At 68.0% G+C, this 54,118-nt stretch carries 66 protein-coding genes, 1 tRNA gene and 8 pseudogenes (1 of these 75 cut by a window edge); 37 read left to right on the forward strand and 38 right to left on the reverse strand.

Going from position 1 to position 54,118, the window contains the following annotated elements:
• The 10 genes and pseudogenes from GNX96_RS58505 to GNX96_RS38535 form a co-directional block, all read left to right on the forward strand.
• Positions 1-633: pseudogene (locus GNX96_RS58505) on the forward strand (hypothetical protein); the annotation flags it as partial.
• A gap of 55 nt (positions 634-688) precedes the next feature.
• Positions 689-1,135, forward strand: coding sequence for a hypothetical protein (locus tag GNX96_RS38525; RefSeq protein ID WP_163572653.1), 447 nt, complete (start codon positions 689-691; stop codon positions 1,133-1,135).
• Between the two features lie 667 nt (positions 1,136-1,802).
• Positions 1,803-2,096: pseudogene (locus tag GNX96_RS58510) on the forward strand (UvrD-helicase domain-containing protein); the annotation flags it as partial.
• Positions 2,097-2,112: 16 nt separating this feature from the next.
• Positions 2,113-3,681, forward strand: coding sequence for a UvrD-helicase domain-containing protein (locus GNX96_RS58515; RefSeq protein WP_390624253.1), 1,569 nt, complete (start codon positions 2,113-2,115; stop codon positions 3,679-3,681).
• Positions 3,638-3,862: a hypothetical protein gene (locus GNX96_RS58520; protein WP_279582597.1), complete on the forward strand. Its 225-nt coding sequence runs from the start codon at positions 3,638-3,640 to the stop codon at positions 3,860-3,862. The genes GNX96_RS58515 and GNX96_RS58520 overlap by 44 nt, the downstream gene beginning before the upstream one ends.
• Before the next feature lie 142 nt (positions 3,863-4,004).
• On the forward strand, positions 4,005-4,547 hold the full coding sequence (locus GNX96_RS58525; RefSeq protein ID WP_279582598.1) for a PD-(D/E)XK nuclease family protein: 543 nt from the start codon (positions 4,005-4,007) through the stop codon (positions 4,545-4,547).
• On the forward strand, positions 4,504-5,001 hold the full coding sequence (locus GNX96_RS58530; RefSeq protein ID WP_279582599.1) for a RecB family exonuclease: 498 nt from the start codon (positions 4,504-4,506) through the stop codon (positions 4,999-5,001). The genes GNX96_RS58525 and GNX96_RS58530 overlap by 44 nt, the downstream gene beginning before the upstream one ends.
• A 1,012-nt stretch (positions 5,002-6,013) precedes the next feature.
• Positions 6,014-6,772, forward strand: a complete 759-nt coding sequence (locus GNX96_RS61755; RefSeq protein ID WP_313885887.1) for a UvrD-helicase domain-containing protein — start codon at positions 6,014-6,016, stop codon at positions 6,770-6,772.
• Positions 6,720-7,148 carry a UvrD-helicase domain-containing protein gene (locus tag GNX96_RS61760; RefSeq protein ID WP_313885888.1) on the forward strand — a complete coding sequence of 143 codons (429 nt, stop codon included), beginning with the start codon at positions 6,720-6,722 and terminating at the stop codon, positions 7,146-7,148. The genes GNX96_RS61755 and GNX96_RS61760 overlap by 53 nt, the downstream gene beginning before the upstream one ends.
• The gene (locus GNX96_RS38535; protein ID WP_313885889.1) at positions 7,091-9,325 is read left to right on the forward strand and encodes an ATP-dependent DNA helicase; all 2,235 of its coding nucleotides are present in this window, start codon (positions 7,091-7,093) and stop codon (positions 9,323-9,325) included. The genes GNX96_RS61760 and GNX96_RS38535 overlap by 58 nt, the downstream gene beginning before the upstream one ends.
• Here the strand turns inward: GNX96_RS38535 and GNX96_RS38540 are convergent.
• The 3 genes from GNX96_RS38540 to GNX96_RS38550 form a co-directional block, all read right to left on the reverse strand.
• Positions 9,317-10,033 (reverse strand): class I SAM-dependent methyltransferase, encoded by a 717-nt coding sequence (locus tag GNX96_RS38540; protein WP_163572654.1) that lies wholly within the window; start codon positions 10,031-10,033, stop codon positions 9,317-9,319. The genes GNX96_RS38535 and GNX96_RS38540 overlap by 9 nt on opposite strands.
• Positions 10,034-10,053: 20 nt before the next feature.
• Complete coding sequence (locus GNX96_RS38545; protein ID WP_279582600.1) at positions 10,054-10,860, reverse strand: zinc-binding dehydrogenase; 807 nt, start codon at positions 10,858-10,860, stop codon at positions 10,054-10,056.
• Positions 10,861-11,262: 402 nt separating this feature from the next.
• Positions 11,263-12,309, reverse strand: coding sequence for an endonuclease/exonuclease/phosphatase family protein (locus GNX96_RS38550; protein WP_279582601.1), 1,047 nt, complete (start codon positions 12,307-12,309; stop codon positions 11,263-11,265).
• A 104-nt stretch (positions 12,310-12,413) separates the two neighbouring features.
• Between GNX96_RS38550 and GNX96_RS65955 the strand changes: the two are divergent.
• The 7 genes and pseudogenes from GNX96_RS65955 to nudC all read left to right on the forward strand — a co-directional run.
• Positions 12,414-12,473 (forward strand): annotated as a pseudogene (locus GNX96_RS65955) (hypothetical protein); the annotation flags it as partial.
• A 376-nt stretch (positions 12,474-12,849) separates the two neighbouring features.
• Positions 12,850-13,617 (forward strand): hypothetical protein, encoded by a 768-nt coding sequence (locus GNX96_RS38560; protein WP_279582603.1) that lies wholly within the window; start codon positions 12,850-12,852, stop codon positions 13,615-13,617.
• A 115-nt stretch (positions 13,618-13,732) separates the two neighbouring features.
• A complete protein-coding gene (locus GNX96_RS38565) occupies positions 13,733-14,578 on the forward strand; it encodes a PP2C family protein-serine/threonine phosphatase (RefSeq protein ID WP_163572657.1) in 846 nt (281 codons plus the stop codon).
• Entirely contained in the window at positions 14,575-14,748 is a 174-nt protein-coding gene (locus GNX96_RS38570) for a hypothetical protein (RefSeq protein WP_163572658.1), read from the forward strand. Before GNX96_RS38565 ends, GNX96_RS38570 begins: the two co-directional genes overlap by 4 nt.
• 149 nt (positions 14,749-14,897) lie before the next feature.
• Positions 14,898-16,178, forward strand: a complete 1,281-nt coding sequence (locus tag GNX96_RS38575) for a M16 family metallopeptidase (RefSeq protein WP_279582604.1) — start codon at positions 14,898-14,900, stop codon at positions 16,176-16,178.
• Positions 16,179-16,618: 440 nt separating this feature from the next.
• Positions 16,619-17,508 (forward strand): annotated as a pseudogene (locus GNX96_RS38580) (M16 family metallopeptidase).
• Positions 17,509-17,541: 33 nt separating this feature from the next.
• Positions 17,542-18,396: an NAD(+) diphosphatase gene (gene nudC / locus GNX96_RS38585; protein WP_279582605.1), complete on the forward strand. Its 855-nt coding sequence runs from the start codon at positions 17,542-17,544 to the stop codon at positions 18,394-18,396.
• A 340-nt stretch (positions 18,397-18,736) separates the two neighbouring features.
• Here nudC and GNX96_RS38590 read toward each other — a convergent pair whose 3' ends face one another.
• The 5 genes from GNX96_RS38590 to GNX96_RS38610 all read right to left on the reverse strand — a co-directional run bounded on the left by GNX96_RS38590 (position 18,737) and on the right by GNX96_RS38610 (position 20,817).
• Positions 18,737-18,967, reverse strand: coding sequence for a hypothetical protein (locus GNX96_RS38590; protein WP_163572660.1), 231 nt, complete (start codon positions 18,965-18,967; stop codon positions 18,737-18,739).
• On the reverse strand, positions 18,964-19,248 hold the full coding sequence (locus GNX96_RS38595; RefSeq protein ID WP_163572661.1) for a hypothetical protein: 285 nt from the start codon (positions 19,246-19,248) through the stop codon (positions 18,964-18,966). Before GNX96_RS38595 ends, GNX96_RS38590 begins: the two co-directional genes overlap by 4 nt.
• A 147-nt stretch (positions 19,249-19,395) precedes the next feature.
• Entirely contained in the window at positions 19,396-20,016 is a 621-nt protein-coding gene (locus GNX96_RS38600; protein ID WP_279582606.1) for a nucleoside/nucleotide kinase family protein, read from the reverse strand.
• Between the two features lie 20 nt (positions 20,017-20,036).
• The gene (locus GNX96_RS38605; RefSeq protein ID WP_279582607.1) at positions 20,037-20,486 is read right to left on the reverse strand and encodes an ANTAR domain-containing protein; all 450 of its coding nucleotides are present in this window, start codon (positions 20,484-20,486) and stop codon (positions 20,037-20,039) included.
• An 85-nt stretch (positions 20,487-20,571) separates the two neighbouring features.
• Positions 20,572-20,817: a mycoredoxin gene (locus GNX96_RS38610; RefSeq protein WP_163572663.1), complete on the reverse strand. Its 246-nt coding sequence runs from the start codon at positions 20,815-20,817 to the stop codon at positions 20,572-20,574.
• Between the two features lie 28 nt (positions 20,818-20,845).
• Between GNX96_RS38610 and GNX96_RS38615 the strand changes: the two are divergent.
• Positions 20,846-23,115, forward strand: a pseudogene (locus tag GNX96_RS38615) (ATP-dependent DNA helicase UvrD2).
• Positions 23,116-23,140: 25 nt separating this feature from the next.
• Here GNX96_RS38615 and GNX96_RS38620 read toward each other — a convergent pair.
• Complete coding sequence (locus tag GNX96_RS38620) at positions 23,141-23,665, reverse strand: GNAT family N-acetyltransferase (RefSeq protein WP_163572664.1); 525 nt, start codon at positions 23,663-23,665, stop codon at positions 23,141-23,143.
• A 54-nt stretch (positions 23,666-23,719) separates the two neighbouring features.
• Between GNX96_RS38620 and GNX96_RS38625 the strand changes: the two genes are divergently transcribed.
• The 4 genes from GNX96_RS38625 to GNX96_RS38640 all read left to right on the forward strand — a co-directional run bounded on the left by GNX96_RS38625 (position 23,720) and on the right by GNX96_RS38640 (position 26,176).
• Entirely contained in the window at positions 23,720-24,397 is a 678-nt protein-coding gene (locus GNX96_RS38625; protein WP_163572665.1) for an RNA polymerase sigma factor, read from the forward strand.
• Positions 24,398-24,629: 232 nt separating this feature from the next.
• On the forward strand, positions 24,630-24,872 hold the full coding sequence (locus GNX96_RS38630) for a hypothetical protein (protein WP_163572666.1): 243 nt from the start codon (positions 24,630-24,632) through the stop codon (positions 24,870-24,872).
• Positions 24,873-25,023: 151 nt separating this feature from the next.
• Entirely contained in the window at positions 25,024-25,338 is a 315-nt protein-coding gene (locus tag GNX96_RS38635; RefSeq protein ID WP_279582608.1) for a WhiB family transcriptional regulator, read from the forward strand.
• A 331-nt stretch (positions 25,339-25,669) separates the two neighbouring features.
• Entirely contained in the window at positions 25,670-26,176 is a 507-nt protein-coding gene (locus GNX96_RS38640) for a GNAT family N-acetyltransferase (protein ID WP_163572667.1), read from the forward strand.
• Between the two features lie 179 nt (positions 26,177-26,355).
• On the opposite strand, the gene GNX96_RS61765 is transcribed toward GNX96_RS38640, so the two are convergent.
• The 3 genes from GNX96_RS61765 to GNX96_RS38655 are packed head-to-tail and all read right to left on the reverse strand — an operon-like array spanning position 26,356 to position 28,607.
• Entirely contained in the window at positions 26,356-26,988 is a 633-nt protein-coding gene (locus tag GNX96_RS61765) for an AarF/UbiB family protein (protein ID WP_313885893.1), read from the reverse strand.
• Entirely contained in the window at positions 26,906-27,754 is an 849-nt protein-coding gene (locus tag GNX96_RS61770; RefSeq protein ID WP_313885894.1) for an ABC1 kinase family protein, read from the reverse strand. Before GNX96_RS61770 ends, GNX96_RS61765 begins: the two co-directional genes overlap by 83 nt.
• Positions 27,755-27,770: 16 nt before the next feature.
• Positions 27,771-28,607 carry a winged helix-turn-helix transcriptional regulator gene (locus tag GNX96_RS38655; RefSeq protein WP_279582610.1) on the reverse strand — a complete coding sequence of 279 codons (837 nt, stop codon included), beginning with the start codon at positions 28,605-28,607 and terminating at the stop codon, positions 27,771-27,773.
• Between GNX96_RS38655 and GNX96_RS38660 the strand changes: the two genes are divergently transcribed.
• Both GNX96_RS38660 and GNX96_RS38665 read left to right on the forward strand, forming a co-directional pair.
• On the forward strand, positions 28,606-29,505 hold the full coding sequence (locus GNX96_RS38660; protein WP_279582611.1) for a PLP-dependent cysteine synthase family protein: 900 nt from the start codon (positions 28,606-28,608) through the stop codon (positions 29,503-29,505). The two genes, GNX96_RS38655 and GNX96_RS38660, sit on opposite strands and share 2 nt — an antisense overlap.
• Before the next feature lie 84 nt (positions 29,506-29,589).
• Positions 29,590-29,817: a hypothetical protein gene (locus tag GNX96_RS38665; protein ID WP_163572670.1), complete on the forward strand. Its 228-nt coding sequence runs from the start codon at positions 29,590-29,592 to the stop codon at positions 29,815-29,817.
• Positions 29,818-29,912: 95 nt separating this feature from the next.
• Here the strand turns inward: GNX96_RS38665 and GNX96_RS38670 are convergent, their stop codons facing one another.
• The 3 genes from GNX96_RS38670 to GNX96_RS38680 form a co-directional block, all read right to left on the reverse strand.
• On the reverse strand, positions 29,913-30,467 hold the full coding sequence (locus GNX96_RS38670) for a hypothetical protein (protein ID WP_163572671.1): 555 nt from the start codon (positions 30,465-30,467) through the stop codon (positions 29,913-29,915).
• Positions 30,468-30,474: 7 nt separating this feature from the next.
• Positions 30,475-30,654, reverse strand: a complete 180-nt coding sequence (locus GNX96_RS38675) for a hypothetical protein (protein ID WP_163572672.1) — start codon at positions 30,652-30,654, stop codon at positions 30,475-30,477.
• Positions 30,655-30,865: 211 nt separating this feature from the next.
• Entirely contained in the window at positions 30,866-31,018 is a 153-nt protein-coding gene (locus GNX96_RS38680) for a DUF5679 domain-containing protein (RefSeq protein WP_163510995.1), read from the reverse strand.
• A 666-nt stretch (positions 31,019-31,684) separates the two neighbouring features.
• Here GNX96_RS38680 and GNX96_RS38685 point away from each other — a divergent pair.
• On the forward strand, positions 31,685-32,248 hold the full coding sequence (locus GNX96_RS38685; protein ID WP_163572673.1) for a M48 metallopeptidase family protein: 564 nt from the start codon (positions 31,685-31,687) through the stop codon (positions 32,246-32,248).
• Here the strand turns inward: GNX96_RS38685 and GNX96_RS38690 are convergent, their stop codons facing one another.
• Positions 32,249-32,470 (reverse strand): hypothetical protein, encoded by a 222-nt coding sequence (locus GNX96_RS38690; RefSeq protein ID WP_163572674.1) that lies wholly within the window; start codon positions 32,468-32,470, stop codon positions 32,249-32,251.
• 26 nt (positions 32,471-32,496) lie between these two features.
• Between GNX96_RS38690 and GNX96_RS38695 the strand changes: the two genes are divergently transcribed.
• Entirely contained in the window at positions 32,497-32,718 is a 222-nt protein-coding gene (locus GNX96_RS38695; protein ID WP_163572675.1) for a hypothetical protein, read from the forward strand.
• Between the two features lie 75 nt (positions 32,719-32,793).
• Here the strand turns inward: GNX96_RS38695 and GNX96_RS38700 are convergent, their stop codons facing one another.
• The 3 genes from GNX96_RS38700 to GNX96_RS38710 form a co-directional block, all read right to left on the reverse strand.
• On the reverse strand, positions 32,794-33,414 hold the full coding sequence (locus GNX96_RS38700) for a hypothetical protein (RefSeq protein WP_163572676.1): 621 nt from the start codon (positions 33,412-33,414) through the stop codon (positions 32,794-32,796).
• Positions 33,414-34,613, reverse strand: a complete 1,200-nt coding sequence (locus GNX96_RS38705; RefSeq protein WP_163572677.1) for a family 20 glycosylhydrolase — start codon at positions 34,611-34,613, stop codon at positions 33,414-33,416. The genes GNX96_RS38700 and GNX96_RS38705 overlap by 1 nt, the downstream gene beginning before the upstream one ends.
• 128 nt (positions 34,614-34,741) lie before the next feature.
• Positions 34,742-35,482 (reverse strand): hypothetical protein, encoded by a 741-nt coding sequence (locus tag GNX96_RS38710; protein ID WP_279582612.1) that lies wholly within the window; start codon positions 35,480-35,482, stop codon positions 34,742-34,744.
• A gap of 67 nt (positions 35,483-35,549) precedes the next feature.
• On the opposite strand from GNX96_RS38710, the gene GNX96_RS38715 reads away from it, so the two are divergent.
• Complete coding sequence (locus GNX96_RS38715) at positions 35,550-35,771, forward strand: hypothetical protein (RefSeq protein ID WP_163572679.1); 222 nt, start codon at positions 35,550-35,552, stop codon at positions 35,769-35,771.
• Positions 35,772-36,043: 272 nt separating this feature from the next.
• The gene (locus GNX96_RS38720) at positions 36,044-36,493 is read left to right on the forward strand and encodes a CHAP domain-containing protein (RefSeq protein ID WP_163572680.1); all 450 of its coding nucleotides are present in this window, start codon (positions 36,044-36,046) and stop codon (positions 36,491-36,493) included.
• Here the strand turns inward: GNX96_RS38720 and GNX96_RS58540 are convergent.
• A complete protein-coding gene (locus tag GNX96_RS58540; RefSeq protein WP_279582613.1) occupies positions 36,469-36,723 on the reverse strand; it encodes a hypothetical protein in 255 nt (84 codons plus the stop codon). The two genes, GNX96_RS38720 and GNX96_RS58540, sit on opposite strands and share 25 nt — an antisense overlap.
• A gap of 31 nt (positions 36,724-36,754) precedes the next feature.
• Between GNX96_RS58540 and GNX96_RS65960 the strand changes: the two are divergent.
• Positions 36,755-36,985, forward strand: a pseudogene (locus GNX96_RS65960) (SpoIID/LytB domain-containing protein); the annotation flags it as partial.
• Positions 36,986-37,005: 20 nt separating this feature from the next.
• Entirely contained in the window at positions 37,006-37,200 is a 195-nt protein-coding gene (locus GNX96_RS38730; RefSeq protein WP_163572681.1) for a hypothetical protein, read from the forward strand.
• A gap of 134 nt (positions 37,201-37,334) precedes the next feature.
• Here GNX96_RS38730 and GNX96_RS38735 read toward each other — a convergent pair whose 3' ends face one another.
• Entirely contained in the window at positions 37,335-38,576 is a 1,242-nt protein-coding gene (locus GNX96_RS38735) for a zinc-dependent metalloprotease (RefSeq protein ID WP_279582614.1), read from the reverse strand.
• A 95-nt stretch (positions 38,577-38,671) separates the two neighbouring features.
• Between GNX96_RS38735 and GNX96_RS38740 the strand changes: the two genes are divergently transcribed.
• The gene (locus tag GNX96_RS38740; protein ID WP_163572682.1) at positions 38,672-39,736 is read left to right on the forward strand and encodes an NAD-dependent epimerase/dehydratase family protein; all 1,065 of its coding nucleotides are present in this window, start codon (positions 38,672-38,674) and stop codon (positions 39,734-39,736) included.
• 193 nt (positions 39,737-39,929) lie between these two features.
• Here the strand turns inward: GNX96_RS38740 and GNX96_RS58545 are convergent, their stop codons facing one another.
• Positions 39,930-40,541: an FAD-dependent oxidoreductase gene (locus GNX96_RS58545; RefSeq protein WP_279582615.1), complete on the reverse strand. Its 612-nt coding sequence runs from the start codon at positions 40,539-40,541 to the stop codon at positions 39,930-39,932.
• A 169-nt stretch (positions 40,542-40,710) separates the two neighbouring features.
• On the opposite strand from GNX96_RS58545, the gene GNX96_RS58550 reads away from it, so the two are divergent.
• Positions 40,711-40,956, forward strand: a complete 246-nt coding sequence (locus GNX96_RS58550; RefSeq protein WP_279582616.1) for a hypothetical protein — start codon at positions 40,711-40,713, stop codon at positions 40,954-40,956.
• Here the strand turns inward: GNX96_RS58550 and GNX96_RS58555 are convergent.
• Positions 40,949-41,221 carry an NAD(P)-binding protein gene (locus GNX96_RS58555; protein WP_279582617.1) on the reverse strand — a complete coding sequence of 91 codons (273 nt, stop codon included), beginning with the start codon at positions 41,219-41,221 and terminating at the stop codon, positions 40,949-40,951. The two genes, GNX96_RS58550 and GNX96_RS58555, sit on opposite strands and share 8 nt — an antisense overlap.
• A gap of 126 nt (positions 41,222-41,347) precedes the next feature.
• On the opposite strand from GNX96_RS58555, the gene GNX96_RS38750 reads away from it, so the two are divergent.
• The 3 genes from GNX96_RS38750 to GNX96_RS38755 all read left to right on the forward strand — a co-directional run bounded on the left by GNX96_RS38750 (position 41,348) and on the right by GNX96_RS38755 (position 42,860).
• Entirely contained in the window at positions 41,348-41,821 is a 474-nt protein-coding gene (locus GNX96_RS38750) for a MarR family winged helix-turn-helix transcriptional regulator (protein ID WP_163572683.1), read from the forward strand.
• A 38-nt stretch (positions 41,822-41,859) separates the two neighbouring features.
• On the forward strand, positions 41,860-42,033 hold the full coding sequence (locus GNX96_RS58560) for a hypothetical protein (protein WP_279582618.1): 174 nt from the start codon (positions 41,860-41,862) through the stop codon (positions 42,031-42,033).
• A 71-nt stretch (positions 42,034-42,104) separates the two neighbouring features.
• Complete coding sequence (locus GNX96_RS38755) at positions 42,105-42,860, forward strand: YlbL family protein (protein WP_279582619.1); 756 nt, start codon at positions 42,105-42,107, stop codon at positions 42,858-42,860.
• Positions 42,861-42,931: 71 nt separating this feature from the next.
• On the opposite strand, the gene GNX96_RS38760 is transcribed toward GNX96_RS38755, so the two are convergent.
• Positions 42,932-43,501 (reverse strand): PPA1309 family protein, encoded by a 570-nt coding sequence (locus tag GNX96_RS38760; protein WP_279582620.1) that lies wholly within the window; start codon positions 43,499-43,501, stop codon positions 42,932-42,934.
• A gap of 163 nt (positions 43,502-43,664) precedes the next feature.
• On the opposite strand from GNX96_RS38760, the pseudogene GNX96_RS38765 reads away from it, so the two are divergent.
• Positions 43,665-46,492: pseudogene (locus tag GNX96_RS38765) on the forward strand (UPF0182 family membrane protein).
• A 307-nt stretch (positions 46,493-46,799) separates the two neighbouring features.
• Positions 46,800-46,876, forward strand: a tRNA-Met gene (locus GNX96_RS38770).
• A gap of 66 nt (positions 46,877-46,942) precedes the next feature.
• Here GNX96_RS38770 and GNX96_RS38775 read toward each other — a convergent pair.
• The 14 genes and pseudogenes from GNX96_RS38775 to GNX96_RS38810 form a co-directional block, all read right to left on the reverse strand.
• Positions 46,943-47,509, reverse strand: coding sequence for a tyrosine-type recombinase/integrase (locus GNX96_RS38775; RefSeq protein WP_163572684.1), 567 nt, complete (start codon positions 47,507-47,509; stop codon positions 46,943-46,945).
• A gap of 253 nt (positions 47,510-47,762) precedes the next feature.
• Positions 47,763-48,413, reverse strand: coding sequence for a tyrosine-type recombinase/integrase (locus tag GNX96_RS38780; protein WP_279582621.1), 651 nt, complete (start codon positions 48,411-48,413; stop codon positions 47,763-47,765).
• A 27-nt stretch (positions 48,414-48,440) separates the two neighbouring features.
• A complete protein-coding gene (locus GNX96_RS58565) occupies positions 48,441-48,578 on the reverse strand; it encodes a hypothetical protein (RefSeq protein WP_279582622.1) in 138 nt (45 codons plus the stop codon).
• Positions 48,579-48,755: 177 nt separating this feature from the next.
• Positions 48,756-49,757 (reverse strand): YfjI family protein, encoded by a 1,002-nt coding sequence (locus GNX96_RS58570; protein WP_279582623.1) that lies wholly within the window; start codon positions 49,755-49,757, stop codon positions 48,756-48,758.
• Positions 49,717-50,364, reverse strand: a complete 648-nt coding sequence (locus tag GNX96_RS58575) for a DUF3987 domain-containing protein (protein ID WP_279582624.1) — start codon at positions 50,362-50,364, stop codon at positions 49,717-49,719. The genes GNX96_RS58570 and GNX96_RS58575 overlap by 41 nt, the downstream gene beginning before the upstream one ends.
• 4 nt (positions 50,365-50,368) lie before the next feature.
• Positions 50,369-50,647 (reverse strand): hypothetical protein, encoded by a 279-nt coding sequence (locus GNX96_RS58580; protein ID WP_279582625.1) that lies wholly within the window; start codon positions 50,645-50,647, stop codon positions 50,369-50,371.
• Complete coding sequence (locus tag GNX96_RS58585; RefSeq protein ID WP_279582626.1) at positions 50,634-51,005, reverse strand: bifunctional DNA primase/polymerase; 372 nt, start codon at positions 51,003-51,005, stop codon at positions 50,634-50,636. The genes GNX96_RS58580 and GNX96_RS58585 overlap by 14 nt, the downstream gene beginning before the upstream one ends.
• Positions 51,006-51,021: 16 nt before the next feature.
• Positions 51,022-51,396 (reverse strand): annotated as a pseudogene (locus GNX96_RS65965) (bifunctional DNA primase/polymerase); the annotation flags it as partial.
• Positions 51,357-51,713, reverse strand: coding sequence for an RRQRL motif-containing zinc-binding protein (locus GNX96_RS38795; RefSeq protein WP_163572685.1), 357 nt, complete (start codon positions 51,711-51,713; stop codon positions 51,357-51,359). The gene GNX96_RS38795 and the pseudogene GNX96_RS65965, both read right to left, overlap by 40 nt.
• 6 nt (positions 51,714-51,719) lie before the next feature.
• Positions 51,720-52,067: a hypothetical protein gene (locus GNX96_RS38800; RefSeq protein WP_279582627.1), complete on the reverse strand. Its 348-nt coding sequence runs from the start codon at positions 52,065-52,067 to the stop codon at positions 51,720-51,722.
• A gap of 181 nt (positions 52,068-52,248) precedes the next feature.
• Positions 52,249-53,469, reverse strand: coding sequence for a hypothetical protein (locus tag GNX96_RS38805; RefSeq protein WP_279582628.1), 1,221 nt, complete (start codon positions 53,467-53,469; stop codon positions 52,249-52,251).
• Between the two features lie 33 nt (positions 53,470-53,502).
• Positions 53,503-53,880: a hypothetical protein gene (locus GNX96_RS58590; RefSeq protein ID WP_279582629.1), complete on the reverse strand. Its 378-nt coding sequence runs from the start codon at positions 53,878-53,880 to the stop codon at positions 53,503-53,505.
• Positions 53,838-54,038, reverse strand: a complete 201-nt coding sequence (locus GNX96_RS58595) for a hypothetical protein (RefSeq protein WP_279582630.1) — start codon at positions 54,036-54,038, stop codon at positions 53,838-53,840. The genes GNX96_RS58590 and GNX96_RS58595 overlap by 43 nt, the downstream gene beginning before the upstream one ends.
• Positions 54,035-54,118, reverse strand: the 3' end of a protein-coding gene (locus GNX96_RS38810) for a hypothetical protein (protein WP_163572686.1). It continues 333 nt past the right edge of the window; only the last 84 of its 417 coding nucleotides appear in the window; its start codon lies off the right edge, out of view; its stop codon occupies positions 54,035-54,037. Before GNX96_RS38810 ends, GNX96_RS58595 begins: the two co-directional genes overlap by 4 nt.

Consider the following 54,118-nt stretch of genomic DNA (forward strand, 5'->3'; position numbering starts at 1 on the left):
GTGCTCCCGCCCGGCTCCGCCGGCACCGGCCCGATCAGGGGTAGCGCGTCCGTTTCCCCCGGCCGGCGGTTACGGTGGCGGTGGACGGGACTACGGCGTACCGGCCCGTACGGCGGCGGTGGCGGCGGCGGTCTACGGGGTGCGGGGCGTCGGCGGCTCCCGCCCGGCCGGCACCGCCCGATCAGGGGTAGCGCGTCCGTTCCCCCGGCCGGCGGTTACGGTGGCCGGGACGGCGACTACGGCGGCCCGTACGGCGGCGGTGGCGGCGGCTACGGGGGCGGTGGCGGCGGCTACGGGGGCGGTGGCGGCGGCTATGACGACGAAGACGACTACGACGCGCCCGCCCAAGCGCAAGGGCGGCCGTACGGCGCTGATCGTGCTCGACGGCGTGGTCCAAGCGCGATCATCCTGGTCACCGCGCTCGGCGTGATCGCGATCGCCTGGCACCGCGCTGTCGGCAGCGGCGGTAACACCGCCGCGACCCCCACGACCGCGCCCACGATCAATCCGACGACGGCCGCGCCGCCGCCCCAGCCCGTCCGCGTCCGCATCCGCCAGTTCCAGCGGCCTCGGCCCACGGATCACCTCCTTCGACGCACCCAGCCGAGTCACCTGCACCCCCGGCGGCGGTGACGGCCAGGTCCAGCTGACCTGGCAGGTCAAGGACGCCAGCAAGATCGAGCTGAAGGTGGATGGCAGGAAGATCGACGACTACGGTCCCGAGGACTCGCCGCAAGTGGCGTTCCCGTGCGACAACGTCGGCCACAAGTACACGATCGTGGCGATCTCCGACGACGGCACCCGCAGCAAGTCCCGCTCGGTGTCGGTCCGCCCGAAGAAAGCCGACACCACCGGCGGCGCCACCACCGACGGCGGCCAAACCACCGGCGACGTGGGCAACGACGGCAAACGGCGGCACCGGCGGTACCGGCTAGGCGAGTTGATGGCCGCGGAGCTTCTGGCCGCAGTGCCTGCGGCGGCGCGGAGCTTCTGGCCGCAGTGCCTGCGGCGCGCGCGTCCGGTTCACGTCGCCGGGGCGCCCAAACGGCGGGCACCCCACCGCCGCGAACCTGGGCGGCCTTCGGCCGCCGCGCGGGTGTGGGGTGGGGATTGGTGTGGCTGGGATAGGGGTTGAAGTACCTGTTACGGCGCGCAAGGGGGACAAGCGCGACGTACGTCAGCAGTCCGCAACACTCAGCGTCACCGAGTCGCGGAGCTTGTAGCTACTGGTAGTGAGATTCGTTGTTGATCTTGTTCAGTTTGCCTACCCAAAACGGACATGGGACTGAATTGTCTTTTTTGGGTAGGCAAAGTGAACAAGATCAACAACTTCGACACCGACACAGCCGCAGCCCCGGCCCGCACAAAGGGGGCAGAACAGCCGTTCCCGACCAGGCAGCCGGCGACCCTCCGGCACTCCGACACCCATTCTGAGCAGGTGAAACGCTTAACTTAAGGGCATTGGGGTGGGGATCGGTGTGGTGGGATTGGTGTGGCTGGGCGGCGGGTGTTGAAGTACCTGTTACGGCGCGAAATTGTCGTAGGTGTCTGTTTTTCTTTCCCCCTCCCTTTGAACGGGCGGGGGGTGGGTTGAGAGGTGGACTTTAATTTTTAGTTGAACATCGGTCCTCAAACCCGCCCCCCACCCGTCACTGGGTGGGGGCAAATCTGCCCGAGGGGTACGACAGTTTTGCGCCGCAGCACCTGTGTGGGGAGGCGGAAAATATCGCCGAAAGTGACATCGGCGAGGTGGGCGGCGGGTCGGGCGAGGTTTGGGGGGTGGGGCGTGGTTCGATCGCGGGGTGAGTGGCCAGCAGGCTTCTTACCGGCTCGTACGGGCAGCGTTGCCGGACCCGCAGCGGCGGGAGCCTTCCGAAGGTCCTGGTGATGCCGCGCAGCCACTGATCTTCGATCCTGGCCAGCGGGCCGTCATCGACCACCACAACGGGCCGCTGCGGGTGCTGGGCGGGCCGGGCACCGGCAAGACGACGGCGCTGGTGGAGGCGGTGGTCGCCCGGATCGCGTCCGGGGTGCCGCCGGAGAAGGTGCTGTTGCTGGCGTTCGACCGGCGGACGGCGGCGGCGTTGCGGGAGGGAGCGGATCGCCCGGCGCCTGGGTGGGGCGAGTGGCGAGCCGACCGCGCGGACCTGGCATTCGTACGCGTTCGCGGTGTTGCACCGGCGGGCGACCGCGTTCGGGGAGCAGACGCCGAGGTTGTTGACCGGCCCCGAGCACGACCACGTCATTCGTGAACTGGTGGCCGGCGACCTGATCGACGACCCGCGGCGGTGGCCGGCGTGGCTGCATCCGGCGCTGGGAACCCGCGGGTTCGCCCGCGAGCTGCGCGACCTGCTGATGCGTGCCTCCGAGCGCGGAGTCGGCGCTTCCACACTGCGCAAATGGGGTCGCCAGCACGGCCGGGTCGACTGGGGCGCCACCGCGAAGTTCATGGCGCAGTACGCGGCGGTGACGGCGCTCGCGGACGACACCGCGTACGACCCAGCGGAGCTGGTCAGGGCGGTGCTGGACGCCTTCGCGGCCGACCCGGAGTTCGCCGAGCGCGAGGCCGGCCGGTTCACCCACGTCTACGTCGACTCGTACGCCGAAGCCGACCCGGCTCAGGAGGCGCTGCTGCGTGCGCTGGCCGCCGGCGCCGAGTCCGTGGTGGTGGCCGGTGATCCGGATCAGGCCGTCTACACGTTCCGCGGTGGTACGACCGCGTGCCTCGCCCGGTTCCCGGACCGCTTCGGCCGGGCCGGTGAGCTGGCCGGCACGGTCGCCCTCGACACCTGTTACCGGGCCGGGCCAGGGCTGACCGACGCCTGGGCGCGGATCGCGATGGGCCTGCGCGGTCGGCCCGACCACCGGCTGATGCGGCCCGCCCCGTTCGCGCCGGACGGGCAGGTCGAGGCACATGTCCTGCGGTCGGCGAGCCAGCAGGCGTCTTATGTGGCGCACCGGCTCCGCGAGGCCCATCTCACTCACGGCGTCCCGTGGAACCGGATGGCGGTGCTCGTACGGTCCACCACCCACTCGCTACCGGGCCTGCGGCGGGCGCTGCTGGCTGCCGGCGTACCGATGACCGCCCATTCCGAGGAGCTGCCGCTGGTGGCCCAGCCGGCCGTGCAGGCGCTACTGGAGGTGCTTCGGCTGGCCAACCGGCCGGACCAGTTCACCGCCGACGAGGCGATCGCGCTGCTGGCGTCGCCGGTCGGTGGCGCGGACAGCCTGTCGCTGCACCGGCTGCGCAAGTGGCTGCGCCGGGTCGAGGTGGCCGAAGGCGGGGCGCGTACGTCGGCGGAGGTCCTGCGGGCCGCGGTGGAGGATCCGGGCGAGCTGATGGAGGTGCCGCCACTGGTGGCCGCGCCGGCGCAGCGGATCGCGGACCTGGTGAAGGCCGCCCGGGAGGCGGCCGGCCGTGGCGAAGACGCCGAACACGTGCTGTGGGAAGTGTGGGCGGCGACCGGGTTGGCCGAGCGTTGGGCGGCGGACAGCCGCGCGGGCGGCCGCCCGCGGCGCTTCCGCGGACGCGGACCTGGACGCCGTGGTCGCGCTTTTCGACGCCGCTGCCCGGCTGGTCGACCGGTTGCCCAGATCCGGCCCGGACGCGCTGTTGGATCACCTGCTCGGCCAGCAGGTGCCCGGCGACAGCCTGGCCGCCGCGCGCGCGCCTTCCGGTGACGCGGTCACGGTTACCTCCTCGCATGCCGCGCTCGGCCGCGAGTGGGACGTGGTCGCGGTGCTCGGCGTACAGGAAGGCAACTGGCCGGACCTGCGCCCGCGCGGCTCGCTGCTGGGGTCCGAGCTGCTGGTCGACGTGGTGTCGGGGGGGTGGGGGGGGAGGGCTCGCCGGCCAAGCTGAGTTCCTCCGGCGCGCTGACCCGGCTGCTGGACGAGGAACGCAGGCTCTTCTTCTACCTGGCCTGCTCGCGGGCCCGGCGGTCGCTGCTGGTGACCGCGGTCGGTGACTCCGAGAACGAGCCGTCCAGGTTCCTGGACGAGTGGTGCCGACCTGGGAGGAGCGGCCTCGGCCAGTCACGTCGGTGCCGCGTACGTTGTCGCTGCCCGCCCTGGTCGCCGAGCTGCGCTCGGTGGTCACCGACGCCCAGCGACCGCTCGCGGTCCGCCGGGCCGCCGCCGAGCAGCTGGCCCGGCTGGCCGCCGACAGGGTGCCCGGTGCCCATCCGGACGACTGGTACGGCCTGCAGCCGCAGTCCACCGAGGCTCCGCTCAAGGCCGATGGCGAGCTCGTACGAGTGTCGCCCTCGCGGGTCGAGCAGTTCGACACCTGCGCGCTGCGCTGGTTGCTGGAGGGCGCCGGCGGCACCGCTGGGCCTGGCGGCGCCCAAGGGCTGGGCATGCTCGTACACGACGCCGCCACCCTCGCCGTCGACGACAGTGTCACCACCGAGGAGTTGGACGCGCGGATCGACGCCGGGTGGGACGACATCGACGTTGGCGGGCCTTGGGTCGCCAACAAAGCAGCGCGAGCGGGCCCGCCAAATGGTGCGCAAGCTGCTGGCCTGGATCAAGGCCAACCAGCGTGACCTGGTGTCGGTGGAGGAGGGCTTCGAGATCCAGCTCGGCTCGGTTTCGCTGCACGGTCGCATCGACCGGCTGGAACGGGATCCGGCCGGCCGGTTGGTCGTGGTCGACCTGAAGACCGGGAGCAGCGCACCGTCCAAGCAGCAGGCCGCGACCAACCCGCAGCTGGGCGTCTACCAGCTGGCGATCGAGGAAGGTGCCTTCCCGGCGCACGGCCGGCGGCCCGGCGGCGCTGTCCTGGTGCACTTGGGCACCACCGCCAAGTCCTTCGTGGAACGCACGCAGCCGCCCCTACCCGACACCGAGGACCCAGCCTGGGCCCGCGACCTGCTGGACCAGGTCGCGGAGGGGATGGCCGGGTCGGTGTTCACCGCGTCGGTCAACGACTACTGCTCGATTTGCCCGGTGCGTACGTCCTGCCCCGCCGACCCCCACGGCGGCCAGGTCACCGGCTGACCTAGGTCATCCGTCGTCACTTTTCGTCTCTCACAAGAACCGAATGAGCCAGCCGCAAAACACAGGGTGCGGCGCGAAACTGTCGTACCCACCCCCAAAAATCACCCCCCCACCCAAGAACGGGTGGGGGGCGGGTTTGAGGACCAATTGTTCAACTAAAAATTAAGGTCCACCTCTCGACCCACCCCCGCCCGTTCAAAGGGAGGGGGAAAGAAAAACAGACACGTACGACAATTTCGCGCCGTAACAGGTACTTCAACACCAATCCCCACCACACCGATCCCCACCCCAATGCCCTTAAGTTAAGCGTTTCACCTGCTCAGAATGGGTGTCGGAGTGCCGGAGGGTCGCCGGCTGCCTGGTCGGGAACGGCTGTTCTGCCCCCTTTGTGCGGGCCGGGGCTGCGGCTGTGTCGGTGTCGAAGTTGTTGATCTTGTTCACTTTGCCTACCCAAAAAAGACAATTCAGTCCCATGTCCGTTTTGGGTAGGCAAACTGAACAAGATCAACAACGAATCTCACTACCAGTAGCTACAAGCTCCGCGACTCGGTGACGCTGAGTGTTGCGGACTGCTGACGTACGTCGCGCTCGTCTCCTCGCCCGGACCGAGACCGCGGCAGTGTCTCGCCGACCCGCGAAAAGACCCAGCTCACCCCCTGTCTCGCGCATCCAAACATAGGCTCTGACCTGCACAAACAGCTCTCAACTACTTAAGGGCATTGCCCCCGCCCGTTCAAAGGGAGGGGGAAATAAAAACAGACACGTACGACAATTTCGCGCCGTAACAGGTACTTCAACACCCATCCCAGCCACACCAATCCGCACCACACCGATCCCCACCCCGTCCGCGCGGCGGCCGAAGGCCACCCAGGTTCGCGGCGGTGGGGTGCCCGCTCTTTGGGCGCCCCGGCGACGCGAACCGGATGCGCCGCCGCAGGAACTGCGGCCATAAACTCAGACACGCCGGTGGGGTCTCGTCGGTTCTATGCACCGGACGTGGTCCGATAGTGGTATGACCGCGACGCTGGCGTTGGATCCGTTCCAGCTGGCTGAGCGTCTGCGGTTGCCTCGGCCGACGGACGACCAGGCGGCTGTCATCGCGGCCCCGGTGGAGCCGAGCCTGGTGGTGGCCGGCGCCGGGTCGGGCAAGACGGAGACGATGACCAGCCGGGTGGTGTGGCTGGTGGCCAGCGGTGCCGTACGAGCCGACGCGGTCATTGGGCTGACGTTTACCCGCAAGGCCGCCGCCGAGTTGGCGCAGCGGCTGCGGCGACGGCTCGCGCAGGTGCGGGCGCTCGGGTTGTTGCCGCCGGGTGAGCAGGGTGCGGTGGACGGCGAGCCGATGGTCAGCACCTACCACTCGTATGCGTCTCGCCTGGTCGCCGAGCATGGGTTGCGGATTGGTGTCGAGCCGTCCGTACGGTTGCTCGGCGAGGCTGCTTGCTGGCAGTTGGCTTTCAAGGTGGTGCACAGCTGGGACGGCCCGATGGATGCGGCGACCTGGCTCCGGCGACCGTTGTGCAGGCGATCGTGGCGCTGTCCGGTGAGCTCGCCGACCACTTGGTCGACCCCGAGCAGTTGGCCGATTTCACCGCCGCGTTGGTCGGTCAGGTCGAGGCCCTGCCGCGTAAGGTCGGCGGGTCGGCGGACGCCCCCCGCTCGCGCCGATGGCGAGGGTGCTGACCAGGCAGAAGGCCCGCGTACAGCTGCTGCCGCTGTTGGCCGAATACCAGCGGTTGAAGCGCGAGCGGGAAGTGCTCGACTTCGGTGACCAGATGCGGCTGGCCGCCGAGATCGCTCGCGAAGTGCCGGAGGTGGGCGCGGTCGAGCGGACTCGCTATGGCGTGGTGTTGCTGGACGAATACCAGGACACCGGCCATTCGCAGCTGGTGTTGTTGCGCAGCCTGTTCGGCGGCGGCCACCCGGTCACCGCGGTCGGCGACCCGTGCCAGTCGATCTACTCGTGGCGGGGGGCGCGAGCGCCGGCACGCTGGCCCGGTTCCGCTCCGAGTTCCGGACCGTCGACAAGACGCCCGCGCCGCGGTACGCGCTGCAGACCAGTTTCCGGAACAGCGCGAGCGTGCTGGCGGTGGCCAACCGGGTGTCCGGGCCACTGCGCGGCGGCGGCATCGACGTGGACGAGCTGATGCCCGGCCCGGGCGCGGGTGCCGGCCAGGTCAGCTGCGCGGTGTACGAGACAGTGAACGACGAGACGGACTCGATCGTCGACCGGGTGAGCCGACTGTGGGCGGTGGACGCCGACCGGCGGGCGGCCGGGCAGGGCGGTCGCAGCATCGCCGTGCTGTGCCGCAAGCGTACGAGGCTGGAGCCGATCGCTGAGGCGTTGCGGCTGGAAGGCATCCCGGTCGAGGTGGTCGGCATTGGCGGCCTGCTGGCCACCCCGGAGGTGCGGGACCTGGTCGCCACCCTGCGGGTGGTGGTCCAGCCGCGAGCTGGCGACGCGCTGATGCGGCTGCTGACCGGCGTGCGCTGGCGGATCGGCGCCCGCGACCTGGAGGCGCTTGGCCGGTGGGCCCGGGTGATGGTCCGGCAGAACCGCGGCGAGAGTGGGCAGAGCCCGGTGCCGGGCGAGCTGGACGAGGTGTCCATCGTGGACGCGCTGGACCAGCTCCCGCCGGCCGACTGGTTTTCCCCGCAGGGTTATGCCAGGTTGCGCCACCTCGCGGGTGAGCTGGCCGGGCTGCGCCGGCGGGCCGGCCAGCCGCTGCCGGACCTGGTGGCGGACGTGGAACGTACGCTCCGCCTCGACATCGAGGTGGCGTCCCGACCGGGCCGCAGCCCGAGTACGGCTCGGAGCAACCTGGACCGGTTCGCCGATGTCTGTGCGGACTTCGTCGGCACCGGGCAGGTCACGCTGCCGGCTTTCCTGGCGTATTTGGAGGCCGCGGAGAAGGCGGAGCGCGGGCTGGAGGCCGGCGACGTCGACGTCGACCCGGACCGGGTCCAGCTGCTGACCGTGCATGGCGCGAAGGGCCTGGAGTGGGACGCGGTTTTCGTGCCGGGCCTGGTCGACGGCTTCTTCCCGGCCTCGGCTGGCTCGCCCGAGTCGGCGTGGCTGACCGACATCTCCCAGTTGCCGTTCCCGCTGCGCGGCGATCGCGACTCGCTGCCGGTGCTCAACCTGGCCCGGGCGCACACCCAGAAGGACGCGGACCTGGCCCGGGAGAGTTTCCGCGCCGACTGCGGCCAGCGGGACCTGACCGAGGAGCGCCGGCTCGCGTACGTGGCACTGACGCGGGCTCGGTCCGTGCTGGTCTGTACGGGCTACCGCTGGGGCGAAGGCAAGCAGGCCGTAAGACCGTCGGGGTTCCTGGAGGAGGTCCGGGAAACCTGTGAGGACGGCGCTGGCACCGTGCTGGAGTGGGCCAAGGAGCCGGCCGAGGACGCGGCGAACCCGCTGCTGGCGGAGGCAGTCACGCACACCTGGCCGTACGATCCGCTGGCCGCCCGCCGGCCGGCGATGGAGGTGGGCGCCGACCTGGTCCGGACCGCGCTGGCCGAGCTGGGCGTGGGCAACGCGGCGGAGATGGCCGACGAGTCACTGCAGCCGAGCCTGTTCTCGGTCACCGAGATGCTGCCAACAGAGGACATCGCGGTGGCCGACAGCTGGCGGCAGGACGTGGACGTGCTGCTCGCCGAGCGGGCCCGCCGGGCCCGCCGCAACGACCTGGTGGTGACGCTGCCGGGCGAGCTCTCGGTGTCCCGGCTGGTGGCGTTGCGCCGGGATCCGGCCGAGCTGGCTCGCCGGCTGCGCCGCCCGATGCCGTACAAACCGGCCCCGCTGGCCCGTCGCGGCACCGCGTTCCACGCCTGGCTGGAGCGCCGGTTCACCGCGGACGTGCTGCTCGACCTGGACAGCATGCCCGGTGCCGCGGACGCCGGCGCCGAGCCGGACAGCGAGCTTTCCGCGCTGCAGACCGCTTTCGAGGCCAGCGAGTGGGCGATGCGGACCCCGCACGCGGTCGAGGTGCCGTTCCAGATGGTGATTGGCGGCATGGTCATCCGCGGCCGGATGGACGCGGTTTTCAAGACCGCTGACCAAGGTCACGCGCAGACCTGGCAGGTGGTCGACTGGAAGACCGGCCGCCCGCCGACCGGCAAGGACGACGCCGAGGCGGCCGCCATCCAGCTGGCCGCCTACCGCCTTGCCTGGGCCCGGCTCCGGCACGTCCCGCTGGAGCGGGTCAGTGCCGCTTTCCATTATGTACGAGCAAATCGTACGGTCCGGCCCGCCGACTTGCTGGACAGCGACGGCCTGGCCGCTTTGATCGCGTCGGTCCCGTTGGCCGAGCCGTCATCCTGACGCGGCGACAAAGACGAATTCTCGCCCAGGGCGGTCGGCCGCGTCCCGTACGTCCAGCACCCGGTAGCCGGCCGCCACCAGGCTCGTTTCCACCTCGTCGCGGTCCCGGAACCGCAGGGCTGAATCCGAGGTGAGGATCTCGCCGTCCGCCAGGAATGTGTACGTGTGGCGGAAACTAACGTAAGGAAGCCGTATTTCGGTGACTTCAAGGTGCTGTTCGACCGAGCCGATTCCCGGCACGTCGACGGTCACCTCGGTGGCCCATTCTTCCCAGCCCCGGATTTGCGGCCGCCTGGTCTCGAATACGAAGTAGCCGCCCGGGCGAAGAGTCGCCTGAATGGCTCGCAGCGTCGAAGTCCATTCTTCGTCGCTGAGGAAAACCTGCGCCACATTTCCGGTCATCACCGCGAGATCTGCTGCCAGCATGGGCAAGGCATTCGTATCGCCATGGATCCAGGTGACTTTTCCGGCTGGGTCTTTCGTACGAGCGACCTCAAGCGATGCCTCCGCCGGATCGACGCCGACGACCGTACGACCCGTTCCGGCCAGCGACATCGCCAGATTTCCTGTCCCACAGCCAATATCCAGCACCGTTTGGGCGCCGAATTCGTCGGCGATCGCGACGTACGCGGTGAGGTCGTCGCGGTCACCGTCCATCGCGTCGTAGATGGCGGCGAGGCGAGGGTGAGCGAAAATCGCGTCCGGCACGCCACGACGGTATCCAACGGCTACGGAATGAGCACGATCTTTCCGACCGCCGTACGCGTCTCGGCGAGTTTCATCGCGTCGGCGATCTGGGACAGCGGCAGGGTGGCCGCGATCCGCGGGCTGAGCTGCCCGCTGGCGAGCAGGTCGAAGACGGCACCAAGGTCCTTCCGCAACCGGGCGGTGAAGCGGCCGCGGGTGAATGTGCGGCCGGCCCACAGGTTGTAGAAGTAGGCCCGGCGCCCGTTGGGGACGGTGTTCCACCACCACATCCGGCCGAGGACCTTCAAGACCCCCAGCATCGCCGAGCCGTTGCCGTCTACCGCGCTTGCGACGCGTACGTACGACACGACCGAACCGCCGCGTCGCAGCAGTGCCCACGCGTCGTCGAGGTTCTGGCCGCCGACGTTGTCGAACACCGCGTCGACACCGCCGGGCGCCAGCTCGCGAACCCGGGCCGGCACGTCCTCGGTGCGGTAGTCGACGGGGGTGATCCCGAGCGCCCGCAGTTCCTCGTGGTGCTGACTGGACGCGGTGCCGATCACCCGTACGCCGGCGATCAGCGCCAGTTGCGCGAGCAGCGAGCCGACACCGCCGTTGGCGCCGTGCACCAAGATCGTCTGCCCCGCCCTGACCCGTGCCTTGCGGTGCAACATCTGCCAAGCGGTGATGCCGTTGGTGACGACCGCCTCGGCGTACGTCGCGTCCACCTCGTCCGGCACGGCGACCAGGTCGGTGGTGTCGATGATCGCGTGGGTCGTCCAGCCGCCGATTTTGGTGAGGGCGGCGACTCGTTGTCCGACCAGCGCCGGATCGGCCGCGGCGGTCACGACGCCGACCAGGTCGTAGCCCGGTACGAACGGGAAGGGCCGGCTGGTCGTAGTAGCGGCCCTTGCGCATCTGCAGTTCGGCGAAAGACACGCCGGTGGCCACCACCTGAACCAGCGCCTGGCCGGGGCCGGGGCTCGGGATCGGCCGCTCCTGGACAAGCAGGCCCTCGGGCTCGACGACCCCCGGCAACACAACTTCGGTTAGGCGGTCCATCAGATCTCCTTAGAGTCATTAACTTTAGTTAGAAGCTCTAACTGAAGTGTGCAACTGTCACGCAGTCGATGTCAAGGTCTTAAAGAGGTGTGATGGGCCAGGGGTTAGCTCGAGGCTCGCCGGCGGCGATGGTCGCGCTGCTTTTGTGGCGAGATATTCGGCCGAGGGTCTTCCTTTCTCGGCCACGATCAGTTACTTTTTGTAGGCGGTCCGTTACGTACGGTCGAGTGCATCGGAGAAAGAGGACATCCCGACCCCCCCCCTCGCGATGTCTGCCAGCGCCCCCGATGCCTTGCCGTCACGCAACGGACCGTCCAACGTGAAGTGGCTGCCAAACCCAGCTTTCCCGCTGAAATCAGGCAAACTCCAGCAGCAGTGGCCGGTGGTCCGAGAGAGCGCCAGCGCGGGGTTGTGCGCGTGCAGCAGCTCTCCGGCAGCTCACCGTCACTGTCAGTGAGGGCATAGTCGAGCTGGATCCGCGGTCCCTTGCTTGGATAGGTCGGCAGTTTGGCCAGCATCCGCCACGGGGTGGCCACGTTGCCTAGCGTGCTGATCGCGAGTTTCACCCCGTGCGCGGGCATGTTGAGGTCGCCGAGCAGCACATGCGGGCCGGGCAGTTCGGCCAGCGCCGCGAAGACCTGGCGCAGTTGCTTGACATTCCATCCCGGCACGAAGGACAGGTGCGTCGTCGCGATGGTCACCGGCCCGAAGGGTGCCTCGATCACCGCGGCCAGCATCGCCCGCGGCTCGTCCTGGATCAGCGCCGGCCGGGCCGAGGGCACCAGCAACTTGCCGGATTGCGCCTTGGGGCCGGGCACCAGCACGGGCGAGCGCAGCTTGGTCGGCGACAGCCGGGTCACGTGCCACGACTTCACCGGCCACCGAGAGACCAGCCCGATGCCGTACTCCGGCCCCCGAGTCGGCGCGTCGTCGATCTCCACCGGGTCGCCGGTGGCCGGCTCCCACTCCTGTCCCGGAACCCCGCTGACGGTCGCTACGAACCTGGCCTGCGCGCCGGTGCCGGTCGCGGTGGCGACTTCGGCGGTCAGATCCCGCCCACCGGTCCGCGGCTGCCCGCGGTCGAGTTCCTGCAGGCCCAGCACGTCGGCGTTCAGTCGGGCGATCGCCGCGGCCAGCCGGCCCGGCTCGATCCGCCCGTCGCTCAGGGTCCGGCCGTGCATCACGTTGAAGCTGGCCAGCCGCATGGCGATGACTGTAGCGACGGCGCCGGTCATCCCGTTCAGCCGTACCCGCGCCGCATCCGTACGCCCGAGAGGGCCAGTCGACGCTCAGCTAGGCCACAGGGTCGGTGCTGGCGCCGGGGCCTGACAATGGACGTATGACTGGACCTCACCGCCGGGCGCCCGGGTGGTACGCGGACCCGGACGGCACCGCCGGCCAGGTCCGGTGGTGGGACGGAATGGCTGGGCTCGCTGGTCAGCGGCCACCAAGGCGGGTACGCCGGCGGCATCCCAGCCAGCCGCCTCGGCGGCCGCCGGGTCGAAACCGAGCCGCTCCGCCGACGTACTCGCCGCCGGAGCCGCCCATCCTTTCGGCGGCTGGCGACCCAACGACACCGCCGCCGACAAGGAAACGATCCCGGCTCCGCGGCCGCTGTGGCGGCGCCCGGCGGTCTTGTGGACGGCCGGCATCGTGGTCGTGGCCGCAGCCATCTTGGTGGTCGTCCTGCTGGTCGCCAGCACCACGTCCGGGCTCGCGTCCGGAGGCATCGGCCCCTTCGGTGGAGGCCCGACCAAACCGCCGCTCGCCCAGCTGTGCCCGCCGCCGACCGCCGAACCGTCCGCCCCGCCCGGCAGCCCCCCCCCCCGCCGGACAGCCGGCCACGCCTGGCCGACTCGGACGCCGGCATCTCGTACGCCAAGGCCGACGGCCCGTGGATGCCGTGGAACCAAGTCTGGAGCGCCGGCACCCTCGGCGTCCAGTTCAAGACCGGCTACTACTTCGTGACCGAACCGGACTACGAGCCGGGCCGTGACTACCTCGCCTCGGTGCTGTCCGGCTCCGTACCAGCCACCGTCAACGACGGCACCGAACTCGACCTGAAGTGCACCGGCCAACAGGTCGCCGAAGACGTACGCGCCAACTTCTACCCCAACCCGAACACCACCCAACCCATCCGCGACGAAATGACCTCCCTCGGCGGCCGCCCCGCCTGGGTGTCGGTCTTCCGCCTGCACTTCCACGCCGAAGGCCTGCACGCCACCTCCGAACTGGTTGGTGTCGTCCTGGTCGACGTCGGCAAACCAAGCGCCGCGGTCCTGTACCTGTCCATCCCCCCGGCACCCACGCGCAGTACGACAGCACCGTGGAAAGCGTCATCGACTCCATCCGGCCGCTGTAGCTGTTTCTCATCCGCTCGAGTACTCGCTAATGACGGTACGGTTCGCAAAAAACGGCGAAACCTCGCTGTATCGTACATCGGGGGGGGGCGGGCTGGGGAGTCTGGCGCTGGGTGGGATCGAGCCAGAGCGGGATTCGCCGGGGAAACGGGCCAGTTTTTGGACAGAGCTGATGGCAAGTGAGATGACCGTTCACCAGTGCGGTCACGGGCGTTCATCTGGCTGACGGACCGGCATCCGGGCAGGAATTGTGCGGGTTCGGTGACGCTTTGTCGCTGCGGAGAGGCATCCTTGCTGCATGCCCCACCTCAGTTTGGCCGCCGCCACCCACACCGGGCTGGTTCGCGTCGGCAACGAGGACTCCCACCACGTCGGTGCGCATCTGGTGGCGGTGGCCGACGGCGTGGGCGGGATGTCGGCCGGCGATCGGGCCAGCCGGATGGTCATCGAGACGCTGGCCGGGTTGGACGGACCGAGGTGTTTCGCGGATGTCAGGACAGCACTCCAGAGCGCCGTCGAGTCGGCCAACCGGCGGATCGCCGAGGAGCTCAACAGCGACCCGGCGATCGTGGCCGCCGGTACGACGCTGACCGCGCTGGTATTCGCCGACGATGAGCAGCGGCCCGAGCTACTGACTCCGGCGGTGGCGTCGACTTCCCAGGCCGCGTCGAGCGCCCAAGGCGCGGTGACCCCGGAAGCCGCAGCACAGCCGGCCCCGGAAGCCGCAGCACAGTCGAGCCCCCAACCCGAGGCGACGGCAGACCCGGACGCCACCGCGAAAGAGCCAAGCAGAGATGAGCCGGATCCGAACATGGTTCTCGCTCATGTCGGCGACTCCCGGTGCTACCGGTTGCGGGCCGGCCGGTTCGTGCAGCTGACCAAGGACGACACGTTCGTACAGATGCTGGTCGACCTGGGAGCCATCAGCCCTGAGCAGGCGCACGACCATCCGCAGCGATCGGTGGTCACGCGGGTGCTGCGGGGCGAGCCGGTGGAGGTTTATTACGCCGAGCTGCACGCCGACCCGCAGGACCGTTATATCTGTCTCTGCAGCGACGGCCTGCCGTCGGCGGTCGCGACGAACCGACCATCGCTGGGATCCTCGCGGCCGAGCCGGACCCGGCCGGCTGCGTCGACCGGTTGATCGAGTCCGCGCTGGCCGGTGGCGGCCCGGACAACGTCACCGTGGTGATCGCGGACTACCAGCCCCAGCCAGCGGCGGACAACCAGCCCCAGCCAGCGGCGAACAGCCAGCGGCAGCCGGCGGCGAACAACCAGCCGCAAACCGTGCGAACCCAACCCGCCCAGCCCTGACCAGTTCGAAGAGATCGCCCGAACATCGCCGCCCTGCCAGCAAATGGGCACCCGAGCCGGTTAGGGTCGTGCGGTGGCCCGTCAATCAGCGAGTTCTGTGATCGCGCGCGGCCCGGCGCGGCTCCTCCCGTCCAGTGACCGTGAAGCCGGTGAGCTATCCGGTCGAGCGCCTGACCCTGGCCAACGGCCTGAGGGTCGTGCTGGCACCCGATCGCAGCGCGCCGGTGGTCGCCGTCGCGCTGACGTACGACGTCGGCATCCGCAGCGAGCCGGAGGGGCGAACCGGGTTCGCCCATCTTTTCGAGCATCTGATGTTCCAGGGCTCGGAAAACCTGGAGAAGCTGGAGCACTTCCGGCACGTGCAGGCGTCCGGCGGGGTGTTCAACGGGTCGACGCACCTGGACTACACGGACTATTACGAGCTGATGCCGTCGGCGGCGCTGGAGCGCGCGCTCTTCCTGGAGGCCGACCGGATGCGCGGCCCACGGTTGACCGAGGAGAACCTGACCAACCAGATCTCGGTGGTCAAGGAGGAGATCCGGGTCAACGTGCTGAACCGGCCGTACGGCGGGTTCCCCTGGCTGAAGCTGCCGCCGGTGCTGTTCGACACCTTCGCCAACGCGCACGACGGTTATGGCGCCTTCGTGGACCTGGAGTCCGCGACCGTCGCCGACGCGGCCGAGTTCTTCGACCGCTATTACGCGCCGAGCAACGCGGTGCTGGCGGTGGCCGGCGACTTCGATGTGGCGCATGGCGCGGTGCTGGTCGAGCGGCATTTTGGCGCGATCGTTGGCCGCGAGACGCCGGTTCGCCCCGACTTCGACGAGCCGGACCTGACCAGCGAGCGCCGCCAGTCGTACGCCGACCCGCACGCGCCGATGCCGGCGCTGGCGGCCGCGTGGCGGGTGCCGGATCCGATCGGGTCGCTCTCGGAATACCTGCCGTATGTGGTCCTGGGCGAGGTGCTGACCGACGGCGAGGCCTCCCGGCTGGTGCAGCGGATGGTGCACGACGACCGGCTGGCAACCAGCGTCTCGGCCTACTGCGGGCTGATGGGCGACCCGTTCGACGTACGCAATCCGACCGCCATGATCCTGCAGGTGCACTCGCCGCCCGGGGTGGCCGCGGACACCGTGCTGTCCACTATGGACAGTGAGCTGGACCGGTTGGCTACCGACGGGCTTTCGGCCGCCGAGCTCAACCGGATCCAGGCCCGGCTCGCCGCCCAGCTGTTGCGCGAAGCCGACCCGGTGCTGTCCCGCACTCTCGCGATGACGGTTTTCGAGCAGCAGCGCGGCGAGGCCGAGCTGGTCGGCAAGCTGCCGACGATGGTGACCGAGGTGACGGCCGACCAGGTGGTGGCCGCCGCGGCCGCGCTGGCGCCGAACCGCCGGGCAGTTGTCGAGGTCCACCCCGGAGGTGCCCAGTGACCCAGCCATATCCGACCACGCTTCCCGACCTCGAGGAGCCGCGTAAGCCCAAGCGCCCGTCGGTTTCCGAGCGGATTCTCGACAACGGCCTGCGGGTGATCGCGGTCCGCCGACCGAGCGTGCCGCTGGTGGAGATCCGGCTGCGGGTGCCGTTCGCCGGCACTGGCAAGACGTATCTGCCGCGTTCGTTCATGTTGTCCGAGACCCTGCTGTCGGGCACGTCGACGATGTCCTCGGTGGACATCGCCGCCGAGCTGCAGACCGTCGGTGGTGGGCTGTCGGTGTCGACCGACCCCGGACCGGCTGATGGTGGGCGGCAACTCGCTCGCGCGTCCGGCCTGTCCAAGCTCCTGGAGCTGCTCGGCGGCGTGCTCACCGACGCGACCTACCCGGCCAAGGAGGTCTCCGCGGAGCGGGACCGGCTCGGCGACCGGTTGGAGATGGCCAACAGTCAGCCCTCGCAGGTGGCCCGCAAGGCCCTGCAACGGCGTTATTTCGGCGACCACCCGTACGCGATCCAGGTCCCCGAGCCCGACGAGGTGCGGTCGATTGGTTCGGCGGCGCTGCGCAAGCTGCACGACACCCGTGTCGTACCGGAAGCCGGCACGCTGGTGATCGTTGGCGACACGGCTCCCGGCCGGGCCCTGGACGCGGCCCAGAAGGCGCTCTCGGACTGGACCGGTACGGCCAACGCCGCGGCGCTCAAGCCGGTGCCGGCACCTGAGATGGGCCCGGTGTTCCTGGTCGACCGGCCGGGTTCGGTGCAGTCGTCGTTGCGGCTCGCGCTGCCGGCGGTCGGCCGTTCGCACCCGGACTATCCGGCGCTGCGCTGGCCAACCTGGTCTTCGGTGGCTATTTCTCGTCCCGGCTGGTGGAGAACATCCGCGAGGACAAGGGCTACACGTACTCGCCGCACGCGGTGCTCTCGCATTCGGTCGCCGGCTCGATGATCAGCGTGGACGCGGACGTGGCCACCGAGGTGACCGCGCCGGCGCTGCTGGAGGTCAACTACGAGCTCGGCCGGATCGGCGCGGTGCCGATCACCGCGGCGGAGCTGGAGCAGGCCCGGCAGTACGCCGTCGGCACCCAGGCCCTTTCGGTGGCATCCCAGTCCGGGCTTGCCGGCACGATCAGCGCGCTGGTCGGCGCCGGCCTGGATCTGGAGTGGTTCTACCAGCACGCGGTGAACCTGCAGGCCACCACGCTGGATGAGGTGCGAGCCGCCGCGCTGAAATACCTGCGGCCGTCCGCCGCCGTCACCGTGGTGGTCGGCGAGGCGAGTACGGTCGCCGAGCCGCTGGCGGCGTTGGGCGCGGTCGAGCGCGGATGACCCGAGCGGGAGCTGCCGCTCGGGCGTTCCGCGGTGAACCGGGCCGCCCACCGGCGGCGGGACACACAGTGGCTGGCGGATGCCTGGAAACGGGCGCAGGTGCTGGTCGTCGACGCCGACGGCCGCGCGTTGGTCGACACCTCGACCCGGCCGTACGAGCTGATCCTGGTCGCCGCGGACGCGGCGCCGGACGGCGACCGGCTGTTCCTCGGCGAGGACGACGAGCAGGTGTATTTCGCCGTCAGAGGTGAGCTGCCGGCCGAGACCGGTGGGCCGGAGCCGCACACGGTACGGGCCGTCGGCGCCAGCCTCGGCGCGCGCGACGCCGGCCTGTTCGTCGAGGCGGTGGCGCTGGCCAACTGGCACGACAACATCGCATATGACCCGGTGACCGGCGCGCCCACGCAGGCTCGCGACGGCGGCTGGGTGCGGGTGTCCGAGGGCGGCGCGCAGATCTTCCCGCGTACCGATCCGGCGATGATCGTGCTGGTGCACGACGGCGTCGCCGGACCGGCCGGTCGCGCCCTGCTCGGCCGGCAGGCGGAGTGGCCGCCCGGGCGCTATTCGACGCTCGCCGGTTTCGTCGAGCCGGGGGAGTCGGCGGAGGCCGCGGTGGTGCGCGAGGTCGCCGAGGAGACCGGGGTCGCCGTCACCGACGTACGGTATGTGGGCAGTCAGCCGTGGCCGTTCCCGGCGTCGCTGATGCTCGGTTTCAGCGCGCTCGCGGACCCGGCGCAGCCCATCCGCCGGGTGGACGAGGAGCTGGAGGACGCTCGTTGGTTCACCCGGGATGAGATCCGGGCGCAGCGGGACGCGAACAGGGTGATGCCGATGACCACGTCCATCGCGTATTACCTGATCAGCAACTGGCTCGACGGCATTATCTGAAGAAAATCCGATCCAGCTGGAATTTGTTGTTGATCTTGGTCAGTTGGCCCACCAGGTGGGCCATTTTTCCCGCTTGGGGGGAGGGCCAACTGGCCAAGGTCAACATGAGGTAGCGACACAATGGCGCCGACCGTGTCCGTAGGGGTGCGGCTCAAAACTGTCGTACCCACCCCGAAAAATCACCCCCACCCAGTGACGGGGGGGGGGGGCGGGTTCGAGGACCGATGTTCAACTAAAAATCAAGGTCTACCTCTCGACCCCCCCCCCGCCCGTTCAAAGGGAGGGGGAAAGAAAAACAGACACGTACGACAGTTTCGCGCCGCACCGAGGGATGTGAAGATTAGAACTTTGCCAGGACCGCGGTGGCGATCTTCTTCTCGACGTTCATGACGAGGGTGTTGTCTGTGGTTAGGGCGGGCAGGTAGAGGACCCGGAGTGTCACTGTGCCGTGCAGCGCGATCAGGCTACCGGCCAGGGTGTATGCGGAGTCGCCGACGCCGGTCACCGGGTGTCCGATGGCCGCGTCCTGTTGGAATCGCTCTTTGGTGATGGGAAGGATCTGCAGGCTCACACCGTAGGCGGTGGCAGGGTCGGGCTCGTTCCAGTCGCGTGGTGGTTGGCGCCGGCTTTCCCGTCGGCTTCCATCTTGGTCCCAGTGAGGGTGGTGATGTCGTCCTTGGTGAGCAGGGTGCAGGGGTCCGGAATGGTGGTCGCCGCGGCGGCCTTGGGGGCGGGCGGCCGGCCGCTGCCGGTGCCGGTGGCGGTGGCGGCTGGGCCGCAACCGGTGAGGGCGAGAGTGGCGGCGATGCCGGCCGTGGCGGAGCCAAGGAGCAGACGGCGAGAGGTGATCACGGAAAGGCCTTTCTGGATGAATGCTGGCGCGGAGAAAATGACCGCACGGCAAACGTAAGCCGGGAAATGCCGCCGAGTATCAGTAGAACCACCTATTTACGCCGGGTACGTCCCTTTCGGTTTCCTGAAGGGGCAGTTCCCGTTCGGTCAGTGCCGAAGAACGACCGCCGGGTGACGGGGGTCGTCGGTGCGTACGACGACGTCCGCCGTGTCGGTGGGACGGACGGTCCGGTCGTAGTCCTCGTACGCCGGCAGTGTCCACTTCTCCTCGTCGGGAGTGCGCGCGCTGCGCGCGCCGGCCGACAGGTGCAGGTGCACGGTGAGGTCGAAGGGCAGGCCACGGCTGAGCAGCAACGGGCCGTCGACCAGCAACACCGCGAGGGCCGGCGCGGTCTCGTACGGGGCTCGGGTGGCCCGGTCGGCGTCCGGGTCCCAGCGGGTGGGCAGCCAGCGACCGGAGCCGCCGGGGCCGAGCGGATCCAGCACCTCGCGGCGCAACGCCGAAACATCGAGCCAGGACTCCGCGTACGACTGGATGTCCTGCTTCCCGAACTCGAACCGCAGCGAGGCTGGCCGCAGGAACCACCGCGTCGACACCCGCAGCAGCGCGGTCGTTCCCCGCGCCCGCAACGCGGCGGCGACGGCATCGGCCAGCGGCCCGGTCCCGCCCGTTGGATGCCCGTCGACAGCGACTCGCAGCCGCCGGCCGTCGGCGACTGAGCTGGCACAGAGATCGACGACGAGCTCCACGAGGGCGTCAGGCGTCACCGGTTTTGGGTGCAACGCGGTTACGGCCGGGTCGGAAGGTCGCCGGGAAGGGCGATCGAAGCATCAGTAACCGACGCGACGATGGCCACCGCGATGTCGTGTACGCGACTGCCGTGGGACCGGGCCACCTTGCGCAGCTCTTCGAAAGCCTCGCGTGGGGCTTGGTGCGTACGTTCGGCGAGGATGCCGATGGCCTGCTCGATGGTCACCCGTACGGACAGCGCGTGCTGCAGTTGGCTGACCGCGGCCCGCAGCCGCTCGGTCTCGTTCACCTCGCCGACGACCGGGCCGGGGCGCTGGCCAGGCGACGTCGGGCCGCCGGAGTCGGCGGCCACCAGGTCGGCGAAAACCAGCGCCTCCACCAGGGTGTCGACCTCTTCGGACTCGACCGCCCAGCCGGCTGGCGTACGCCGAACGACCACGGGAGACAGGAGCGGCAGCGGGTCCTCCGGTGGATCCTGCGTACGCATCTCTTGGGCCGCCTACGGGTCAGTGCGAAGCCTGCGGACAGACCACAGCCTCCACGATGCCCAGAAGCGTACCGCTCCGAAAGACTTATGCGGCTGACGCGAGTTTTTCCTTGACCTGCGCGAGGCTCGGGTTGGTCAGCGCGGTTCCGTCCGCGAACACCAGGGTCGGGACGGTCTGGTTGCCGCCGTTGACGCTCATCACCAACTTCGCGGCCGCCGGGTCCTGCTCGATGTCCACCTCCGTGTACGGGATCGACTCGCGACCCATCTGGGCCTTCAGCCGCTTGCAGTAACCGCACCACGGAGTGCTGTACATCGTGACGCTGGACATTGCTCACCTCTGTCTCTTTGACCTGGTAATGGCTAAACACCGCGACCCGTCCACATCTTCCGTGCTCTATGCAACACGACAGGGCGGTGGGTCCGGCGCGTTTTGGTCGGACCCGGCTGCGAGGATCGCACCCGTGACCACAACCGGGCAGCGGCAGCGAAGTTCCGCGGTGTCGGCGGTGCTCGCCGGCCTCGACGAGGCGCAGACCGAGGCGGTGCTGGCCCCCGGTGGCCCGGTCTGCGTGCTGGCCGGTGCTGGCACGGGCAAGACGCGGACCATCACGCATCGCATCGCATACAGGTCGCTCACCGGCGAGACCGCGGCCCGGCACGTGCTGGCCATCACCTTCACCGCGCGGGCCGCTGGTGAGATGCGCGGCCGGTTGATCCAGCTCGGGGTGGCCGGTGCCCAGGCGCGTACGTTCCATGCCGCCGCCCTTCGCCAGCTGCGCTATTTCGCCCCACGGCTGTTCCAGGGCCGGCCGATGCCGGAGCTGCTGGAGAGCAAGGGCCGGCTGGTTTCCCAGGCCGCCCTGCGCGAGGGCGTCCGGCTGGCCGGCACCGCGGTGCGGGACGTGACTTCGGAGATCGAGTGGGCCAAGGCGATGATGATCGAGGCCAGCGACTTCCCGGCGGCGGCCACAAAGGCCGAGCGTGAGCTGCCCATTGACGCGGCCGCGCTGTCGTCCGTCTATATGGCATATGAGCAGCTCAAACGCCGTTCCCAGCGGATCGACTTCGAGGATCTGCTGCGAGCCATGGTGTGGGCGCTGGAGGAGCACCCGGACGTGGCCGAGCAGATCCGCTCGCAATACCGGCACTTCGTGGTGGACGAATACCAGGATGTGAACCCGCTGCAACAGCGGTTGCTGGAGGCCTGGCTGGGGGGCCGCGAGGACTTGTGTGTGGTCGGCGACGCGAGCCAGACGATCTACTCGTTCACCGGGGCCAGCGCTGATCACCTGCTCGGGTTCGCTCGGCAGCGGCCGGGCGCGGTGGTCGTCCGGCTGGAGCGCGACTACCGGTCGACCCCACAGGTCGTTCAGCTGGCCAACCAGGTGATCGCCGGGGCCAGCGGGCAGCACGCGGCGGCTCGGCTGAAGCTGGTCGGCCAACGTCCGGACGGCCCGGTGCCGCGGGTGGTCCGGTGCGAGGCGAGGACGAGACTGCCGAGGCGGAGGCAGTGGCGGCCCGCTGCGCGGAGCTGATCACCGGTGACACCCCGGCTTCGGAGATCGCCGTGCTGTTCCGTACGAACGCGCAGTCCGAGCTTTATGAGCAGGCGCTCGCCGAGCGGGGCGTGCCCTATGTCGTGCGGGGGACCGAGCGGTTCTTCGAGCGGCCCGAGGTGCGCGAGGCGATGATCCTGCTGCGCGGGGCGGCGCACGCGGCGGCGGCCGACCAGCCGCTGGTGGAGGCGGTCACCGACGCGCTGTCCGGGGGCGGCTTCACGCCCGCCCGCGCCGCCCCCGGCGGCGCCGCCCGGGAGCGCTGGGAGGCGCTGGCCGCGCTGGTGAGGCTGGCGTCCGACGCGATCGCGGCCGGCACGGTGGCTGGCACGGCGGGTGCTGGCCTGCCGGCATTCAACGACCTGCTCGCCGGCCGCGCCACCGCTCAGCACGCCCCGACCGTGGAGGGCGTCACGCTCGCGTCGCTGCACGCCGCGAAGGGTCTGGAGTGGGCGGCGGTGTTCCTGGTCGGCCTGACCGAGGGCACCATGCCCATTTCGTACGCGCAGACCACCGACCACATCGAGGAGGAGCGCCGGCTGCTCTATGTCGGCATCACCCGGGCCAAGGAGCGGCTCTGGCTGTCCTGGGCGGCGGCTCGCCAGCCCGGCGGCCGATCCGGTCGGCGGCCCAGCCGCTTCCTGCCCACCGATGCCCCGGAGCAGAAGGCCACTCGTGCGACGTCGTTCGTCGCGTCCAGCCCTGCCAAGCCCAAGCGTGGGCTGCCGACCTGCCGGCTCTGCGGGGTCGCGCTGTTCGATTCGACGCAGCGCAAGCTCCGCCGCTGCGGCGGCTGTCCGCCCACCGGAACCGGACGCGGAGCTGTTCGAGCGGCTGCGCGAGTGGCGAGAACGGATCGCCGCCGAGCTGGCGGTCCCGCCGTATTTGATCCTGACCGACGCGAGCATGACCGCGGTCGCCGAGGACCAGCCCGACTCACTCGCCGAGCTGGGCGAGAGATCCCCGGCATGGGCCCGGCCCGGCTCACCCGTTACGGCCAGGCCGTGCTCGCCCTGGTCGCCGGCGCCCTCCCGGACTCCGTCCCCGACCCCGGCAACTCCACCGCCTGACGCCTGCCCTCGAGTAGCCCGCAGGTCAGGTCAGCCGGATCGCCAACGCTGGGAACCGCGGTGGTACGAAGCCGAGCGACTCGTAGAGCCCGATGCCGTCGCCGGTCGCGTTCAGATTGACCACCTGGACTTCGGTCTCGTCCTGGAACCAACTGAGCAGCGCCGTAAGGCATCCCCGCGCGTGACCCCGGCGGCGGTGCCGGGAATCGGTGCTGACGTTGAAGACCGTGCCATGCAGGCCGCTCAGGTTCTTCGGGGTCGGCGCGTGCGAATCGCAGATGCCAGCCGCGCAGCAGATGACACCGTCGACCGGGTCGTCCACGACGAACGCGGCGAACTCGTCCGGCTTGCCGAGTCGGTCGGCGAACCACCGTTCGGCGCTGACAACCAGGCCGCGTCCGGGTCGCCGATGTCGCTGCCCATTTCCTGAAACATCAATGCCCGCAAGGAAACTAGCGCTGCCGCGTCCGCTGGTCCGGCACGTCGTACGACTGTTCCGGTGATCGACATAGCACCACGGTACGACGCACGCCGGGTTGACGATTTCCACCGGCAAAACGGTCAGAGTGGTCTCGAAGGGGCAACACCGAGTGAGGAGCCTGAGGTGCGAGACATCGCAAGCCAGCTGGACCGCGACGAGGCTTTCGTCGAACAGGTCTATCGCGCGTCGGCGCCGGGGTTGGTCGGCGCCGCGTACGCGCTGACTGGCGACCGCGCCGAGGCGGAGGACGTGGTTCAGGAGGCGTTCATCCGGGCCCTGGCGCAGCCGGGCAAGGTGGCGGCGGCGGACAGTCCGGGCGCGTGGATGCGGGTCGTCGCGCTGAACATCGCCCGTTCCCGGTTCCGCCGTCGGCAGACCCACGACCGGCTGGTGCGACAGCTCCCGCTGGCCGACGAGCGGCTGCCCGAGCCCGGGCCGGACCGGGTGATGCTGGTCGCCGCGATCGGGCAGCTGCCGTACGAGCAACGGGAAGCCGTGACTCTCTACTACTTGGCCGATCTCTCTCTCGGTCGGCGATATCGCCGAGTCGCAGCTGGTGTCGCCCAATGTCGTCAAATCCCGGCTCCGCCGCGGCCGGCAGGCGCTCGCCGAGTCGCTCGCCGGCGAGCGCTGCCTCTCGGCCGCCTGACGTTGGTACGCCAGTTCGCCGCTCAAGCCGCCACCGAGGCCGTAAAGAAGGCCGCAAAGAAGACCAGCGCTAATGGCCGTAAATATGAGCGGTCCGCATGGCAGGTGACAGGGATCAAAAGGTGCCGATCACTCAGACGTTGTGACGGTTAACCGAAAGTTCGGCATCGCGACGAGCGTGCGGGCAACCGTTCGGGCACCGTCCAGGTCGGCCGAAATCCTGAATACTGGGCGGTCACCAAGAGATTTGAGCGTGATCTTGCCGACGATGGAAAAAGTTGCCGGTAAATACGTTGTGCTCCCCGTCGCCGTGCGCGTAACCTCCAATCGTCGCCATCAGCAGGCGGCGCTGTGCGATCTGACGAGCAGACAGGAGGTGGGCGACGTGAGCGGTAACGAAATGACTTATGAGGCGTCGACCGTCCTGGCTGCTGTGCGCGCGCAGGCTCACATGGCACCGACGTACGGAGGCGCGCTTCGTACGTGTGGTCCGGACGCCCGAGTCCAGCAGGAGACGTCTGCCTTCATCGCCGTACTGCCCGTCAAGCCGGGCAGCGGTCTGGGCGATCTCCAGATGAAGATGCGGCGTCCCATCCCGGGAATCCCCCCTCGAAGTAGGCGAACATGAGGTCACCAGACCTCCTGCCGGCTCACTTCGAGGCCGTGGATCCCCACCGGGATCCACGGCCTTTTTGTTTGGCCACCCCCTGACCAGCCACTACTCAAACCGTCCGCCCACGAGCTACCGCCCGTAAGACTGGAGAGAGGTGAAACCCGGCATGTCTTACCCGACACTGAGCGTCACTGTTGCCGTTCTCGAGCCGGGGATCGACGACGACTCGGAGCTTCCTTGTCGCCGTGAGGACCCCGACCTGTGGTTCGCCGAAAACCCGCGCGACCTCGACCGCGCCAAGGATTTCTGCATCGACTGCCCGCTGCGCACCGCCTGCCTCGCTGGCGCCCTGGACCGGCGCGAGCCGTGGGGAGTGTGGGGTGGCGAGATTTTCGAACGCGGCGCGGTGATCGCCCGCAAGCGTCCCCGCGGACGCCCGCGTAAGGCAGACGCTGCCCGCACCCCGGTGGTTGCGGCATGAGCGCCCAGCACGGTTCCACTATCAGCGACACAGAACTTACTAGGAGTCTTCGAATGTTAGTTATGCATGAGGCATACGCCCGAGCGCGAATGCGCGAGGAACAGACCGTACGTTATCCAGCGCCTCGCCCCGCCCGGGTCGTCGCGCGCAGCGTCCGTCGTTACGTTACCTGCGCGAGCACTGAAAATCGGATTACCGCACTAATCAAACAAACAACCATCATCGCCGCTCGTCGACCGGACTCGGATCCGGTCGGCGGGCGGCGCGCCTTTTCTCGTACGTACGAATAATCGGATTCCGAAGGTAACGCCGTCGGGGTTAGAGTCCGCACGTGTACGAGCTACAGCCGCTGACCGGTGACCATGCCCCGGCCGTGTTGGCTTTTGAGATCGCGAACCGCGGCTACTTCGCGGCGTCGATTTCCGACCGCGGCGACGAGTTCTTCGACCATTTCACCGACCTGTACAACGCCTCGTTGGCGAGCCAGGAAGCCGGCGGCTGCGCTTTCTACGTGCTGGTCGACGAAGATGGCTCAGTGCTTGGCAGATTCAACCTTTTCGGCATCGAGAACGGCACCGCCGACCTCGGCTATCGGGTCGCCCAGCACGTTGCCGGCCGCGGTGTGGCGACCGCCACCGTTCGCGAGCTGTGCCAGGTGGCGGCCGTACGCCACGGGGTGCGCACCTTGCGAGCGGCCACCTCCCACCCGAACACCGCGTCCCAGAAGGTGTTGGCCAAAGCCGGTTTCGTGCCGGTTGGTCCGGCTGGCCCAGCTGACCTCGGCGGCAAGCAAGGCACCTGGTACGAGTGCGACATCTCCGGGTGCACACCCTCTTAGCTGCGTAAACGCCTGCCGAGGCGACTATCGGGCATCCTCGCGTGGCGTATTGCGGTGGCGGCTCGGCGCGAGTATGACGAGGGAATGCCGGACCACGAGTCACCTGCCCAAGCGGCTAACGACACGGTCAGTTGCCGCGGCTGCGGTCACCAAGCGCCGCTGCCGGCGCTGGGGTGGAGTCATGACACGGAGTTCGGGTGGCTGTGCGAGGCGTGCGTACGCGTCAACCTCCGGAACATCGAGGCCAAGCTCGACACCGAGTGGTGGTGAGTTACTTGGTGAGTTTCGGGGCGGCGAACCCGGGCTGCCAGCGCTCCACGATCGAGCGGTAAGGAGCGCGCGCGCGCGTTCAGCTGGCACAGCACGCCAATCGAACCGAGTGTCACCCGGTGGATCAGCAGGTAGGACGGCGGCAGGTTGAGCTGGCGGCCGAGCGCGTACGCCGGACTGCGCGGATCGCCGATCCGGCGGGCCTCCGAGCGCAGCCATTCCCGGCTGAACTGGAATTCCTCCACCGCCAACGGCTCCAGCATCGGCCGCAGGTACGCGAGGATGCCCTCGGCATCGACGTGCGCGGAGTCGGGCACGAAACCTTCCGCCCGCAGGCCTTCCATCACGCCGTCGGCGTCGCCTTCCAATGCCAACCGGGTCAGCCGGCCGACCGGTTCGGGCAGGCCCTTGGGCAGCCGAGCCACCGCGCCGAAATCCAGCACCCCGAGCCGGCCGTCGTCAAGCAGCCGGAAATTGCCCGGGTGCGGGTCGGCGTGCAGCAGTTTCGCCCGGGTCGGCGCGGAGAAGTGCAAGGTCCCCATCAGCAGCCCGCAGCGATCGCGCTGTTCCTGCGTGCCGTCGGCGATGATCGCGGACAGGGGGGGTGCCGTCGATCCACTCGGTGATCAGCACTTTGTCCGCGCCGGCCAGCACCTTGGGCGCGACGATCTCCGGGTCGCCGTCGTACGCCTTCGCGAAGGCCCGGGTCGCTCGCGCCTCCAGCTGGTAGTCCAGCTCCTCGGCGACCCGCGATTTCAGCTCGGTGATCAGCGGCTTGATGTCCAGGCCAGGCTGCACGGCACCGAAGAGCCGGGCCACCCGGGCCAGCTGGTTCAGGTCGTTGATCAGCGCCGGGCCAGCTCCCGGATACTGGATTTTCACCGCGACCTCGCGGCCGTCGGCCCAGATCGCCTTGTGCACCTGGCCGATGCTGGCCGCCGCGGCCGGCTTTTCGTCGAACTCCTGGAACTTGCGCCGCCACTGCGGCCCCAACTGCTCGGCCAGCACTTCGTGAACGGCCCGCGCCGGTAACGGCGGCGCCGCTTCCTGCAGTTTGGTCAGGGCTGCCCGATATGGCCCCGCGACTTCCTCCGGAAAAGCCGCCTCGAACACGCTCAGGGCCTGGCCGAATTTCATCGCGCCGCCCTTGAGCTGCCCCAACACCGAGAACAGCTGGTCAGCCGTACGCCGCTGAATCTCCGCGGCCACCGCCTCGGCGGGCTTGCCACCCAACCGCCGGCCGAGGCCGAGAGTGGCCCGGCCAGCGATCCCCAACGGCAACGACGCCAGCTTGACCGTCCGCGTCACCGCCCACCGAGGAATGTCACTCACACGGGTAATTATCCCACGTTGGCTGGCACGAGCGCGCTTCGTACGGGATTGCTTCAGCCCAGTGCTTCCGGCGTGAACAGGTATCGGGAAAACCAGCCGTGCATCTGCCGTTGCAGGACCCGGTCGCCGTGTGTTCGTACGCCTGGCTGGCGCAGGAACTGTGCCCACGACAGGTCGCCGAGCCACCACCGGGTTGCCGCGGCAGTCGGCGCGGCGACCAGACGTCGACCGGCGCTCCGGTGTCCTGCCGGCACAGGTTGACGCCTGTCCGGGCCAGGTGCAGCCAGAAATGCCGGTCGGTTGCGGCTCGGTCGGTGAAGTCGATGGCCAGCACGACCGTACGGTCGGGCAGCGCGCCAACCTCGACGCGGCGCTGCATGTCCCAGGTCAGCGCGGCGGTGTCGAGATCGCCGTCGGTCAGCGCGGCCGCGTCGGTGGTCACCGCCCATCGGGCGAGTTCGCGCAGCACCGGCGCCAGCGCGAGGCCGGTCTCGGTGAGCCGGTAGTCACCGTCAGCGTGCTCGACGACGCCGGCGGCGCACAGGCCGCGCAGTCGGGTGGACAGCGTCGCGCGCGGGATGCGAGGCAGACCGCGGCAGATGTCGGTGAAGGTTTTCGCGCCGAGCAGCAGCTCCCGCAGGATCAGCAGGGTCCACCGTTCGCCCAGCACCTCCAGGGCCCGGGCGACCGCGCAGAACTGTCCGTATCCGCTCATCGCGCAGCAGCGTATCCAGCCGTACGAGTTCAACAATTGAACTAGAGAAGGCGAAGTGGCCGGATCGACCATCGAGACCTGGAGACAGGCCATCGAGAGGAACGGTTTGCACATGGGTATCAGCAGCGGTGTGCTGCAGGCGATCGGGAACACTCCGTTGGTACGGCTGCGCAGGGTCGTACCGTCGGGATGCGCGGAAATCGTGGTCAAGCTGGAAGGCCAGAACCCGACCGGGAGCATGAAGGACCGAATGGCGCAGGCGATGGTCCGCCGGGCCGAGGCGGATGGACGGCTGCGACCCGGCGACACGGTCGTCGAATACACCAGTGGGAGCACCGGCGCCTCGCTCGCGCTGGTCTGCGCGGCCCGGGACTATCGCCTCCGGATCGTCAGCTCGGACGCTTTCAGCCAGGACAAACTGAACCAGATGGCGGCTTTTGGCGCCGAGCTGACGGTAGTGCCCAGCGAGCGGGGTCTGATCACCCGCAAGCTCATCCTGACCATGATCGAGACCGCCCGGCGGCTCAGCCGGCAACCCCGTACGTACTGGACCGACCAGCTCACCAACACCGACCACATCGCCGGCTACCGGCCGATGGGCGAGGAGATCTGGGACCAGACCGGCGGCCGGGTGGACGCCTTTGTCCAGTCCGTCGGTACGACCGCCTCGCTGCTCGGAGCGTCGACCGAACTGCGCGGACATCATCCGGGGCTGCGGGTCGTCGCGGTTGAGCCGGCCGAGTCCGCGGTGCTGTCCGGCGGCTCGTCCGGCGCCCACCGCATCGAAGGCACCGGGATCGGCTACCTCCCGCCGATGTGGGACCCGGCAGCGGTGGACGAGATCGTGACCGTCCCGACCGACGCCGCCGAGCTGATGGCCCGGCGGCTGGCACGGGAGGAGGGCCTGTTCGCCGGCACGTCGTCCGGCGCGAACGTCCTCGCGGCGATCCAGGTCGGGCAGCGGCTGGGACCGACCGCGAGGGTCGCCACCCTGCTGGTGACTCCGGCTTGAAATACCTGAGCACCAGCGTTTACCAACGCTGAGCGCAAGGTCAGGCAGGCGGCAGCGGCAGCGGCAGCGGCAGCGGCGTCGGGAATGGGGGCGGGGGCCGCGGCGGAATGCGTACAAGGGCAGGACGGGTGCGGGTCCCATTGGCGGCGGCGGATGACCGCGCCGCCGGCGGTGAGTTCCAGGGAAGCGGGAGCGGGCGGCGGGGCGGCCGCCGTCCAGGTGTTCCAGGACTTGTTCGGCGGCGAGGCCGACCGCGGTGGGGGTGGTGGCGACCGAGCACGGGTCAGGTGGCACGTCGGTGCGTACGGCTGAGCTGGCGAGTTGGGCGGCGATGGCCGGCCAACCCGGGTCGCGGTCCGTCCGGGTGAGTTCCACGCAGCCGGGGCAGGCGGTCCGGCCGCGCACGGTCAACGGGCCGACCACGGCCATGCCGTCGCGAGCGCCGAGCGCGAGTTGGGCGCGAGACCGGCGCACCAGCAGCGGTTCGGCGCGGTGGCGGCGCCCACCGGGCCGGCGATGATGGCCAGGTCGGGGACTGTCCAGCCGGGGAAGGGGCGCAGGTCGGCTTCCGGCGCGACGGCCCAGACGGCGTCGGCGAGGGCGGTGCCGCGAGGGCGACCTTCGTCGTCGCTACGCAGGCCCGCCGGCATGGCCTCGAACAGTCGAGCCTGGCCGGTGGCGTGGATCCAGAGCCGGTGCACGCCGGACGCGGCCAACGCCGACGCCAGCGGGCCAACGAACCGAGGGTCGCCGTAGAGGACGACCCGTTTGCGCGTCCGTTGGCTCAGCGTTTCGCCGGCGAGCGTGCCGTGCCGCCGGACCAGCGCCGCGAGCTCGCCGCGCAGGTGCCGGCGGATGGCGCTGGGCATCCGGGACGGCAGGTCGCCAGCGGGGTCGTGGTCGGTGACCGCGGCACAGATCCGCAGCGCTTCCAGCAACTCGTTGACGTTTTCCGCGGGCACGCCCGCATCATCCAGGGCACACGCTTCGTACGGCCGCATCGCTGTGGGCGCCGTCCAGCAGCGCGAGCACCTCGGCGGCCCCGGACGGGAGTTCGGCCAGCACCACCGAGCGGTCCGGGTCGGTGCCGAGCTGGAGCGTACGGCCGTCGCGCCACAGCGCCCGGATCGGAATCAGCGTGCGTCCCACCGCGGCGCCCCCTTCGGATCGTGGCGGGCGTGCCGTTCGGTCACGCCGTCATCGCACAGCGTGCCAGTCCGCGATGGGTCGATCCGGGTTTTCCACAGGACGACTTTGTGTCCACAGGGCAGTGGAAAGCACGGTGGGCGAGTGGTCTCGCGACCACCCGCCCACCGTTTTGGTGCGACAGGGACAGTTGGTTATCCGTCCCCGAATGGAATCAGGCCTTGCCCAGAATGCGGTTCATTTTGGTGCCGCAAACAGGGCAAGTGCCTTTCGCCATCCGACGTCCTGAGTCGCTGACGCTAACTTCACCGGAGAAGTCACGCTTCTCCTTGCACTTGACGCAGTATCCGTTGTAGGTCTCGGCCACGTCGCCTCCTCTACCTCTCGATTCCCCCGCTGTCACGCGTGTGACAGGGCCGATCGCACAGTACCGTCGTTCTCGCGTTCCGGCCGCTTGAGGTGGCCCTAATCGCTGGGCGAGTCGCGATTCAGCGGATTTTCCGGTAACGCGGAGGGGGTGCGTTAGGGATCATTCGGCGGTCATTTCCGGATGAATTTCCGGCTGACCACAACGAATTTCCGGCACTGAAGAGGTGTCGAGAGACACAAAAACAGAGTCCCCGGCTAACAACGCCTTCCCGCTGCCTTCCCCTTGCATCGGGCCGGTGTTCTCGCCGAGGACTCCGCTGTTAAGGACGCTAGGGCGAAGGACGGCTGGCGTCAATGCAAGACCTCCACAGCCTGTGGATAACCCTGTGGACGGGGTGGGGACAGTGACCGGCGCCACTGTGGACGGGTCGGTGCACGACCCTGTGGACACAGCTGAAGTTCACCCAGCGTTTTTACCTTCTGACCTGCGTAAACACTACGCACCGGCTGTGTACGAGAAAAAGTTTGCGGCTTTGCCGGCCGGGTTGATCGATGAAGTGCGATCTGAGCCACTACCTTGGGTTTCGTGACCGGCACCAGGCCGACGGCCGGGGCGTCTGTGCAGCAACGGGAAGAGCCGCGGCGGGACGCGCCGGATGCCGCCATGCCAGGGACCCTGCCAGCGACCACTTCAACGGGTGGGCAAACCGGTCTGCCGGTGGAGGTGCGCCGCAGCCGGCGTCGGCGCCGGACGGTGTCCGCGTACGAGGACGACGGCCGGGTGGTCGTGTTGCTGCCGGCCAGCTTCACCAAGGCCCAGGAGCGCGAGTGGGTGGACCGGATGGTTGCCCGACTGGCTGCCCGAAGGCGCCGTCAGCCGGCCAGTGACCAGGAGCTGTTGGCCCGCGCGGTCGAGCTCGGCCGCCGCTATCTGGATGGCGCCCGCCCGGTTAGCGTCCGGTGGGTCACCAACCAGCGCACGCGGTGGGGCTCCTGCACGCCGACGGACCGTACGATCCGGCTCTCCGATCGGCTCGCGGACATGCCGACCTGGGTGGTCGACTACGTGCTGCTGCATGAACTTGCGCACTTGCGGGTGCCCGATCACAGCGCCAAGTTCTGGCGGCTGCTGGAGGCGTATCCGCGGACCGAGCGCGCGCGGGGCTACCTGGAGGGTGTGGCGGCTGCCGCGGGACTGGACATCGGCGAGGACGACGAGAGCGAATAGTCACCAGCTGATCCAGCCTGTCCAAGCGCCGTTGGTCTGCTGGAACGTGGTGTAGTACGAGCCGTTCCCGCCGAGGGTGAACAGCTCCGGCCGCCCGTCCGCGTTGCGGCCGGAGGCCAGCTGCTCCAGGTCGCTGCCGCCGTACGACGCCCACGACTGGAAGATGCCGTTGGGGTCGCTGAACCGGCCCCATCCGGCGAAGTCGCCGCCGAGGGCGTACACGTCGAATCCGACGCCGGTGTTCGCCCGTGGTGGCGCGCAGGTCGCTGCCGCCGAGTGAGCCGTCCCAGCCGGACCAGGACCCGTCGCCGTTGCGGTATTTCTGGTACAGCACCCCGTCGCCGCCGACGGCGAAGACCCGTACCTGCCCGGAGGGGCTGGTCGCGGCCGAGATCGCCTGTAGCTGCGAGCCGCCGAGCGAGGGGTCCCAGGTGCTCCAGGATCCGTCCGGCTGCTGGGCGCTCTGGTAAAGCACCTGGTTGCTGCCCAGCGCGAAGAGATGGACGACGCCTTGACCGTCCGTGGCGGCTGCTATCCCGCGGACGTTATTGCCGCCCGGTGCGCTCGACCAGGGTTGCCAGCCGTCGTCGTCTGGACTGGACGCTGACCGCGACCCGGCCGTACGGGCCGACCGCGAACACCTCGACCTGACCGTCGCCGTTGACGGCGGCCGAGATGGCGCTGTAGCCGCTGCCGCCGAGCGAGGTCCATCCGCCCCAACCACCGTTCGGGGTGTTCTGCTGGCGTACGGACACCGTGCCGCCGTCGCCGGCCGCGAAGACCATCATCCGGCCGTCCGGCCCGCGGACCGACGCCATCGATTCACCCAGTGGCACCGGGCTGCCGACGTTTTCCATGATCTGCTGGAAAGTCGCGTACGACGTGGTGGGTTTCGGGGATCCCCAGGTCTGTTGGGCGAGTATTCGCAGGGTCGGCCAAATGCCGACCGCGACCTGGTCTTCGGTCTGCTGGCGCGGTGAGTCGCACCAGAGGCTGAGCTGGGCGCCGAGCAGACTGCCGGCGTTGGTCGGACTCATCGACCGGTTGCCGTCGAACATCAACAGGTTCCAGTTCTGGTAAAGCGTGGGATTGTCGGGTTTCGCGCCGCCCAGCACGTAATAGAGCACGGTGGTGCCGGCCGCGCCCGCGTGCCAGCTCGCGTTCATCACCGGATTTCCGTTGGCCACCAACTGATCCGGGCCGAGCAGGTTCGTACCGCCACCGTTCCGTTCCAGTAGTCGATCGCGATGCCGGCCGCGAGCGGCACCTCGGGGTGCGGATCGGTGGTCAGCTGGTCATTCCACATCCGCAGGGTTTTGCCGCTGCCCTGGACGAGAGTCGCCATACTGTTGACGAAGTCATAGAAAGTGTCGATCGCGGGCGCGTTGGGACCCCAGTGGGAATGCGCGTAATTCACCAGCGACGGATAGGCGGCGTAATTCTGCACGTATTCGTCAGCGCCCAGATCCCAGTACTTGCCGGGAAAAAGTGGCAGGTATTCGCGTACGATCGAGGCCAGCAGGTCGCGCGCGGCCGGGTTGGCGATGTCGATGGCGCCGTTGGCGGCCGGCACGATCGCCAGGTTCTGGTAGTCCGGATCGTTGAGCAACGCGGCCAGATGGCTCGGCATGTCAAACTCCGGCACCACCGTGATGTGATAGCGGCCAGCCAGCGTGACCAGGTCGGAGATCTGCTGTTTCGTGTAGTGCTCAGACGAAACGATCCCCGGCACGGTCGAGCTTTCCACCCGGAATGCCTCGTTGTCGGACAGGTGCAGGTGCAGCAGGTTCAGCTTCAGGTAGGCCATGTCCTGAATTTCTCGCTGCAGCCACGGCACCGTGTAGATCTTTCGGGCCACGTCGACGCTGAAACCGCGTTCCGGGCTGGCCGGCCAGTCGGTGGCGGTGCCGGCCGGCAGCTGTGTCTGTTGGCGCAGCAGCTGCAGGATCGTACGCGTGCCGTTGAAAACTCCGGTGTCCGTACGAGCGGCAACCGTCAGCGTCGCGCCGGTCGTCAGCGCATAGCTCTCGGACTGCGTCGGCGTTGCGGTGGCGCTGAGGCTCAACACGATGTCACCGGGCTGCGCGGACGAGGCCGGCCCGGACACCTGCTGTACCGCGCGGCCGGTCAGGGTGGCCAGGTCCGTGTCGAAAGTCGCGGCGGTGCCGGCCAAGGCCGTCGAATCGACCACCAGTCGGCTCGATGTCGCCCACTGGTAGTCGTTGCCCGTCCCAGCCGTCCACTGCCGCAGGGGCTGGTACGACAGTGGGCATCTTGGTGGCGGCGCTGCCGTGCACCGGCGTGGCCAGCAGCGCGCGGTCGCGGCGAGCAGCGCGGCGACCATCGCTCGTACGGACGTTGACATGAAATTGCCTCCCGCGCGCCGAAACACGACCGGACGAGTCGGGAGGCAGTGTAAGAGAGTGGTCTACTCCATGGAAGTGACATTTGCCATCAAGTCGCGGACGGATCCTTTCCGCAAGCGGCCACGGTTCACTCGATCAGCCCCAGCCGCCGCGCGGCCGCGCCGGCGGCGAACCTGGTCGACACCATCAAGATGTCCATGATGGCGGAGATCTCCCGTCGTACGGTTCGAAGGCTCGCGTCGGTGCGACGGGCGATCGCCTCGTCTTTGAGGCCCAGCACCATCAACCGCAGGATTCGCACCTGCCGTTGGGAAATCACCGGCCCGGCGGTCTCTGACACCTGCCTTGCCGATGTCCGGCCGGCTGTCACCTGGATCGGCGTGGCTCTTTCCCAGAGCAGCTCGAAATAGTTCCGCAGCACGCGGATCAGGGTGGGGGAGCGCACCAGCATCGCGGTGCTCACTCCGGTGTCGGTGAGCGGCACCAGCGCGGCCGTGTCGTCCACAATCTTCAGCTTGAGCGGCAACCGGGGGACCACTCGCGCCTCTTCGCCAGCGATCACCCCGGTGGCGAGGATGGCCTGCCCGACCGGATGGTCGAAATACTCGGCTTCGTAGACCGCTCGGCAGCGAACCTGGTGCTGGGAAGGAAAAATCGGTGGCGCGGCCACCGACTCGGTCGGCACGCATGGGAATGTGTACGTGTCCAGAACCATGAAGTCCTGCTGTGCGAGGCTCATCAGGCCGGTGGCGAGGCCGGCGATTTCCCGCGGATCGGTGATGATCCGTACCAGCTGATCGGTGGCGTCGCCGCCATCGCGGGCGCGTTGGTTTTGTATGTCGCTCAGCTGTTGGAAAGACGCCCGCACCCGGCTTTGCTGGCGGGACAGTTTCCTTTCGGTGGCAAGTAAAAACACTCTGTAGGGCGTCCAATGGATGGGCCGCGACCACCTGGTCGGGTTCGCGTGGATCGACGAAGGCGAGGCCAAGTGCGGTCAGGTCTTCCAGCACTTCGGCGCCGCCGAGCTCTTCGGCCGCCGCTCTTACGGACAGCTCCCGATCCTCGAGAAGTCGCAGGTAGGACGGTGTGATCGTGGGCGCGAGCTCGGCGATCAGGTCGGTAGCCCAGACATTGTCAGTGACCATCAATTCTCCTGAAGTCAATGGCACAAACCTGCCAGCTGGCTATTGCGCCCTGCTGGAGTTCCGAACTCGATGGTTGCCTTGGCGCCGGCCGGCGAGCGAATCCGGCCGACTCCGCCGAGATTGCGAGGCACAGATGGCAAGACAGCGAACAACCCGATTCGTCGGCGTGTTGCTCGGCACGCTGGCCGCGGTGGCGATGGCCGTCACTGCGACCAGCAGCTCGGCGTACGCGGACTCCAGTTCTTGCCGCCCCGGCAAAAGCCACCCGCGCTGGCATTCGGAGCATGGCGAACGCGCAGGTCGGCAAGAGCTGCACGTCGTTCACCACCGCGGGCGGCACGTCCGCCTGCCAGAACTGGTGGTGCGCGGTATTCGCCAGCTGGGTCTGGCGGCACGCCGGAGTCACGCCAGCGCCGACCACCTGGGTGGCCACCGACGTCGGCACCTGGGGCAAGGCGCATCACGTTTTCAAGGCGCGGCCGGCTGGCCAGCGCGGCAATCCGCTGGTCGGTGACATCGTCGTCTTCGGTCAGCCCGGCGCTGGTACGGGTGGCCACGTGGGCATCGTGACCGCGGTTTACAGCAATGGATACATCGACACCATGAATGGCGACTACGGCTCCGGAGGTCCTGGCAGCACGCACGTCGTGAAGAGCCACATCAATCCGATAACCGCCCGCTCGGGTGGCAGCAACTGGCTGATTTCCGGCTACGTCAGCCCGCCCGGGGTCTGATTCGCGGTGAACCGCCGGCCGGGTGCCGGCGGTTCCCCTTTCCACGAAGGTGAATCGATGAAAAGAAAACTCTTCGCTGTCGCGGCGATGACATTGGCGTTCCTGGTCGCTGGTACGAGTGCGGCAACCGCGGACACCGGACCCGGTGCCAGCAGTGGTGCCGGTGAAGCCGCGGTGGCCGCCACCGGTTGTGGTGGCTTCCATTCCGAGACCAGACCGCCGACCACCATTCACGTTTTGCTTAGGTCCCAACGCAAAGTCGTGGCGGTGCCATTCCAGACGTACGTCGACAACGTGTTGCCGAACGAATGGATCGCCAGCTGGAAGGCGCAGTCGCTCTATGCCGGCGCGGTGGCCGTGAAAACTTTCGCCTGGTATTGGGCGAACCACTCGTCTGGGCACAGCTACGGCGGCAAGTGCTACGACGTCGACGACACCACCAGCTACCAGGTCTACAAGGCTGGCAGCGCCAACGCGAACACGACTGCGGCCGTGAAAGCGACCTGGAAGGTGTGCTCGCCCGCGAAGGCGGCGTGGTCTTCGCGAGCCAGTACCGCGCCGGCACCCGCGGCCAGGCTTGTACGACCGGCCAGGGAACCAACATCATGCACCAGTGGGCCTCGCAGACCTGCGCGCTGCAGGGCCACAACTACAGCTACATGCTGGGCATCTACTACCCGCACATCACGCTGGGCACCACGACCTGATCGACGTAAGGCCGGCGGGCGACCGCCGGCCTTACCCGGCCGAAAATGGATCCACATCAAGGCGACTCCTCAAGAGTGCCCAAGCGTGGAATGTGATCCTAAAGAAAACCTCAACAGGCGCCAGGCTGATACGTCTAAAGGTTTTTCAGGTCGTCGGCGAGGCCGTCCAGGCCGTCGTCGTCCTGGCCGCGTACGAACGCTTCGGGGTCGTCGAGATCGTCGGAGGAGGGCAGCAGGTCCGGGTGGCCCCAGATCGCGTCCCGGCCTTCGACGCCGCGCACCTCGGTTAGCGTCTTCCAGAGCACCGCCGCCTCGCGCAACTTGCGCGGCCGCATCTCCAGGCCAACCAGGGTGGCGAAGGTCTGCTCCGCCGGCCCACCGGACGCGCGTCGCCGTCGGAACGCCTCACCGAGCGCGGACAGCCCCGGCAACCGGTCCCCGGCGGCCGCCTCGACGATCATCGTCACCCAGCCCTCGACCAGCGCCAACGCGGTTTCCAAGCGGGCCAGCGCGGCTTTCTGTTCAGGTGTGTCGTTGGGCGTGAACATGCCGCCGGCCAGCGAGTTCTGCAGGGACTCCAAGTTGGTCGGGTCCAGTTGCTCCGGGTCGATCGACGACATCGCGTCCTCGATCGCCTCCCGGTCGACGCTGATGCCGCGCGCGTACGCGTCGACGGAGTTGAGCAGGTGTGCCCGCAGCCACGGCACGTGCTCGAAGAGCCGCCGCTGGTGCGCCGCCTCGCGCAGTGCCACGTAGAGCCGCACCTCGTCGCCGGAGCGCTCCAGACCCTCGGCGAAGGTGTCGATGTTCGCCGGCAGCAGCGCCGCCACGCCGGGCGGGCCGAGCGGCACGCCGATGTCCGAGGAGGTGAGCACCTCCGCGGACAGCTGGCCGAGGCCGGTCCCCACCTGCTGCCCGAACGCCATTCCGCCAATGCCGTCCAGCAGCCCGCGCATCGGCCCGAGCTGCTCGGCCATGCCTTCCGGGAGCGAGCCGGAGGTGGCCGCCACCACCCGCGACGCGACCGGGTCGCAGAGCTGTTTCCACACCGGCAGGGTCTCGCCGATCCACTCCAGCGTCGTCCAGGCCGCGGTCGTACGCGCGCCCGAAGGCAGCGTCGTGACCGGGTCGATCCAGACGTCGGCGAGCCTTATCGCGTCCGCTGCCGAGGTACGCTCAGCGGCAGTCAGGGAACGGTCCGTCGGCCGGGCGACCTGCTCGGCGATCTGCTGGGCCAGCGTCCAGTTGACCGGGCCGTCGGAGGTGCCGGCGGTGGCGAACATCTGCTGAAGCTGGGCCAGGAACGCCTGCATCTGGCCGGGGTCGTTCGGATCTGGCATGCCGGGGAAACCCGGTGGGGTGGGAGGAGTGGTCACGGCGTGCTCACAGCGGCGGCGGTCATGGATTCAAAGGTAGTCCCCAGCGCGCGGTTGTCTCGGGCACGACCTGCCAGTTCTCAGGGAGGGCCGCGGTGACCGCGCGCGGCGAGTCGCCGCGGGTGGTGGCGGTGATCGGTTCGACCGGGGTGAGCGGCGCGGCGATCTGCCGTGCGCTGCTGGCGACCGAGCCGATCAGGCAGGTCATCGCCCTCGGAACTGTGCGCCCACCGGTGCCCGGAGTGACCCTGCGCCGGGTGGACGTGACCGATGCCTCGCTGGCGGGTGCGCTTCGGGGCGTACAAGCGCTGGTTTATGCGCCAAGCGAAACCGACCAGCAACCCGACCGTGCCCAGCGGCGGGCCAACGAGGTCGGTGTCTCCGTTGCGCTGATGGCCGCGGCCGCCGCCGGCGTACGCCAAGTCGTCCTGGTCTCCAGCGCCCAGGTTTACGGCGCCGCCGCCGACAACCCGGTGCCGCTGCCCGAGGACCAGCAGATCCTGGCCACCGCCGACGGCACGGTCGCCGAGCTGCTGGAGCTGGAACGCCTCGCGTACGCGGTGGACCAGGCATATCCGCAGACCGACGTGTGTGTGCTCCGGCCGGCCTGGCTGCTCGCCCCGGGGCTGCCCAACCCCGCCAACGGCCTGCTCGACGGGCCGCGGCTGCTGGTCGTCAGGGGAACCCAGCCGCACTGGCAGTTCTGCCACGTCGACGACCTCGCCGCCGCCGTCGCGACCGCCGTCACCACCCGGATGTCCGGCCCAGCCACGGTCGGCTCGGACGGCTGGATCGACCAGTCCGAAGTGCAACGCGTCCTGCGCCGCCGCCCGCTGGAACTACCAGCCGCCATCGCCTTCGGTACGGCCGCCCGGCTGCACTCGATCGGGGTGACCAGCTCACCTTCGGAGTTGGCTTACCTGGTCTATCCCTGGGTGGTGGGCAGCGAGCGGTTGCGCGACGCGGGGTGGAAACCGACCTTTTCGAACGTCGAAGCGCTGACTGACTACGCGGACGGCCGCCCCGCTCGCGGCTACCGGCTGCCCGTCGATCCCAAGGGCGCGACAGCCGCCACCGCTGCCGCTGGGGCGACGGTGGCTTTGATTGGCACGGCCGCCCTGGTGCGGCGGGCCCGCAAACGGCGCGCCTCGGGCAAGTAGAGCCGACACGCCGGGTGGGGCTCAAAACTGTCGTACGCGTGCTGTTTTCTTGCCCCCTCCCTTTGAGCGGGGGGGGGTGGGTGTGAGGCTTTTGTTCTTATTTTCAGTGGACAGTTTTCCTCTAACCCCCCCCCCACCCGTTCTGGGTGGGGGTGATTTTTCGGGGTGGGTACGACAGTTTCGCGCCGCACCCTCAGGATTCGCGGTAAGTGGTGAGGTCATCGACGAACTTCCGGCGTACTGAGGGGATCTTGTCGACAGCGCGGAAATACGTACGTGCGCCGGCCATCGCAAGTCGGCCGGCGAATGGTCTGTAGAGCGGATCGTTGCCGCTGGTGCCGTTGTTGTTGAGCGAGTCACGCACCCGCGCGAACCCGTAGGGGATCATCTCCGCCTCGTACGCGCCGATGGCATCCAGCAGGCTTCCGTCGCTGCCCACAAGGCAGCGGCAAAGGAGTGCGGCATCGCGTAGGGCGGTGTTGGCGCCGACTCCGTGGCCCGGTGTCATGGTGTGGATCGCGTCGCCGAGCAGGGTCACGTTGGTGGTCGGCCACGGGTCGACAGGCACCGACGTGGCCGTCACCACCGGGAAGGAACTGGCCGGGTCGCCCAGCTCGAACAGCCGGCGCAGGTGCGGGTGCCAGTGTGGGGTCATTTCCAGCGCGAGCTCGATGACCTCGGCGCCGCGGAGTTTGCCGACATTCGCCGCAAAGCGGTCCGCGGACGTCCACATGGCGATGTTGATGTAGTCGTCGTGTGTTGTCGCGAAGTAGTCCATGCCAGCGGTTGAGTGGTTCAGAACCACCGGGCTTGTTCCAGTTGAACTCCATCACGTGCACGATGCCGAGCGTGCCCCGAGTGCCGAAGATCAGCGACAGGCCCTCAAAAGCCTCCTTAGGCAACAGTGCGCGCGTCTCGGCGGTGATGGGAAGTTTTGTTGTCAGCGAGATGACACCGGCGTCCTCGACGCGCGCGTGTGGCAGATATTGCTGGCGTACGGCCGAACGCGTGCCGTCGGCGGCGACCAGCACATCTGCGGTGGCGCTGCTGCCGTCACTGAAATATGCCGTCACGCTGTTCGTGTGCTGCTCGTACCGTACGAAGGTTTTGTCGAAATGGACCACGTCGTCCATGCCGGTCAGCAACACCTGCCGGAGGATCGTCCGGGACACCGACCGCTCACTGTTGATCGGGTCGCTGTCGTCTCGCAGGTCAACTGAGACCAGCCGCTTCAAGTCCTGCGTGTACGCTGAAATGCTGCTTCGGCGCCCGGGCGCAGGTGGCCAGGAACGTGTCGAAGAGTTCCGGCGGCAGGCAGTCCCGCAGCGCCCGGTTGCCGGTCGGGTCGATGCCGACCCGATAGCCGAAGAGCCCGCCCGTAGGAGTGCGGTCCCGCTCGTACACGGACACCTCGACGCCTGCGCGCCGCCGCCCGTGCGCGAGGCACATGCCGCCGGTTCCGGCTCCGATGATGATGACTCGCATCGCAAACTCCTTAGATCAATGAGAGATTCCCGCAAAGATTCTCTAGAATTTCTAGTAACCTAACCTGACGGAGAATCTAGGCGAGAGATCTCTAGAATGTCAAGAGACTTGTGACGGAGGTTGGATATGGAGTCCACACACGAGCGGCTGGTACGGCAGTTGGGGCCGGTGATGCAGGAGTTCCAACGTGCGCTGGACGTGCTCGACCAGCGAGTGGCGGATCGGCTCGGTTTGAACCGTACGGACATGCATTGCCTGGAGTTGGCGCTCGGCGGCGGCACCTTGACGCCCGGCGAGCTGGCGACCGCGGCCGGCCTCACGACCGGCGGGGTGACCACCGCCATCGACCGGCTGGAACGCGCTGGCTATGTGACGCGCGTACGCGACAGCGGCGACCGGCGGCGGGTGCTCGTCCAACCGACCGAGAAGGGCGCCGACCTGGCGATGGGGATCTACGGGCCGCTGGTGGAGGACGGCAACGTCTACCTCCGGGGCCTGGACGACACCACGCTCACCCACCTGACTGAATTCATGCGTTTCAACACCCGGCTCTACTACGAGCACGCCCAGAGGCTGGTCAGCGACCCGGACTCCGGCTAAGGCAGACTGGGCGGGTGATGCGGCGAGGGTGGACTGTGTTGACCGGAGCGGTCCTGTTGATCGTGATGGGCATCGCCCTCGCGTGGCTGCCGGTGCCGTACGTGGCCGAGCTGCCCGGGCCGACCGTCAACACGCTCGGCAGTGTGGGCGGCAAGAAGATCACACGCTGGACGGCCGGACGGCGCGGCAGGTCAGCGGTCACCTCAACCTGACCACGGTCAGTGCGATTGACCAGATCGACCTCGGCACCGCGATCCGCTACTGGATCGACGGCGACTCGGCGGTGCTGCCACGCGAGTTCGTCTACCCGCCGGACCAGTCGCGCAAGCAGATCGAGGCGAAGAACGCCGACGACTTCACCCAGTCGCAGACCTCCGCGGAGACCGCGGCGCTGCGCCAGATCGGTTTCCCCGTACACGTCAAGGTCGTGTCGCTGTCGGACGGTTCGCCGTCCAACGGCAAACTCAAGGCCGGCGACGAGCTGTCCACCGTGGACGGCAAGCCGGTGACCAGCAATGGGAGCCTGCAGGCCCAACTGGCCACCCACCAGCCCAAGGACACGGTGAAAGTCGGTTATCTGCGGGGCGGATCGGCTGGCAGCGCGACCGTACAACTGGGCATGGACGACCAGAAGCGGGCGATCCTGGGCGTACGGCTGAATCAGACGCAACCGCAACCGCATCCCTTCACCGTCAAGATCCAGCTCTCCGACATCGGCGGCCCGTCCGCCGGCCTGATGTTCGCGCTCGGCATCGTCGACACCGCCAGCGACGCCAATCTGACCGGCGGCGCCTTCATCGCCGGCACCGGCACGATCGACGACGACGGCAACGTCGGGATCATCGGTGGCATCCAGCAGAAGATGATCGCCGCCCGGCAGGCCGGCGCGACGGTTTTCCTGGTGCCTGACGGCAACTGCGCCGAGGCGTCATCCGCGACCCCGGCCGGTCTGCGGCTGGTGAAGGTCAGCACGCTCGGCGGCGCGGTGACCGCGCTGACCAACCTCCGCCAGAAGTCCGGCGCGATCCCGGCCTGCTGACGTATCTTTCGTCCGCAACGCCCCGTTACTCGCGCGTTGCGCAAGCGGCGGGGCGTTGCGGACAAAAGCGGTCAGTCCAAAGTGGACAGCAGCGCGGCGGCGAGGTTGGGGGCCAGGTCGGCGCCTGGTACGACCGGTTCGTCGGACGCGAGCGCGGTCGGCCGGATCCGCAGCAGGGACGCGCGCCCGCCGTCCCGTACGACGCCGACCACCAGCCGTACTTCGCGGCGCGCTGGATGCTCGCTGGCCCAGCGGATCGGGTCGGTGCCCGCCGGCGCCTCGCCGGCCGACGGCGGTAGCACGAGGACCTCGTTGATCAACGCGCAACCGGCCACCTCCGGCGGCCACTGGATGCCGGCGAGCGCCTCATCCAGCGGCCCGTCCCCGAGTGGCTCCTGCTCGACCGGCGTCAAGCCGCCCGCATCCACCGGGCCGTCCGCGAGGCCCAGCGCAGCCGCGAGGGCCGGCTCGGCGGCCACCAGTTCGGCCGTCGGGACCAGCGCGAACAGCGTCGGCGGGCGGTCCCAGCCGAGGCTGTCGGCGTGCTGCTCGAGCTCGGCCACCACCGCGGTGAGCTGGCCGTCCGCCGCTGCTGCGGCGGAACCGTCGGCGGGCTGTTCGGCGTTGGCTTCAGAAAGCATCTGTTCATCTTCGCAAACGACCTGCCGGCGCTTTGCCGCGCAGCGGGATACGGTCGCAGGTGGCGCCGCTGGTCGGCCCGCCGGCCCGGACGTGTTCCGAGTGGGCAATAGTGGACCGGGTAGTGGTAGGTAAGCGAGAAAACACCGGGAGTTAAGCGTGGCGATGCGCGCACCTTTGCCCACCGTGAGCCGTCGCAGCCGGGTGCTGCTGGTGGTCGTGGTGGTGCTGCTGGCGATCTCACTGCTGGGCTCCAGCCTGGTCACCGTCCTGACCGACGTGTGGTGGTTCGACTCGGTCGGCTACAGCGACGTTTACACCGTGATGCTCCAGACCAGGGTCTTCATGTTCCTGATCGTCGGGGCCGTGATGGCCGCGTTCGTGGGGCTGAACCTGTGGCTCGCATACCGCCTGCAGCCGGCATACCGGCCGATGTCGCTGGAGCAACAGAACCTGGAGCGATATCGACTCTGGCTGACCCCGCGGTGCGGCTGCTGATCTCGCTGGTCGCCGGGCTGTGTGGAGTGGTCGCCGGGCTGACCGCGCAGGGCCAATGGCAGGTGTGGTTGCAATATGCCAACTCCACGCCGTTCGGCAAGGCCGACGCGGAGTTCGGCAAGGACTATTCGTTCTATATGTTCGAATATCCGTTCTTCCGGTACGTCCTCGGAGTCGCCTTCACGGCCGTGGTGCTGAGCCTGGTCGGCGCGGTTTTCCTGCACTGGCTGTACGGCGGCGTGCGGCTGCAGGGCGCGGGGGAGCGGATGAGCGACCGCGCGCGGCTGCACATCTGGTCACTGCTGGCCGCTTTTCTGCTGCTGAAGGCATACGCGTACTACCTCGACCGCTACGGCCTGGTTTTCTCGTCCAGCGACATCACCGGCGTGGACGGCGCCTCGTACGCTGACATCCACTATCTGTTGCCAGCCAAGAACATCCTGCTGCTGATCGCGGTGTTCGTGGCGGTGATGTTCGTGATCGCGATCTGGGTGCGCAACGCCATGCTGCCGGTGGTCGCGATCGCGCTGCTGGGCGTGTCGGCGGTGCTGGCCGGCGGCATCGTGCCCTTCGTCGCCGACCAGGTCTACGTCAAGCCGAACGCGGCGCAGCTGGAATCGAACTATATCCAGCGAAACATCGAGGCGACCCGGTATTCGTACGGCATCGCCGGGGTGAAGCAGACCAGCTACAACCCCAGCCAGTCGGCACCCACCTCCTTGTTGCATACGGACACCCAGAACGTGCCGAACATCCGGCTGCTGGACCCGAGCGTGGTGTCCGCGACCTTCCTGCAGAACCAGCGCGGCAACGGTTTCTACAAGTTCAACGACAAACTTGACGTGGACCAGTATTCGCAGACTGCCGGCAAACCCGAGGAATACGTGGTCGGCGTCCGCGAGTTCAACTACGACGGGCTCACCGGCACTCAGACCAACTGGAGCAACGAGCACAAGGTTTACACGCACGGGTACGGATTCGTCGCCGCGCCGACCAGCAAGGTAACCAACAACGGACAGCCCTGCTATGTCTCTGGTTTCCTGTCCTCAGACCAGACCGCGATGTGCAACGAGCAGCAAATCCCGGTGGGAGACCCACAGATCTACTACGGCGAGGAATTCGAGGACAACTACTCGATCGTCGGCGCGCCGGAAGGCAGCCAGCCGCAGGAGTACGACCACGTCACGTCCACCGGTGCGCCGGTTTACACGACGTACAAGGCGGCCAATGGCGTCGGTGGCGTGCCGATCAACTCGTATCTGCGCCAGCTGGCGTACGCGATCAACATGCACGCGGTGAACTTCATCCTGCCCGGTGCGGTGAACTCCGAATCCAAGCTGCTTTACGTACGGGATCCACGCGATCGGGTCCTGAAGGTGGCGCCCTTCCTGCGAGTCGACGGCGACCCGTACCCGGCGGTCGTGGACGGGCGGGTCGTCTGGATCGTGGACGGCTACACCACGTCGTCGAGCTTTCCCTATGCGCAGAGCGAAACTCTGGGTGACGCGACGCAGGACTCGCTGACGGGCAACGGAACCGTGGCGCAGCAGAAGGATCAGATCAACTACATCCGGAACTCCGTCAAGGCCACGGTCGACGCGTACACGGGCGCCGTGACACTCTACAAATGGGGCCAGGACGACCCTCTGCTGGACACCTGGGACAAGGCGTTCGGTGGGATTCTCAAGCCGGCCAGCGATATCTCGCCGGACCTCGCCGCGCACTTCCGCTATCCGGAGGATCTTTTCAAGGTCCAGCGCGAAGTTCTGACCCGCTATCACGTGACCAGCCCGCAGGAGTTCTTCGGCGGCCAGAATTTCTGGAAGGTGCCACCGGATCCGACCCGGCCTACCGGCGCCCAGCCGCCGTACTTCCTGCTTGCCCAGTTTCCCAAGCAGAACAACCTGACATTCCAGACCACCAGCGCCCTCACTTTTGCCAAAGGCGACGGCCTCGCGGCGATGTTCTCCGCCTCGTACGACGGGGATGGAGGCACGGTGCTGAACCTTTACCCGCTGCCGCCCACGTCGTCGACCGCCGGCCCCAACCAGGCTCAGACGAACTTGGTCAACGACCAGGCGATCGCCACCAGACTTACCCAGCTGAAGGGGTCCGGTGCGACCTCCGGATCCGATGTGAAATACGGAAATCTGCTGATGTTGCCGATTGGTGGCGTCAACGGGGGACTTCTCTACATCGAACCGGTCTACCTGCAACCCCAGTCCGGGGCCGCGCCTTTCCCCACCCTGCAGCTGATCTTCGCCTCGTACAACGGAAAGGTCGTCTCCGGGTCGTCCGTGTCCGACGTTATCCAAGCATTGACTGGACAGTCCCCGCCCACCACGAGCACCCCGCCCACCTCCGGCAGCCCACCGACCGGCGTGAGCTCCCAGCTCAACGACGCGGTCAAGGCCATCCAGGCCGCCATCACCGAGCTGCATGCCGCCCAGAAGGCGGACGACTTCGTCCGGATCGGCCGCGCGCGCAACAGTTGAGGCGGCCATCGAGAAGTTCCAGGCCGCGCAGGCGGCCCAACCCAGCGCGAGCGCCAGCCCATCGGCCTCAGCGTCGCCTGGACCGTCCGGGTCGCCGAAGGCGCCCAGCTGATTTTGTAACCTCGGTCACTTCTGGTACGGGCCTGGTGAGCTTTCACCAGGCCCGTACGACTGTGCGGCCACTCGGCGAACATGACGTTTCCGCAGCGTGACGTGCCTATGACGTGATGGTGGCCACTTATCCGGCGTGGAAGGGCGACCCCCTTTGCCATCGCGTTGCGGGGCCGTGTAATGTTCTCTTCAGCGACGCGGGGTGGAGCAGCTCGGTAGCTCGCTGGGCTCATAACCCAGAGGTCGTAGGTTCAAATCCTACCCCCGCTACCAGGGAAAAGGGCGCCGGAGACATTGTCTCCGGCGCCCTTCGTAGTAAGAACTGTAGTAAATCTGGCCTCAGGCCACGTGCTCAAGCGCCTTCTCGATCAGCGTCCCCATGGCGGTAGCAGCGTCACGGTCGAATCCCACAGACCGATGGGTGTAGATCTGCTTCGTCACGGTCTCGCTGGCGTGGCCTACCCGGTCCGTCAGAACCTTTGAGTCCATGCCGTTGTCCCTTGCCAGGGTCACGTACGTGTGGCGGATGTCGTGCAGCCGGATATGCCGCACACCCGCAAGGTCCACAGTGCGATTGAACCGGCGGGTGACCGTATCCGGATGAAGCTTCCGGCCATCCTCGAAACACATCAGCTTGTCGTGTGTGGGGTAGCTCGCGCCGAACGCCTTCCGCTCTTTGTCGAGCTTCGCCAGGTACCCGGCTAGCGCAGCCACGGTGAACGGATCGAGGGAGATCGTGCGTACGCTGCTCTCGCCTTTGCCGTCTGAATCCTCGGCCTTGCCGTCAACTACGACCCGCGTAGCGTCGATTTCGAGCGTGCCTTGGCCGATGAATTCTTTCGACCCGCAGCCTTCACAAGTGCCGGCCGGCAAGGCATCGTGCTTTTGATCGCGCAGTCCAGGCACAGCCACCACATCGTGAGGCCATCGCGGGCCGCTCCGGCAAGCTCAGAGCGTCGCATGCCCGTTGTGGCGGCCAAGACCCAGAGACCTGCAAAGCGATCGGTCCGTGCCACTTTGAGCCAGGTGGCAAGTTCCTGAACGGTCCATGGTTTGGGACGGTTCTTGCCCTTGCGGCCTAGTCGGGGCAGGCGGGCAGACGTGGCGGCATTGGTGTCGAGGTACCGCCAGCTGACCGCGTCGCCTAAGGCGCGGTGAATCAGCCGATGGACGTTACGGACCGACTTGGACGCCAGCCCTGCTGAGTGCGGGATGGGGAGCCGGCCCCGTCGATACCGAAGGACAGCCGCTTTTTCGCCGCGTGGATCGTCGTTTTGCACGCCTTCGAGATCTCCGTTGGCGTCGGCCCCAGCCCGTTACGCTGCTCGTGCCTGGTCACCCAGTAGTCGTACATCACGGTGTTGTTGTCTGGCTTCCGCCGTCCCTCTGCGAGTAACTGTCGATAAAACGCGTTGAGAACCTGAACGTCGTTGACCTCTTTGAGCTTGCGCTGACCGAGCATCGGCACGATATATGCGTCGATGTTGTCAACGTAATTCGCGTAGGTCGTCCCTTTGATCGACTCCTTGACGGACACCAGCCACTCGACGAAGAAATCTTTGACGCTGACATTCGCCGAGCGCACAGGCTTGCCCTTGTCAACCTCAGCCTTGGCTTTAATCGCGTTGGTCCAGGCATCGTCTTCGGTCTCGAAACCGCCTCGATAAACGCGATCACGTTTGTTGGTCAGCAGGTCGCGATCTCCGTACACGATGAACGCCCATTTTTTTTTTTCCCGCGCGGGTAGACGGTCACGCCTGGAATCTGGGGCCGGCCCTTTTGCGTGGTCATGCCGCCACCTCCGAGTCACCGAGCAGGTGACGGATCTGGGCCGTGATCACGTATACGCGGCCACCAAAGCGCTGCGTCGGAAGTTCGCGCGCGCGGCATAGCGATATGCCGATGCCCGCTTGAGTCCGAGGAGCTGCGCAGCGAGAGGGACCGGCAGCAGGGCAGGCAGGTCAGTGCTGGACATATTTAGTACTCCCCTTTATGGGTGCATCGAATGGCGTGCTGGACCGGAAAGTGCTGACACGCTGACAATTGGGCGCCCGGGCCGTGTTTTCGCAGGTCATATGGCGTCTGAGGCTGTCAGCAGGCCTGCTGACGGGGTGCTGACAGTGCTGACAGCTGAGATGGGTTGTCACCACTGTCAGCACCTGTCAGTGGCGCTGCTGACAGCGTCGATAGGGGTTTGACCTGCGGAAACGGGCGTTTCGAGGTCGATTGTCAGCGTGTCAGCAGTTTCGGAGATGTCGGCAGCGGCAGGGTGCAGCTCGTACGCGGAGTCTTCGCGTTGGCGGACCCATCCGTATTGAATGAGCGTCTCAATCGCGGCGGCAACGGTGGCCGCCGTGGTGGCGGTATTGCCAACCCGGCGCGGCATCCGGCGGTGCAGATCGCGACGGCTGAACGTCAGCATTTCCTTGTCAATCAGCACGCCGAGCGCGTGCCGCGCCGTAGTCGCTGCCGTATCGGCGGCAATGGCCGTCATTGCGGCGCGGTAGTGCTCTATGAAGAACGCGACCAGCCGTACGGCGTCCGTCATCTGGGCACCGTCGACGGGCTTTTGCCAGGCGTTGTCCGGGTGGTGGGCGACGTGTAGGAGCGCGGCCAGGCGCATCGTGGTTCCGGTGAGTTTGTTGGCCCATTCCCGCATGTCGTACAGCGCCCCGCCGCGCCGTAGCTGTACCTCGATAGCGCGCGCGGACGTTGAGCGGCTCGTACGGGCGTCATCGGTGAGGGTGAGCACAACAGGGTCGGTCCAGTCGGCGAGGCTGGCAGCGAGCGCGTGAACCTGCGTCGCGTAGACGGTCGCGATGTGCTCGGAAACGGGTGGGGCGTCATCGTCGCGGTAGCCGGCGAGGCTGACCGGCAGTACGAACAGGAACCGGGCCACGATGCCCCGGCCGGTGAGGTCGCCGTTGGTGCCGAACTTGCGCAGCACGGACGGCTGCGCCATCACTCCCACGGTGAGGGTGGGGTTGGGGATGTATTCGGCTTCGCGGCCGAGCCGGTCAACGCGCAGTGGCCGGCCGGAGTGACCCATCAGGTACGGGTCGAGGTTCGGAAGTTTCGAATGCTGTCCGCCCAAGGTGTCGAATATTCCTCCCTCATCGGAGATCAGCGCCATCCGGCCGCCGTTGGCGGCCATCAGCGACGTGAGCGCTTCGGGGGTGGCGTTGTCGGTAAAACAGCCGGGGCGGTTCCGGGATGGTGATGGCGTCGGCGGCCAGTGCGGCGGCAACCGCCTCAGCGGTTAACGCTTCCCGCTTGGCCGCATCGGCTTTGGCCGCCATGCCTTTGGCTTGCTCGGCGGTGCGCTCGGCGATGTCTTTGAGCGCGGCGTTTTCCTTTATGACCGGCCGCACTTGCTCAGCAGCAAGAGCAGCCTCGATAGCCAGCAGCGGGCCGGTCAGCGCACCGTGTACGGGGCTTTTGCGTTCGCCTGGTTCGGCGAATACGGCTAGGAACAGATTGCAGGGCTCACGCCAACCCGGTTTGGCCTCGATCAGCACTCGCCCACCGGCACACGCCGAGAGCACGGACAGCGCGACAGTGCCGGCCATCGCGGGATCGGTCTGTGTGAACACGGCGGTAGCGGTGACCATTTCTGCCAGCCAGCCGGGGAAAACATCGATCGGGAACGATGGCGGCCGGGCCGATGAGGACAAGGGGACGGGCAGGTCCCATCCGGCCGCAGCGGCAAGGTCAGTCGCCGTGGGGAATGCGCGCACATTCAGCTCGTCGGCAATGTTCATGGGGTCAGCTCCTTTCGGTTGCACGGCGGTCATGCGGCAAGGGTGCGGGGCCGTTGAGCGCCGGCTTGGATGCCGTCTGAGATCGCGCCATCGGCCCGGCGCTGCGTGTACGCGCCAGCCGCGATGTGCTCCGCGCGCACCCCTCCAGCACGCTCCGCGCGACATTTGCCGGCAGCACCCCGCCCGCGACCAGCCGACCGAGGTTCAGCGCGGCCACATAGAGCGCCTTGCGGCGCCGACCGACCCGCGCGGTCCGGACGTGGTCCGTCTCATCGCGCAGCACTTTTTTCGACGTACGCGGACCGGCGAGCGGCGCCGGCCGGCATTGGAGCCGGCCGCCGTATCGGTGCCGGAGAAGGCAAAAGCAGCTGGAGGGACCACGGTGGAAGCGGCGCCGGGTCGCGATCGAGGGTGAGCAGGTACGGCTTGCCGGCAACTGTGGAACCGGCGGCAACCACATAGCCGCCTTGGGCACGGGTGTCGATGAGCCAGCCAATTTTGCTTTCTGTGTTGCGCAGCTGCACGCCGCTCGGTGCCGTGAAATACAGGTGCAGCCCGTTCCGGCCGGTGGTGACCGTAAACGTGTCCAGCAGCCCAGCCAGGGATGCGCCGGCCCGCTCGGGCGAGTACCGCGAGCACATCGGCTCCGTTGGCCACGCCAGGAAGGCGCCACGCGGCCGGTGGGCTGTCGTTACCGGGCTTTGGCTGGTCAAGGTCGACCACCACCAGGCCGGCGCGTCCGGTGGCTATCCCGATGTTGTAGGGCGCCATCGACCAGGCCCGCCGGATACGGTCGGGGTCGGTGGTGGCTCGCGGTTCCCATCCCTGATGACCGGCCCGGCAACGCAGGTCGCGGCCGATGCACCGATCGGCCGTGTGATCGGGAAACGCGGGCCGTTTGTCGTTTGGCCGTATGGGAAATACGGGCCAACCACGTTCGGCAGCGTCCAGCGCGGCGGCGAGAGTGCTGGTCTGAGTGGAGGTCATGGCGGTCATGCCGCGTGCTCCTGTCCGTAGTAGCAGTCGAAACATTCGCCGTACCGGCGGGAGATGTAGTGCTCTTTGACCTGCCTGCAGGTGGAGCAGGTGCGACGCGCGGTCAGCGCCTTGTCAATCGCGGCCAGCTGCGCCGGAGTGGCGGTGCGCTTGGGTTTGGCCAGCTCGATCCGGTAGAGGTAGGCGACCCGGCGTCCCCGGCGCCACATGATCTGAGCTGCGATCTCCTGCCCACCGGGCCGCAACCCACGGGCGCGCAACTGCCGGACGGTGGCCATTCCCTCGGGAGCGCAGCGGTACGGGAAGGTCGGCAGGCCGTACCGGCGGCCGGTTGGGTCGTAATAGGTCGGCATGGCCGGTCAGTGCTCGTGCCGGCGCGCGGTGCGACGGTTGGCCAGTAGGTGATTGATCAGGTACCGGCCGGCGCGAAGCTTGCTGCCACTGCCGCCGCAGCGCGGGCATTCGCGGAACGTGCGGCCTGACGGTGACCGGCGTTTGCCAAGGCCGCCGCATCCCCGGCAGTTCGCGAACGGCCATGTCCAGCAGGTCAGCAGGTAGTACGGGACCCACAGCAGCAGCGCCAGCAGCAGCCACGGCAGGAGGTGAACGGCGAGGGAGAGCAGTGGTCCGTGCAGGGTGTGACCGTCGATCGGGTGGTTACTGGGTGTAGCGGCGGTGAAGGTGGCGGTAGCGGCAAGGTGGAGCATGGTAGGTGCCTCCTGGGCTGTTTTTGGGCGTGAGAGGGGGTGCCCGCTACCCGCTACCTGCGGATATGTGGGCTGGTGGGGGCTGTTGTGGGAGCGGGTGGGTAGCGGGCTGGGTAGCGCAGCCGCTACCCGTAGCGGGCCGCCCGCTACCTCACCGGTCCGTCAGCGATCTACTGGACGGTTACGCTCCGTTGTTTTGGCGCTTGGTGATCGCGGCCTTGATGTCGGCGGCTTTGGCGCCTTTGCGGACCTGTCCGTCCCGGTTGACGTTGCCGCTCGGTACGCCGAGAGCGCGCAGCTGCGCGGAGATGCTGTCCGGGGTGATGTCGGCGTACTGCTCCGGCATCTGCTCGGCCAGGCGGCTGGAGATGGTGGTCCAGTGCAACCGGTCGTCTCCGGTGAACACCGTCAGCAGCACGTCAGTTAGCACGTCGCGTGATGCGCGGGCCATGTCCTCTCCGGCGGCCATGCCGGTCAGGGTGCCGACCCGTTCGCGATGGGCGCGGGCAGCGGTCAGGATCTTCTCAGCGTCGCCGTGGTCGGCGAGGAACGTCCGCACGGTCGGGGTTTCATCGGTCGCGCCGTACAGGAAACCCACGCCCCGGTACTTGTCCCCGACTGGCAGCGATGACGCATCGAAACCTTCGGCGTACGCGTCCCCGCCGAGGACCGCTTCGGACACGATCCGGTTGCCGCACTTGAGCGCGAACCGCACCGCGTGGTTGTCGCGGTACCGGTTGAACAACCGGCCCACATCTCCGGCGCCGACTCCGGCCGGCTTCTGCGAACTGGACAGGATGCTCACGCCAGCGGACGGGCCGACCGCCTGAATCCGGGACAGCTTCGCCGCGATCTCTTTGTTGATGGCCTGGTCTTCGGTCTCGAAATAGACCTGAAACTCTTCCATGACCAGCAACAACACTCGCAGATCCGGGTACCGGGGGTCGCGCGCCAACTCTTCGGTGAGCTTGCCTTCCGGGCACACGGTGACCGGCAGCTTGGCCAGCTGCTCGTTCACCCGGTCAATGTGCGCCAGGATCTCATCCAGGGTGGCGAGCAGGTTCCCCACCGGATCGGGGTCGTTCACGTTGGGGTGCGTACCGAAAATGATCCGATGCGCGACCATCCGGAACTTGATCCAGTCCGGCGAATTCTTCCCGTCAACGATGATCAGCTTCACCCACGGGTCAGCAGCGGCAAACAGCGCGAGCAGCCGCGCGGCGAACGTTTTTCCCTTACGTGGCTGGGCGCCGACTATGACCGAGATCCACAGCAGCGACAGCGTCACCAGCTGATCGCGTTCATCCTTGCCGAACTTGACCGGCCGCCAAATGTTGCGCGGCTTGCAGTCCAGCAGGTCAGTACGGCCAGCGCCGATCGCGAGCGGGTCCCGGTCAGCCACAACAGCAGGTGACGCCGACTGCTGGTCTCATCCTCAGTCAGGAACACCTGATTGACATGCACGTCCAGCCCAGACGCGATCTTTTCCTTTAGCAGCACACACATCAGCCCCCCCCCTGCCGTACGGGAGGTCCACCACCACCTGCGAACCAGTGCCACGGGAGTCGCGGGTCATCTGCGCCCCAAACTGCACCTGTTGGCCGGGCTTATCCGCGTTGCCGAGCCCGGCGGCGTAGTAGGCGCGCAGCACGATATCGAGGTTCAGCTTGCGAAAACGCGGCGCGATAATCGCCTTGGAGATGATCGGCTTGTGCGCCGGGCGACCCAAATGCGCCAGAGCGCCGAGCAGGATGCCGGCGACGCTGAGGTTCACCCGGGGGGGGGCGAGGGTGCACAGCAGCAGCCCGCCCACCGCGACCCCCGGCGTTTTTGCGCGGCCATCACCCAGCCGCGCCAGCGACGGGTTTCCTTCAACTCCTGCAGCAGATGGTTATAGCCTTCGCGGCCTCCTTCGGGTCCGCGGTGCGCGTTGTCCGCCACCGCTTGCCGGACCGGGCCCTGCTCGGTCACCACCACCACCACCGCAGTTGCCGCTGCACCAGGCGCACCGCGCCAACCGCGCCGTAGATCGCGGTTTTCCCGCCATACCA

This window comes from Fodinicola feengrottensis, assembly GCF_010993775.1.
Lineage (GTDB): Bacteria > Actinomycetota > Actinomycetes > Mycobacteriales > HKI-0501 > Fodinicola > Fodinicola feengrottensis.

Bases quoted from the DNA above. Each gene is read 5' to 3' on its own strand.
- GNX96_RS58530 (WP_279582599.1), top strand. From the start codon at position 4,504: ATGGTGCGCAAGCTGCTGGCCTGGATCAAGGCCAACCAGCGTGACCTG.
- GNX96_RS61755 (WP_313885887.1), top strand. From the start codon at position 6,014: ATGACCGCGACGCTGGCGTTGGATCCGTTCCAGCTGGCTGAGCGTCTG.
- GNX96_RS38550 (WP_279582601.1), bottom strand. From the start codon at position 12,309: ATGACCGGCGCCGTCGCTACAGTCATCGCCATGCGGCTGGCCAGCTTC.
- GNX96_RS38565 (WP_163572657.1), top strand. From the start codon at position 13,733: ATGCCCCACCTCAGTTTGGCCGCCGCCACCCACACCGGGCTGGTTCGC.
- GNX96_RS38605 (WP_279582607.1), bottom strand. From the start codon at position 20,486: ATGCGTACGCAGGATCCACCGGAGGACCCGCTGCCGCTCCTGTCTCCC.
- GNX96_RS38610 (WP_163572663.1), bottom strand. From the start codon at position 20,817: ATGTCCAGCGTCACGATGTACAGCACTCCGTGGTGCGGTTACTGCAAG.
- GNX96_RS38635 (WP_279582608.1), top strand. From the start codon at position 25,024: ATGTCTTACCCGACACTGAGCGTCACTGTTGCCGTTCTCGAGCCGGGG.
- GNX96_RS61765 (WP_313885893.1), bottom strand. From the start codon at position 26,988: ATGGGGACCTTGCACTTCTCCGCGCCGACCCGGGCGAAACTGCTGCAC.
- GNX96_RS38660 (WP_279582611.1), top strand. From the start codon at position 28,606: ATGGGTATCAGCAGCGGTGTGCTGCAGGCGATCGGGAACACTCCGTTG.
- GNX96_RS38655 (WP_279582610.1), bottom strand. From the start codon at position 28,607: ATGTGCAAACCGTTCCTCTCGATGGCCTGTCTCCAGGTCTCGATGGTC.
- GNX96_RS38665 (WP_163572670.1), top strand. From the start codon at position 29,590: ATGGGGGCGGGGGCCGCGGCGGAATGCGTACAAGGGCAGGACGGGTGC.
- GNX96_RS38685 (WP_163572673.1), top strand. From the start codon at position 31,685: ATGCCAGGGACCCTGCCAGCGACCACTTCAACGGGTGGGCAAACCGGT.
- GNX96_RS38700 (WP_163572676.1), bottom strand. From the start codon at position 33,414: ATGAACGCGAGCTGGCACGCGGGCGCGGCCGGCACCACCGTGCTCTAT.
- GNX96_RS38705 (WP_163572677.1), bottom strand. From the start codon at position 34,613: ATGTCAACGTCCGTACGAGCGATGGTCGCCGCGCTGCTCGCCGCGACC.
- GNX96_RS38715 (WP_163572679.1), top strand. From the start codon at position 35,550: ATGGGCCGCGACCACCTGGTCGGGTTCGCGTGGATCGACGAAGGCGAG.
- GNX96_RS38720 (WP_163572680.1), top strand. From the start codon at position 36,044: ATGGCGAACGCGCAGGTCGGCAAGAGCTGCACGTCGTTCACCACCGCG.
- GNX96_RS58540 (WP_279582613.1), bottom strand. From the start codon at position 36,723: ATGGTGGTCGGCGGTCTGGTCTCGGAATGGAAGCCACCACAACCGGTG.
- GNX96_RS58555 (WP_279582617.1), bottom strand. From the start codon at position 41,221: ATGCGAGTCATCATCATCGGAGCCGGAACCGGCGGCATGTGCCTCGCG.
- GNX96_RS38750 (WP_163572683.1), top strand. From the start codon at position 41,348: ATGGAGTCCACACACGAGCGGCTGGTACGGCAGTTGGGGCCGGTGATG.
- GNX96_RS38760 (WP_279582620.1), bottom strand. From the start codon at position 43,501: ATGCTTTCTGAAGCCAACGCCGAACAGCCCGCCGACGGTTCCGCCGCA.
- GNX96_RS58565 (WP_279582622.1), bottom strand. From the start codon at position 48,578: ATGTCCAGCACTGACCTGCCTGCCCTGCTGCCGGTCCCTCTCGCTGCG.
- GNX96_RS58570 (WP_279582623.1), bottom strand. From the start codon at position 49,757: ATGGCCGCCAACGGCGGCCGGATGGCGCTGATCTCCGATGAGGGAGGA.
- GNX96_RS58575 (WP_279582624.1), bottom strand. From the start codon at position 50,364: ATGAACATTGCCGACGAGCTGAATGTGCGCGCATTCCCCACGGCGACT.
- GNX96_RS58585 (WP_279582626.1), bottom strand. From the start codon at position 51,005: ATGTGCTCGCGGTACTCGCCCGAGCGGGCCGGCGCATCCCTGGCTGGG.
- GNX96_RS38795 (WP_163572685.1), bottom strand. From the start codon at position 51,713: ATGCCGACCTATTACGACCCAACCGGCCGCCGGTACGGCCTGCCGACC.
- GNX96_RS38800 (WP_279582627.1), bottom strand. From the start codon at position 52,067: ATGCTCCACCTTGCCGCTACCGCCACCTTCACCGCCGCTACACCCAGT.